General features: G+C 35.3%; 54 protein-coding genes, 1 tRNA gene and 3 pseudogenes (2 of these 58 running past the window's edge). 26 read left to right on the top strand and 32 right to left on the bottom strand.

The features are described 5' to 3' along the window. Positions 1-351: the 5' portion of an invasion associated locus B family protein gene (locus D1092_RS01340; RefSeq protein ID WP_120122744.1), read on the bottom strand. It extends 213 nt beyond the left edge of the window; the window shows 351 of its 564 coding nt (coding positions 1-351); the start codon lies at positions 349-351; its stop codon lies beyond the left edge, outside the window. A gap of 414 nt (positions 352-765) precedes the next feature. Here D1092_RS01340 and cyoE point away from each other — a divergent pair, with 414 nt between their 5' ends. The 4 genes from cyoE (at position 766) to rnhA (ending at position 4,377) form a co-directional block, all read left to right on the top strand. After that, on the top strand, positions 766-1,701 hold the full coding sequence (gene cyoE, locus D1092_RS01345) for a heme o synthase (protein WP_120121849.1): 936 nt from the start codon (positions 766-768) through the stop codon (positions 1,699-1,701). Positions 1,702-1,889: 188 nt separating this feature from the next. Beyond that, on the top strand, positions 1,890-2,945 hold the full coding sequence (gene ispH / locus D1092_RS01350) for a 4-hydroxy-3-methylbut-2-enyl diphosphate reductase (protein WP_120121850.1): 1,056 nt from the start codon (positions 1,890-1,892) through the stop codon (positions 2,943-2,945). Further along, positions 2,945-3,904, top strand: a complete 960-nt coding sequence (locus D1092_RS01355) for a homoserine kinase (protein WP_120121851.1) — start codon at positions 2,945-2,947, stop codon at positions 3,902-3,904. The genes ispH and D1092_RS01355 overlap by 1 nt, the downstream gene beginning before the upstream one ends. Before the next feature lie 5 nt (positions 3,905-3,909). After that, on the top strand, positions 3,910-4,377 hold the full coding sequence (rnhA, locus tag D1092_RS01360; protein WP_120121852.1) for a ribonuclease HI: 468 nt from the start codon (positions 3,910-3,912) through the stop codon (positions 4,375-4,377). A gap of 28 nt (positions 4,378-4,405) precedes the next feature. Here the strand turns inward: rnhA and D1092_RS01365 are convergent, their stop codons facing one another. Further along, entirely contained in the window at positions 4,406-5,284 is an 879-nt protein-coding gene (locus D1092_RS01365; protein WP_120121853.1) for a protein-disulfide reductase DsbD domain-containing protein, read from the bottom strand. 71 nt (positions 5,285-5,355) lie between these two features. Between D1092_RS01365 and D1092_RS01370 the strand changes: the two genes are divergently transcribed. Next, positions 5,356-5,940 carry a YqgE/AlgH family protein gene (locus tag D1092_RS01370; protein WP_120121854.1) on the top strand — a complete coding sequence of 195 codons (585 nt, stop codon included), beginning with the start codon at positions 5,356-5,358 and terminating at the stop codon, positions 5,938-5,940. Positions 5,941-6,344: 404 nt separating this feature from the next. Here D1092_RS01370 and D1092_RS01375 read toward each other — a convergent pair whose 3' ends face one another. The 7 genes from D1092_RS01375 to D1092_RS01410 all read right to left on the bottom strand — a co-directional run bounded on the left by D1092_RS01375 (position 6,345) and on the right by D1092_RS01410 (position 16,875). Beyond that, on the bottom strand, positions 6,345-9,230 hold the full coding sequence (locus D1092_RS01375; RefSeq protein ID WP_120121855.1) for an EAL domain-containing protein: 2,886 nt from the start codon (positions 9,228-9,230) through the stop codon (positions 6,345-6,347). Positions 9,231-9,637: 407 nt separating this feature from the next. Further along, positions 9,638-10,912, bottom strand: coding sequence for a M16 family metallopeptidase (locus D1092_RS01380; RefSeq protein ID WP_120121856.1), 1,275 nt, complete (start codon positions 10,910-10,912; stop codon positions 9,638-9,640). Positions 10,913-10,996: 84 nt separating this feature from the next. After that, the gene (gene thrC / locus D1092_RS01385) at positions 10,997-12,394 is read right to left on the bottom strand and encodes a threonine synthase (protein WP_120121857.1); all 1,398 of its coding nucleotides are present in this window, start codon (positions 12,392-12,394) and stop codon (positions 10,997-10,999) included. A gap of 548 nt (positions 12,395-12,942) precedes the next feature. After that, on the bottom strand, positions 12,943-13,305 hold the full coding sequence (locus D1092_RS01390; RefSeq protein ID WP_120122745.1) for a hypothetical protein: 363 nt from the start codon (positions 13,303-13,305) through the stop codon (positions 12,943-12,945). A 203-nt stretch (positions 13,306-13,508) separates the two neighbouring features. Further along, positions 13,509-13,871, bottom strand: a complete 363-nt coding sequence (locus D1092_RS01395; RefSeq protein WP_120121858.1) for a hypothetical protein — start codon at positions 13,869-13,871, stop codon at positions 13,509-13,511. A gap of 178 nt (positions 13,872-14,049) precedes the next feature. After that, positions 14,050-14,403 (bottom strand): hypothetical protein, encoded by a 354-nt coding sequence (locus D1092_RS01400; RefSeq protein ID WP_120121859.1) that lies wholly within the window; start codon positions 14,401-14,403, stop codon positions 14,050-14,052. A gap of 1,776 nt (positions 14,404-16,179) precedes the next feature. Further along, on the bottom strand, positions 16,180-16,875 hold the full coding sequence (locus D1092_RS01410; protein WP_120121860.1) for an HAD family hydrolase: 696 nt from the start codon (positions 16,873-16,875) through the stop codon (positions 16,180-16,182). Positions 16,876-17,199: 324 nt separating this feature from the next. On the opposite strand from D1092_RS01410, the gene D1092_RS01415 reads away from it, so the two are divergent. Then, entirely contained in the window at positions 17,200-18,288 is a 1,089-nt protein-coding gene (locus D1092_RS01415) for a site-specific DNA-methyltransferase (protein ID WP_404978353.1), read from the top strand. A gap of 788 nt (positions 18,289-19,076) precedes the next feature. Here D1092_RS01415 and mutY read toward each other — a convergent pair. Continuing rightward, positions 19,077-20,183, bottom strand: a complete 1,107-nt coding sequence (gene mutY / locus D1092_RS01420; protein ID WP_120121862.1) for an A/G-specific adenine glycosylase — start codon at positions 20,181-20,183, stop codon at positions 19,077-19,079. Positions 20,184-20,340: 157 nt separating this feature from the next. On the opposite strand from mutY, the gene D1092_RS01425 reads away from it, so the two are divergent. The 3 genes from D1092_RS01425 (at position 20,341) to ppdK (ending at position 24,440) form a co-directional block, all read left to right on the top strand. Beyond that, positions 20,341-20,841: a DUF721 domain-containing protein gene (locus tag D1092_RS01425; protein ID WP_120121863.1), complete on the top strand. Its 501-nt coding sequence runs from the start codon at positions 20,341-20,343 to the stop codon at positions 20,839-20,841. A gap of 85 nt (positions 20,842-20,926) precedes the next feature. After that, the gene (locus D1092_RS01430) at positions 20,927-21,583 is read left to right on the top strand and encodes a DsbA family protein (RefSeq protein ID WP_120121864.1); all 657 of its coding nucleotides are present in this window, start codon (positions 20,927-20,929) and stop codon (positions 21,581-21,583) included. A gap of 190 nt (positions 21,584-21,773) precedes the next feature. After that, positions 21,774-24,440 (top strand): pyruvate, phosphate dikinase, encoded by a 2,667-nt coding sequence (gene ppdK, locus D1092_RS01435; protein WP_120121865.1) that lies wholly within the window; start codon positions 21,774-21,776, stop codon positions 24,438-24,440. A 1,736-nt stretch (positions 24,441-26,176) separates the two neighbouring features. On the opposite strand, the gene D1092_RS01450 is transcribed toward ppdK, so the two are convergent. Beyond that, the gene (locus tag D1092_RS01450) at positions 26,177-27,019 is read right to left on the bottom strand and encodes a peptidoglycan-binding domain-containing protein (protein WP_120121866.1); all 843 of its coding nucleotides are present in this window, start codon (positions 27,017-27,019) and stop codon (positions 26,177-26,179) included. Positions 27,020-27,931: 912 nt separating this feature from the next. On the opposite strand from D1092_RS01450, the gene D1092_RS01455 reads away from it, so the two are divergent. Both D1092_RS01455 and D1092_RS01460 read left to right on the top strand, forming a co-directional pair. Further along, positions 27,932-28,306 carry a DUF5330 domain-containing protein gene (locus D1092_RS01455; RefSeq protein WP_120121867.1) on the top strand — a complete coding sequence of 125 codons (375 nt, stop codon included), beginning with the start codon at positions 27,932-27,934 and terminating at the stop codon, positions 28,304-28,306. Positions 28,307-28,413: 107 nt separating this feature from the next. Beyond that, complete coding sequence (locus tag D1092_RS01460; RefSeq protein WP_120121868.1) at positions 28,414-28,824, top strand: SufE family protein; 411 nt, start codon at positions 28,414-28,416, stop codon at positions 28,822-28,824. Between the two features lie 107 nt (positions 28,825-28,931). On the opposite strand, the gene D1092_RS01465 is transcribed toward D1092_RS01460, so the two are convergent. Continuing rightward, complete coding sequence (locus D1092_RS01465; protein WP_120121869.1) at positions 28,932-29,369, bottom strand: Ros/MucR family transcriptional regulator; 438 nt, start codon at positions 29,367-29,369, stop codon at positions 28,932-28,934. Positions 29,370-30,216: 847 nt separating this feature from the next. Between D1092_RS01465 and D1092_RS01470 the strand changes: the two genes are divergently transcribed. Continuing rightward, complete coding sequence (locus tag D1092_RS01470) at positions 30,217-32,310, top strand: S9 family peptidase (protein ID WP_120121870.1); 2,094 nt, start codon at positions 30,217-30,219, stop codon at positions 32,308-32,310. A gap of 81 nt (positions 32,311-32,391) precedes the next feature. Here D1092_RS01470 and D1092_RS01475 read toward each other — a convergent pair whose 3' ends face one another. Continuing rightward, the gene (locus tag D1092_RS01475; protein WP_120121871.1) at positions 32,392-32,994 is read right to left on the bottom strand and encodes a superoxide dismutase; all 603 of its coding nucleotides are present in this window, start codon (positions 32,992-32,994) and stop codon (positions 32,392-32,394) included. Positions 32,995-33,664: 670 nt separating this feature from the next. Between D1092_RS01475 and D1092_RS01480 the strand changes: the two genes are divergently transcribed. Continuing rightward, a tRNA-Gln gene (locus D1092_RS01480) sits at positions 33,665-33,739 on the top strand. A gap of 76 nt (positions 33,740-33,815) precedes the next feature. On the opposite strand, the gene D1092_RS01485 is transcribed toward D1092_RS01480, so the two are convergent. The 8 genes and pseudogenes from D1092_RS01485 to D1092_RS01520 all read right to left on the bottom strand — a co-directional run bounded on the left by D1092_RS01485 (position 33,816) and on the right by D1092_RS01520 (position 38,913). Next, on the bottom strand, positions 33,816-34,859 hold the full coding sequence (locus tag D1092_RS01485; RefSeq protein WP_120121872.1) for a tyrosine-type recombinase/integrase: 1,044 nt from the start codon (positions 34,857-34,859) through the stop codon (positions 33,816-33,818). Positions 34,860-34,861: 2 nt separating this feature from the next. Next, positions 34,862-35,113, bottom strand: a complete 252-nt coding sequence (locus D1092_RS01490) for a hypothetical protein (RefSeq protein WP_120121873.1) — start codon at positions 35,111-35,113, stop codon at positions 34,862-34,864. Positions 35,114-35,225: 112 nt separating this feature from the next. After that, entirely contained in the window at positions 35,226-35,849 is a 624-nt protein-coding gene (locus D1092_RS01495; protein ID WP_120121874.1) for a lambda exonuclease family protein, read from the bottom strand. Between the two features lies 1 nt (position 35,850). Then, a pseudogene (locus tag D1092_RS01500) lies at positions 35,851-36,614 on the bottom strand (ERF family protein). A 77-nt stretch (positions 36,615-36,691) separates the two neighbouring features. Further along, complete coding sequence (locus D1092_RS01505; RefSeq protein WP_120121875.1) at positions 36,692-37,063, bottom strand: hypothetical protein; 372 nt, start codon at positions 37,061-37,063, stop codon at positions 36,692-36,694. 9 nt (positions 37,064-37,072) lie between these two features. After that, positions 37,073-37,585, bottom strand: a complete 513-nt coding sequence (locus D1092_RS01510) for a hypothetical protein (protein ID WP_120121876.1) — start codon at positions 37,583-37,585, stop codon at positions 37,073-37,075. Positions 37,586-37,676: 91 nt separating this feature from the next. Continuing rightward, on the bottom strand, positions 37,677-38,090 hold the full coding sequence (locus D1092_RS01515; RefSeq protein WP_120121877.1) for a hypothetical protein: 414 nt from the start codon (positions 38,088-38,090) through the stop codon (positions 37,677-37,679). Positions 38,091-38,316: 226 nt separating this feature from the next. Then, on the bottom strand, positions 38,317-38,913 hold the full coding sequence (locus tag D1092_RS01520) for a S24 family peptidase (RefSeq protein ID WP_120121878.1): 597 nt from the start codon (positions 38,911-38,913) through the stop codon (positions 38,317-38,319). Between the two features lie 85 nt (positions 38,914-38,998). Between D1092_RS01520 and D1092_RS01525 the strand changes: the two genes are divergently transcribed. The 5 genes and pseudogenes from D1092_RS01525 to D1092_RS01545 all read left to right on the top strand — a co-directional run bounded on the left by D1092_RS01525 (position 38,999) and on the right by D1092_RS01545 (position 41,854). After that, complete coding sequence (locus D1092_RS01525) at positions 38,999-39,310, top strand: helix-turn-helix domain-containing protein (RefSeq protein WP_120121879.1); 312 nt, start codon at positions 38,999-39,001, stop codon at positions 39,308-39,310. Positions 39,311-39,375: 65 nt separating this feature from the next. Then, positions 39,376-39,855 carry a crossover junction endodeoxyribonuclease RuvC gene (locus tag D1092_RS01530; protein WP_120121880.1) on the top strand — a complete coding sequence of 160 codons (480 nt, stop codon included), beginning with the start codon at positions 39,376-39,378 and terminating at the stop codon, positions 39,853-39,855. Beyond that, positions 39,845-40,984, top strand: a pseudogene (locus D1092_RS01535) (hypothetical protein). Before D1092_RS01530 ends, D1092_RS01535 begins: the two are co-directional and overlap by 11 nt. Next, on the top strand, positions 40,968-41,348 hold the full coding sequence (locus D1092_RS09605; RefSeq protein WP_174767378.1) for a hypothetical protein: 381 nt from the start codon (positions 40,968-40,970) through the stop codon (positions 41,346-41,348). Before D1092_RS01535 ends, D1092_RS09605 begins: the two are co-directional and overlap by 17 nt. A gap of 197 nt (positions 41,349-41,545) precedes the next feature. Continuing rightward, positions 41,546-41,854, top strand: a complete 309-nt coding sequence (locus tag D1092_RS01545; protein ID WP_120121881.1) for a hypothetical protein — start codon at positions 41,546-41,548, stop codon at positions 41,852-41,854. A 38-nt stretch (positions 41,855-41,892) separates the two neighbouring features. On the opposite strand, the gene D1092_RS01550 is transcribed toward D1092_RS01545, so the two are convergent. Further along, complete coding sequence (locus D1092_RS01550) at positions 41,893-42,186, bottom strand: HigA family addiction module antitoxin (RefSeq protein WP_034988160.1); 294 nt, start codon at positions 42,184-42,186, stop codon at positions 41,893-41,895. 16 nt (positions 42,187-42,202) lie between these two features. After that, a pseudogene (locus tag D1092_RS10070) lies at positions 42,203-42,485 on the bottom strand (type II toxin-antitoxin system RelE/ParE family toxin). Positions 42,486-42,676: 191 nt separating this feature from the next. Here D1092_RS10070 and ssb point away from each other — a divergent pair. Together ssb and D1092_RS01565 are read left to right on the top strand one after the other, a co-directional pair. After that, a complete protein-coding gene (gene ssb, locus D1092_RS01560; protein WP_120121882.1) occupies positions 42,677-43,120 on the top strand; it encodes a single-stranded DNA-binding protein in 444 nt (147 codons plus the stop codon). A gap of 54 nt (positions 43,121-43,174) precedes the next feature. Then, positions 43,175-43,660, top strand: coding sequence for a hypothetical protein (locus tag D1092_RS01565; RefSeq protein WP_120121883.1), 486 nt, complete (start codon positions 43,175-43,177; stop codon positions 43,658-43,660). Between the two features lie 208 nt (positions 43,661-43,868). Here the strand turns inward: D1092_RS01565 and D1092_RS01570 are convergent, their stop codons facing one another. The 9 genes from D1092_RS01570 to D1092_RS01610 form a co-directional block, all read right to left on the bottom strand. Then, a complete protein-coding gene (locus D1092_RS01570; protein WP_120121884.1) occupies positions 43,869-44,480 on the bottom strand; it encodes a hypothetical protein in 612 nt (203 codons plus the stop codon). Between the two features lie 273 nt (positions 44,481-44,753). Then, on the bottom strand, positions 44,754-45,224 hold the full coding sequence (locus D1092_RS09765; RefSeq protein WP_241440200.1) for a 6TM ABC transporter family protein: 471 nt from the start codon (positions 45,222-45,224) through the stop codon (positions 44,754-44,756). After that, positions 45,175-45,462 (bottom strand): 6TM ABC transporter family protein, encoded by a 288-nt coding sequence (locus D1092_RS09770; protein WP_241440201.1) that lies wholly within the window; start codon positions 45,460-45,462, stop codon positions 45,175-45,177. The genes D1092_RS09765 and D1092_RS09770 overlap by 50 nt, the downstream gene beginning before the upstream one ends. A 141-nt stretch (positions 45,463-45,603) precedes the next feature. Continuing rightward, positions 45,604-45,903, bottom strand: a complete 300-nt coding sequence (locus D1092_RS09440) for a 6TM ABC transporter family protein (protein WP_167309294.1) — start codon at positions 45,901-45,903, stop codon at positions 45,604-45,606. Positions 45,904-46,233: 330 nt separating this feature from the next. Then, positions 46,234-46,404, bottom strand: coding sequence for a hypothetical protein (locus tag D1092_RS09445; RefSeq protein WP_167309295.1), 171 nt, complete (start codon positions 46,402-46,404; stop codon positions 46,234-46,236). A 1,640-nt stretch (positions 46,405-48,044) separates the two neighbouring features. Next, positions 48,045-48,830, bottom strand: a complete 786-nt coding sequence (locus D1092_RS01595; RefSeq protein ID WP_120121886.1) for a DUF1499 domain-containing protein — start codon at positions 48,828-48,830, stop codon at positions 48,045-48,047. Between the two features lie 913 nt (positions 48,831-49,743). Further along, positions 49,744-50,283, bottom strand: a complete 540-nt coding sequence (locus D1092_RS01600) for a DUF1254 domain-containing protein (RefSeq protein ID WP_120121887.1) — start codon at positions 50,281-50,283, stop codon at positions 49,744-49,746. Then, complete coding sequence (locus D1092_RS01605) at positions 50,276-50,872, bottom strand: DUF1214 domain-containing protein (protein WP_120122747.1); 597 nt, start codon at positions 50,870-50,872, stop codon at positions 50,276-50,278. Before D1092_RS01605 ends, D1092_RS01600 begins: the two co-directional genes overlap by 8 nt. Positions 50,873-50,889: 17 nt before the next feature. Then, the gene (locus D1092_RS01610; RefSeq protein ID WP_120121888.1) at positions 50,890-53,040 is read right to left on the bottom strand and encodes a transglycosylase domain-containing protein; all 2,151 of its coding nucleotides are present in this window, start codon (positions 53,038-53,040) and stop codon (positions 50,890-50,892) included. A gap of 361 nt (positions 53,041-53,401) precedes the next feature. On the opposite strand from D1092_RS01610, the gene D1092_RS01615 reads away from it, so the two are divergent. The 6 genes from D1092_RS01615 to D1092_RS01640 form a co-directional block, all read left to right on the top strand. Then, positions 53,402-53,638, top strand: coding sequence for a hypothetical protein (locus D1092_RS01615; protein ID WP_120121889.1), 237 nt, complete (start codon positions 53,402-53,404; stop codon positions 53,636-53,638). 21 nt (positions 53,639-53,659) lie between these two features. After that, positions 53,660-54,328, top strand: coding sequence for a response regulator transcription factor (locus D1092_RS01620; protein WP_120122748.1), 669 nt, complete (start codon positions 53,660-53,662; stop codon positions 54,326-54,328). Beyond that, positions 54,325-55,743 (top strand): ATP-binding protein, encoded by a 1,419-nt coding sequence (locus D1092_RS01625; RefSeq protein WP_120121890.1) that lies wholly within the window; start codon positions 54,325-54,327, stop codon positions 55,741-55,743. Before D1092_RS01620 ends, D1092_RS01625 begins: the two co-directional genes overlap by 4 nt. A gap of 254 nt (positions 55,744-55,997) precedes the next feature. Further along, positions 55,998-56,822 (top strand): tetratricopeptide repeat protein, encoded by an 825-nt coding sequence (locus D1092_RS01630; protein ID WP_241436836.1) that lies wholly within the window; start codon positions 55,998-56,000, stop codon positions 56,820-56,822. 221 nt (positions 56,823-57,043) lie between these two features. After that, on the top strand, positions 57,044-57,523 hold the full coding sequence (gene ccmE, locus D1092_RS01635) for a cytochrome c maturation protein CcmE (protein ID WP_120121891.1): 480 nt from the start codon (positions 57,044-57,046) through the stop codon (positions 57,521-57,523). Positions 57,524-57,530: 7 nt separating this feature from the next. After that, positions 57,531-57,671: the start of a heme lyase CcmF/NrfE family subunit gene (locus D1092_RS01640; RefSeq protein ID WP_120122749.1), read on the top strand. Its footprint extends 1,836 nt past the window's final position; the window shows 141 of its 1,977 coding nt (coding positions 1-141); the start codon lies at positions 57,531-57,533; the stop codon falls past the right edge of the window.

Consider the following 57,671-nt stretch of genomic DNA (forward strand, 5'->3'; position numbering starts at 1 on the left):
AATTCCAACGCCAGGACGTAATTCAACGCGAATTGGGACAAAAACACGCATTAAAGCCCCTTGCTTTTGAGGAAGTTTATAAAACGTAACGCGCAAGGTAATATCATGACGACCTTGTGTATGAATGTTTTGTACAACTTCACACTGCATATTAGGTGTTCCTGGTGGTAGAGCACAAACTTTTGTCCATGCACCATATGTTTGTGGAGCGGGAACATTTTGCACATAGGGCGTTTGTGCAAAAGCATGATTGACCAAACTACTAAAAAGTGTGTGAAGAACAGCACCAATAAAAAAAACTTTTTTGAGTAATTTATAAAGTATCACAGAAAATCCTATTCGATTCAACATATACACAATCATGCATAGATTTGCATAAAAAATGAATTCCCCACATAAAACCTATAACACAAAAATAGCATTTACCAAATATAGCCAGCTCTATGCAAGAAATAAAGAAAAATGAGAAGAAAGAGCATTTTATAGGAGATAAATTTTAAGCATGGCTTTATGATGTTTGGTAAGATACATTTTTATGATAAATTTGTAATGTAAGAGAAAATGTCGATTGAAAAAATGTATTTTTGTTGCAAATATTTCTATCTATTTTTAGGGGATGCGTACAAGAAGGGGTATGCTATATTTTCTTTTCTCAAAAATACGATTGGTCTTAATGGGTCATTCTCATACGCTAGATAGTAAGATAGTATTTGCCAAATAATATTTGTTTGTGAATGATAAAAATGGAAAAGGGTTTTGAGTGGAATGTTTGTTTCAGGAGAGTTATCGGTTGCGAATGGTAAATCAATACCACCAAAGTCCAGTATTGGTGATTATATCACATTATTAAAGCCACGTGTTATGTCACTTGTGGTCTTTACGGCGCTAGTTGGTTTAATGGTGTCTCCCCTTCCCATTAATCCGTGGTATGGTTTTTTAGCAATTTTATGTATTGCTGCTGGCGGCGGCGGTGCGGGAGCACTGAATATGTGGTATGATGCTGACATTGATGCCGTGATGGAACGAACCAAAAAACGCCCTATCCCTATGGGTAAAATCAGCTCCCAAAAGGCATTTATTTTTGGCATGATTTTGTCTCTTCTTTCAGTTTTGGTTATGGGAAGCTTCATTAATTGGTTTGCGGCATTTCTTCTTGCGTTTACAATTTTCTTTTATGTCGTTATCTATACAATCTGGTTAAAGCGCATTACACCCCAAAATATTGTTATTGGTGGTGCTTCTGGAGCTTTTCCACCAATGATTGGATGGGCTGTAACAACAGGGACAGTAAGTTTTGATAGTTTTTTATTATTTTTAATTATTTTTATGTGGACCCCCCCTCATTTTTGGGCTCTTTCTCTCTTTTCATCTCTTGATTATGAAGCTGCAGGTATTCCGATGATGCCTAATGTACGAGGTGAATACGCAACAAAAAAACAGATCTTATTTTACACTATTTTGATGGTACTATGTGCCACTGCCCCATATTTTACCGGTCTTGGCGGAATTTTTTATGGTATCTTTTCGACAATTTTAGGCATTATTTTTATTTATTATGCTTATCGTTTGTGGAAAACTGATACACATGACAAAACCATTTTGATGGCCAAAAAGACGTTTTTCTTTTCATTACTTTATTTGGCTGCGATCTTTGGAGCTCTTTTAATTGAATCTCTCGTTTGGCATTTTATCGACCTTTAGGAAAATAAAATGAAAAAGTAAATTTTAAAAAAGCTTTTTTACAAGAAAATGCTGTAAAAAGACACTCACTGTAGAGTGTGTTCTTATGCAAAAAATGATATTGCACATTTTTTTAAACATTGCTTATTCATATATAATGATAGCTTGTTTAAATATGAGACTAAAGCTATAGAGATGAAGGATGATGTATGTCTGGATTTCCCCCTTTAACGATACGTCTTTGTGGTCCACGTGGATTTTGTGCGGGGGTTGATCGTGCTATCCAGATAGTTCTCCTTGCTTTAAAAAAGTATAGTGCTCCTGTATATGTTCGTCATGAAATTGTACACAACCGCTATGTGGTTGAGGGATTACAGCAAAGGGGAGCTGTTTTTGTTGAAGAGCTTGATGAGATTCCAGAGGAACATCGTGGTCAACCGGTAGTTTTTTCTGCCCATGGTGTACCAAAATCTGTCTCAGAAGAGGCACAACGTTATAATTTGTTTTATCTCGATGCAACATGTCCATTGGTTTCTAAAGTTCATAAACAAGCGATACGGCATCAACGTCATGGTCGTCATGTGATATTAATTGGTCATGCTGGTCATCCCGAGGTTATTGGGACAATGGGACAACTTGAAGATGGGGCTGTAACGCTTATTGAAACGATAGAAGATGCTTTGCATTATCAACCAAGTGATCCAGATAAATTAGGATTTGTTACACAAACAACGCTTTCTGTTGAAGATACAGCAGGAATTCTCAATGTATTACAACAACGTTTTCCTACATTAGTAGCCCCAGCGGCTGAGTCAATTTGCTATGCTACAACGAATCGACAAGATGCGGTTAAGGCAGCAGCAAAGGGGAGTGATTTGTTTTTGATTGTTGGAGCACCAAATTCTTCTAATTCACGACGTTTGGTAGAGGTTGCCGAAAAGTCCGGTGCGCGGCAAGCCATTTTAGTTCAGCGCGCTGATGAAATTAATTTTGAAAACCTAAAAGCTCTTTCTGTTGTTAGCCTTTCAGCAGGGGCTTCGGCACCTGAAATTATTATTGATGAAATTATTTCAGCGTTTCGTGCGCGTTATGATGTGACTATAGAATTAGCTGAAACAGTGGTAGAAACGGAAAGATTTTTAGTAAGTCGTGAATTACGTGACGTCATTTTAACACCTCAAGATATGGCATTTGTGAATGGTCAAACAAATAATGTAAAAAATGAAAATAAAAATACAGACCTTTCTACAACGAAAGCAGAATAATGGCCGTTTATACAGATATTCATCCAAGTGATTTAAAAACATTTTTAACACGTTACGCAATAGGATCACTTTTGTCTTATCAAGGGATAGAGGAAGGGATTGAAAATTCTAATTTTATGCTGGAGACAACACAAGGGCGGTTTATTTTAACACTTTATGAAAAGCGTATTTCAAAAGATGATTTACCTTTTTTTTGTCGCTTGATGCAGCATTTGGGTCAGCGTGGAATTCCTTGTCCGCAACCCGTTATTCAAAATGATGGAACGATGATCGGTGAACTAGCAGGACGTCCTGCTGCTATTATTACCTTTCTGGAAGGAAAGTGGGTCCGACAGCCTGATATAGGCCATTGTGGCGAAGTAGGTATGGGGTTAGCGCAATTGCATTTAGCAGGACAGGATTTTACACTTAGTCGTAAAAATACGCTTTCTATTATGGACTGGCAGGTGTTATGGCAACGTTGCCAAATCACAGAAGATACATTGTTAAAAGAGTTTGGACAAAAAATTGAGTCAGAATTGGCTTTTTTACAAGAAAATTGGCCATTCAATTTACCAACAGGCATTATTCATGCAGATTTATTTAATGATAACGTCTTTTTTGTGAATCATCGTCTTTCTGGTATAATAGACTTCTATTTTGCTTGTAATGACTTTCTTTCTTATGATTTAGCGATTTGTTTAAATGCTTGGTGCTTTGAACCTGATCATTCCTATAATCTTAACAAAGCACGTAAATTATTGGAAAATTATCAAAAAATAAGACCCTTGGTTCCTTTAGAATTGGAAAAGATTGTTTTATTGACTCGCGGTGCGTCTTTACGTTTTTTACTCACACGTCTTTATGATTGGTTTAATACACCGCCTGGTAGCTTTGTTATTAAGAAAGATCCATGGGAGTATTGGTACAAGCTGTGTTTTTTCAGTAACGTAAATTCGATAAGTGAATTAGGTTTTTAAATTTTATGGCTAGTCAACAAAAAGTCGTTGAAATTTATACAGATGGTGCTTGCTCAGGAAACCCTGGAGTTGGAGGCTGGGGGGCAATTTTACGCTGGAATGGTCATGAACGTGAGATTTATGGTGGTAAGGCTCATACAACAAACAATCAAATGGAACTTATGGCCGCAATTTGTGCATTAAAGGCGCTTAAAGAGCCCTGTTTGGTCGATCTTTATACAGACTCAGTTTATGTGCGTAACGGTATATCTAAATGGATTGAAGATTGGAAAACGAATAATTGGCGTACCGCATCAAAAAGGCCTGTAAAAAATATGGAGCTATGGCAAGCTCTTGAGGATGCTTGTTCTTGTCATACAGTCAGATGGCACTGGGTAAAAGGGCATGCAGGCCATCCAGAGAATGAACGTGCTGATGCTCTTGCTCGCAAAGCAATTGCGCAATATCGCAAAAATGAACGTTTTCCAGAATAATTGTTGTTTGAGAAACTTTTCTCTTTTATCATGGGATAGCAAGAGGTTTTGATTGCGTATGGAATATAAATGTTCCACTTAAGGCGTGATCTTTAAAAGAAATTGTATAAAAAATTTTATGGTTTGTTTCTTCTGGTACGAAATAGAGTGGAGCGCTAAAGAGTGTATATTCTGCATTTTCACTGATTTTTTTTGCTACTCCAATTTGCATTTCTCCTCCATCTAAAAAGAGAGAGCAAGGCATGGTTTTATTGTTATTTTGTATTTTTATCAGGAGGGTATTATTATTTTTTTCGGCACTTATTTTTAGGGCATTTTGAGTCATGTGCGGTAAAGAATCTTGAGCATTTTTTAACAAGGAGATGGGCAGAGATTTGTTTTGAAGAGCAGATGACAAAAAATCAAAGTTAACAGTCAAAGGAAGACAGATTTTATGGCATAATCCAAGAGTGAAAGTACCGCTTAAATTTTTGCTTGAAGAAGATAGATTAAAGGACAATACCACTTTATCTTTATAGCCTAATGACCAATCATTTTCTGTTTCAAAAAGCTGTGGAGTAGGGTAAAAAATTTCATAAGAAACTTGTTGGTTGAAGTTAAAAAAGGGTGCCATTCCTGAATTACCAGGATTACGCCAGTACGTTTTCCATCCTGGTTTGAGCACAATTTCAATAAAGCCTTCTCTCACTTCAGAAAGAGAAGGTTCAGTGATTGCTAATCGAATACGACCACCCTCTGATTCATACCAAGAGGTTGAGAGAAGCTTGGGTTTTTCTTCTGTTTGAGCATTTACAGAAATGTTAAGTAATTCTAAAACTATGAATGTTAAGCTTAAAGTAACGAAAAGCTTTTTATAAAAGAAAGTTGCGATATTTTTTAAATTTGTAAATATGTGACTTTTTTTCATTGGAGTTTTATTTTCCTAGTGTATTAAATGGACGAACTTTTATCATGTAAATTATGGAGAATAACAGATTAATGAAGCAGTGTAATGGCTTTTTAGGTGGACAATTGCTCATAGCAATGCCTGGAATGAATGACAAACGCTTTATTCGTTCTGTTATTTATATTTGCGCGCATTCTGATGCTGGGGCGATGGGCATTATACTCAATAAATTACATCATATTGATTTTCCAGAGCTTTTGCTTCACCTTGGTGTGATAGATAGTGGACAAAAAAAACAGCTTTCTGAACCAATAAAACAATTTCCAGTTCGTTATGGTGGTCCTGTTGATCCTTCGCGTGGTTTTGTCCTTCATTCAGATGATTATGCTTGTGAAGAAACTGTTTTTATTGCAGATAAGGTTTGTTTTACGGCGACAATTGATATACTAAAAGCGATCAGTTGTGAACAAGGTCCACAACATGCACTGGTAGCATTAGGTTATGCTGGATGGAAAGCGGGGCAACTTGAGGCAGAAATTTCTACAAACGGTTGGTTAATCAGTTCGACATCACCGAGTTTTCTTTTTGAAAGTGATTTAAGTTGCAAGTATGATAAAAGTTTAACACGCATGGGGATTGATCCAATCTATCTTGCTTCTGAAATGGGACACGCGTAGAGTTTTTTCTGAGCTTTTTAACTTTATACGTTATGCTATCCCTTATGTTTTTATTTTAAGGAAATATCCCCTAGTATGCCCAAGTTCATTCCGCGATGGCATTTATGAGTGATCTTATGGTAAAATCATTGTCCCCATTTTATGCCAGTAAAGTAACAAGCTGGGCACTATCGTTATATTTGTCAGCTCTCAATGTTGCGATAGCGTTTGGCAGTTAAGATGATTCATGAAAAGGCATTTTCTCCCTTTTTTAATAGTTATTTATCTACCCAGGCTCTCCCTACTTGTGATGTAGAAGCAAATGGTTTTGATTGATTCAACATGAGAGCAATTTTGAAATAAGAGAATTTTATGGTATTCAGAGTTTTAATTCAAGTTAAATAATGATAACTTATTATTATAAATCAATATGTTGGCTTATAAGGGAAATGGTTTTGAACGAGAGTGATTAACTCTTCTATAGCAATTGGTTTCGTCACAAGTGTGCTTTGAACATATTTACAGCCTTCTTGACGGAGGAAGATTGCTTCTTTTTCATTTTCAACGCCTTCTGCGATAATTTGTAAGTTAAGATCTGTTGCCATATTAATGATAGATTTGAGAACGATTTTCTTCTTGAGAGAATCAATTGAGATAAGTGAACGATCAAGTTTAACCATATCAAATGGATAACGCACAAGATAGGTCAGTGATGAATAACCTGTTCCAAAATTATCGAGTGCGAGATTCATTCCAAGTGTTTTAATTTGTTCGAGAAAGTGTGCTGATTGTTCAGGATTATTTCTTAAGACAAATTCAGATATTTCAATCATCAAGCGCCCTTTGTGGAGTGGATGGCGAAGCAGAGCAGCACGCAATTGACTGATAAAGCGAGGATGAATCATCTCTGCACTTGGTAAATTAATTGAAATAAAGAAAGATTGTTGGGAAAATTTTTCTTCTACATTTATAAGATCGATAATAGCATTATCGATGATAAATTGTGACAAATCCATAACGATTTGTTCGTTTTCTACGATCTTTATGAAATCAGAGACATTTAATTTTCCATAAGTTGGATGATGCCATTCCACAATTGTTTCAAAACCAATAATATGTCCGTCTGATAAATTAAGAATAGGATGGTAGAGAATTTTCATCTCATGACGTTTTATGGCATAATGAATATCTTTTTCCAGAATATTCTGCTCGAGACCCAAAGTGCGAAAATTAGGGCGAAAAGGTTCAATATGATTTCCCCCCATTTGTTTTGCACGAATCATTGCTAGCTCACTATCATTAAAAATATCTTTAGCCGTTGATCGGCTTTCACTCCATGTAACCAATCCGATAGACGTTGAAAGGATTATTTTGTTTTCTGAAAGTGAAATAGGTGATGAAATTGTTTTGTGCAAATTATCTGCAAACGCTGCAATCCTTTGTGGTTCAGTCTCACTGAGTAAAATAATTGCAAAACGGTCTGCTGAAAGGCGCGATAAGGTATCTTGAAAGTTAATAAGACGATTTAAACGACGGGCGATGATAAGAAGTACAGTATCTCCAACGGCTATGCCTAATTTACGATTAATTTGGCGAAAATTATCAAAATCAATCATAAAGACGGTCGGTCTAATTTTAATATTTGCTTTCGCCAAAGAGGTATAATTTTGTAGCCTGTCAAAGAAAATTTGTTGGTTAGGAAGGCCAGTTAAGCTGTCGTGTATCGCATCATGCAATAAGCGTTCTTCAGATTTTTTATGGTTTGTAATATTGACAATGGTTCCAATGACACGTGTGATTTTCCCGTCTTTTTGCATTGCTGGACGTGCGCGAAGAGAAAACCAATGATAATAACCACCACCAGAAGAAAGCCGAAAAATTTGATCAATTCGCCCTTTTTTATTTTTAAGAATAATATCCAATACGGCTTGGAAGCGTTCACGATCATCATAATGCAAAGCTGAAATCCAGTTGCGCATCGTTCCATTAAGGTTGTGAATTTCAGTACCAAAAAGGGTTTTCATATTTGGATGAACAACAATACGATCACGCTCAATATTCCAATCCCAAATAATATTTCCAGCTCCTTTTGCTGCGAGAACTTGTTGTTCAAGGTCGGAAAATATTCCTTCATGGAAAGCGTCATTAGAAAAAGTTTGTTGTAGAACAGTAAAGCTAATGAGAAGAACAATGAGCACTAATCCTCCTGCTAATGCTGGCTGGATAATATCATTGTTTAAATGTCCTGCTATGCAGGCATAGGCTCCCACACACCAAAAGCTAATAAGCAACCATGTTGGGATAAGCATAATGGCGCGGTCATAACTTCGGATTGAAAAATAAATGATTAACAGTATACCCAGCACAGTGGTAAGGCCAAATGATAGACGGGCAATTCCTGCTGCTCTGACTGGATCATAAATAGCAAAGGCTCCTAAACTGCAAAAGGCAATAATCCAGGCGATAGCACCATAACTAAAATGATAATGCCAGCGATTAAGATTGAGATAGGTAAAAAGAAAAATGAAGAGTGTTGCAGCAAGTGCTACTTCTGTACCTGCACGCCAGATTGGTTGTGTTGTGAGTGTAACTGCAAAGAATTTATTTAAAAAGTTAAAGTCAATACCAATATAAAAAAGCACTGCCCAAGCGACAGCAGCTGTTGCAGGAAACAGCCCTGTCCCACGGACAACAAAGAGAACGGTTAACAAAAGCGCTAAGAGACCTGATATCCCAAGAAGAATACCGTGATAAAGTGTATAAGAATTAATGGCGTCCTTATAAGCTTCAGGTTGCCATAAATAGATTTGCGGTAGATTTTCAGAGTTAAGTTCGGCTACAAATGTAACAACAGCACCCGGATTGAGAGTAATATGAAAGATATCAGAGTTCATACTCGGCTGACGATCGAGGGAAAAACCTTCACTTGGTGTTATAGATTGAATCCGTTCTGATCCAAGGTCTGGCCAAAAAAATCCAGAGTGCGCCATGCGGTAATGAGGTGCAACGATGAGACGATCGACTTGTTCATCTGTTGGATTTGCAAGAGAAAAAACTGCCCAGTTTCCGGAAAACTTTTCACTTTTTGCCTGCACTTCAATACGCCATACAATGCCATCTGGTCCTGGTGCTGTGCTTGTTTGAAAAATAGAATTGTTTGTATGATGAATCTCAATTGCTTTTGAGAGATCAAGAGCAGCATCCTGAGAAGAAATTTTAACAGGTTCAATAGCATGCGCTGATGTAAGATGGACAAAAGAACTAACGACGATAATGAAAATGATGTCAATTATTTTACGCAAACTCTTCACAATGTCCCACTCTCAATATTTCAGGATGTTTAATTTTCATTTAGATTTTTGAGAAAAAACGTCCACCTTTTATCATTTATTTATAGAATAAATTGTGATCACTTCCTCTTAAAGTTATATGATTTTATATATAAATAGACCATGTATCCATTTGCTTCCATGAAATTTGAAGCGAATGGGATTTTATATTTTAGAAGTGTAAAATTATACCATGATTTTCTAAATTTTATGGATATAAACTTTACTTATTAGAATCTCTATCACATGAAGGAGGAATTGGATAGTTTTGTACGCCTCTTTGCCCAATATTTCCAAAACTTATTTAATGAAAAGAGTTTTAATGCTAAATCTTTATGATTGAATACATTCATACTCATTGTGATGCTTCTTTTTTAAAAAACAGTTTTTTACTTTAGCTTATATGAAAGAGCTGATGTTAAGTCATCAAAATTCATAAGGGGGCCTACAGGTCCGACAGCAGTAAGCGTTGGCGTGCAATTTGTAAAAAGGCGATGTGCTAAATCAGTTAATCTTGTAGGTGTGATGAGATTGAGGCGTTCAATTGTTTCCGATATTGGAATGGGACGACCGTAAAGAAGTATTTGGCGAGCAATAAGATGTGCTTGACTAGAAGGATTTTCCTGTGACATTATGAGATTAGCACGATATTGCGTTTGTGCTCGTTGGAGTTCGTTAGTGTGAATGTTTTTGCTTGCTTTGGAAAGTTCATCAAGAATCACAGGCAGAAGTTTTTTGAGCCCTTCTTGTCCAGTCGCTGCATGAACACCAAAAAGTCCGGTATCTGAAAATCCCCAATGAAAAGCATAAATAGAATAGCATAATCCACGTTTTTCTCTTACTTCTTGAAAAAGACGTGAGGACATGCCTCCACCAAGAATGATTGAAAGAATTTGGGTTGCATAAAAATCACGCGCGTGATAGGCACGCCCTTCAAATCCTAGAATAACTTGCGTATCCATTAAATCGCGATATTCACGAAAGTCGCCACCAACATAATTTGCAAGATTAGGAAGAGAGGCGGTTGAATAGGGGCGAAAAGTGCCAAGACGGCTTTCAACTTCTTTTAAAAAGCTTTCATGTTTTACAGCGCCTGCCGCAACGACAACCATACGGTCTGCACTATATTGTTTATTGATGAAATCATGAAGATCAGCAGATGTAAATGATTGAATAGTTTTAGCTGTTCCTAAAATAGAACGACCAAGGGATTGATGACGAAAGGCTGTTTCTGTAAAGTGATCAAAAACAATATCATCAGGTGTGTCATGGGCGGCACCAATTTCCTGAAAAATGACTTGTTTTTCTCGTTCTAGTTCGTCTTCGTCAAATTTTGAATGCATCAAAATATCGGCTAAAATGTCGATAGCAAGTGGGATATCGCTTTTAAGGACACGTGCAAAGTAAGCTGTTGTTTCAATACTTGTTGTGGCATTGATTTCACCACCAACATCTTCAATATCAGTTGCAATTTGAAAAGCGGTACGGTTTTCGGTTCCTTTAAAAGCCATATGTTCAAGCAGGTGGGCGATACCATGCTGTGCGAAGGTTTCATTGCGTGAGCCCACTTTAACCCATATTCCGAGTGCGACACTATCAATCTGTTGCATTGTATGTGTGGCAATCGTCAAACCATTACTAAGGCGACAGACTTCTACATCCATGTATTTACGACTCCATTAAACAAGCTAAAGACCTAATTGTTAAGGGTATTAGAATATTCTTGATTTAAATTAATGCAGCTAACTTTAATAAGATGCACGCGATTTTAAAGAAATATAATCTTTTACTATTTTTTCATCATTAGCAAGACTTATGAAGTGTTCTTCAGCTTTCATGACATCACTGAGATGAGATGGCCATGAGGCGTGAAGTCCGCAAGCATTTTTAATCGTATCAGGAAATTTAGCAGGATGAGCCGTGGCAAGAACGATCATTGGAATATGTGGTTTTTTATTTTCTCGCGCTACTTTAAGGGCAACGGCTGTATGTGGATCGACAAGATAGCCACTTTCTTTATAGACACGATCAATTGTTTGTGCTGTTTCCGCCATGTTACTTTTTCCAGCGGAAAAGAGAGAACGAATATTTTTGAGTTGTTTTTCATCAAGAGTGAAAGATCCCGTTTTTTTCAAGTCTTCCATTGCATTGCAAATTCTCATTGGATCACGATTACCGCTTTCAAAGAGTAAACGTTCAAAATTAGAAGAGATTTGAATATCCATAGAAGGTGAAGTGGTATAGACGATTGGTTGTGTTTCGTAAGTACCGCTGATCAATGTACGTGAAAGGATATCATTATCATTTGTTGCAATAACGAGTTGAGCAATGGGTAAACCCATACGCGCAGCGACATAACCTGCAAAAATATCACCGAAATTTCCAGTAGGAACAGTAAATGAAACAGCTCTATCAGGAGCACCTAAAGAAAGTGCAGATGAAAAATAGTAAACAATTTGCGCCATAATACGCGCCCAATTTATAGAATTAACACCTGAAAGGGCTCTTTTTTTACGAAAATGATGATCATTAAACATTGCTTTGACAAGAGCTTGGCAATCATCAAAATTTCCTTCAATGGCAATGGCGTGAACATTTGTACTTTGATTGGTTGTCATTTGCCGTTGTTGAACAGGTGATACACGTCCTTTAGGAAATAAAATAAAAATATCTGAGTGCTCTTTTTCCGCAAAAGCGTGTATCGCAGCCCCCCCTGTATCACCTGATGTTGCAGCAATAATTGTTGCACATCTATTTTTTTTAGTCAAAATATAATCCATCAGTCGAGAAAGAAATTGCATTGCCACATCTTTAAAAGCTAAAGTAGGCCCATGAAAGAGTTCAAGAATAAATTCATTTGTTCCAGTTTGTTGTAACGGACAGATTGCTGGATGATGGAAGGTTGCATAAGATTCAGCAATCATATTCTCAAAAGCTGTATACTCGATCTCATTATTTACAAAGGGCCACAGAACTGTTTTAGCAATCGTTGTATAAGACTGCCCACGAAGTGCGCGTAACGCATCAAATGATAGTTGCGGAAATTTATCTGGAAGATAAAGTCCACCATCACTTGCCAGCCCTGTCATGATCGTTTCCGTAAAGCTTAAAGCAGGAGATTGCCCTCTCGTGCTGATATATTTCATAAGTTTTATCCTTTTTTATTCCTGGCAAATTGATGAAGTTATTTATTTCATGTTTTTCATAATATTTAAATTATTAAATGGATAGAAGCTTATTTTCTTCTTTTTAACTCAATAATAAAAGAAAAATAAAAGAAATGATTTTAAACATTTTTATTTTTGAGATACATTTAAGATATAAAAGTCAAATGTTCACAGAAAACCTGTTACAATTGAAATCTTTTTCTCTATTATCCAGAGCTATTTTATGCTTTTCTACTTTGTAACAATTAAATTTGCTAAAATGAATATTGAAATGATAGACCTTAGAACCCACACTGGAAAACCTATAAGGTAATTTTATGGCATTTCGTGCGAAAATTTATATTTTGAATAATCTTTGTTTAGCTTAATTTATCAGCCTATGTACGAATAAGTATTATATTTTTGTTATACAGTATGGTAACCTAAAACTTATCCATAGAAAGCATAAAAACAGCCTGCCAAATGATGGAAAGCAGGCTGTAAAATGTTCCTATTTTAAATAGAGAAAATAATTGAATATCTTTGAACTAGTTACCTTTAAGTTTTCCTATTGCCCATCCAATTATTCCGCTAAATATAGCCATAATAGACCCAGTCAAGAATCCAAAACCCAAAGCGCCTACTGTAGAAAAAACACCTATAGTAATGGGTTCAAACACTTTCTCAACTTTTCCTTCAATAGCAGATTCATTTTTTACGCCATGAGTAAAATTGGGGACATAAAAAGTAGCGATACTGATAGCTTTTTTCTCTACTTGTTCCATGAGAGAAATAGTTTCCCATTGAGCATCATTTTTCAAATGATTGGCATGAACATTGATAACTTGTGAAAGTAAAAAAGAAATCACTATTAAAATATTCAATAAATAAGTTTTTAATAATTGAATCATCATTTATCACCAATACTTTTATTTTAATTATAATTGAATAGATGCATTGATAGAATAAGTACACATTAAGAGAAATATAAGTATTTAATTTTCATTCTTAATGGGATAATTCTTTGTTTTTATCATCAACAATGAATAAGAACAGAATGCATTTATAGTTTATATTTCATACGAGAAGATTTTATTCCTCTGAAATTTCAATTTTAATGAGATTTAAAGTACGATATTATTTTGCCTATTATCCATCCTAAAAACATGCCTGCTGTACTTGCAGCATATCCAATTACCATCCCAATACCAAAAGTCCCTATTGTAAGAGGCTCAAAGACCTTTTCAAATTTTCCCTCAATGGTCGTTTCACCTCCCACATCATGATTTAGATTTGGTGTATAGAGAGAAACGGAATGGATGACATCTTTTCTTTTCTGTTCTATTGCTGAAACAAAACTATTCTCACGATGAGTGCTCTTTTGCGAATATTTTGCATTTACAGTTACAACCTGTGAAAGAGAAAAGGTAAACATCATGAAAATAATTAATATATGACTTTTAAATAATTTAATCATAATTTACCTCAAATACTTTATACTATTTAATATATATGCGTAAATTTATATTTTGGATATTTGGATTTAATCTACATCATTTATATTTTTAGTAAGAATAGCTTCATTATGTAATTACTTGCAATGAAATAATAATACATAATGAAGCGATTATTCTAGCGTTATACAATATATTGAATTATTTGAACATCAATACGATATCCTTTATCCAACCTATGATCGATCCTAAAAGACTTATTCCATATCCGGTAGCTAATATCGCTACTACTATAGTCATAGGTTCAACGACTTTTTCAACTTTTCCTTCACCCATTGTTCCATTTTCTATTTGATAACTTACAGATGGAGTATAGAAAGCAGTTGTAGAAACCGCATCAGATTTCGCGTTCTTTAGTGCCATTAGAGGAATAGACAATTCCTCTTTTGGGGGAGTGTTTTCTAAATAATTTGCATTAACATTTATGGTTTGTGAAAGAAAAAAAGTGCTCGCTATAAAAAAACTTAAGACATAATTTTTAAATAATTTTACCATAACTTTACCTCAAATACTTTTAAATTATATATGTAAGTAAATATACAATATGTACACATAACTTACTTTATATGGAATCTGCATATTTCATTATGTATTTTTAGTCAATATTAAAAATATATAAATTAAAATATAACTATACATTTTTATAAACATTATTGTAAAAAAGTAACAGTAATAATTACAAAAAATATTTTTAAAAAATTTTATTATGTCTCATATATAAAACAATATGTAGTAATTATATATTTTTTTAAATTCATTAATATATAATAAAAATATGAAAATTATAATTTATACGAAAAAACTCTCAACACTGAATATAAAAGACATCGCTAGAATATTATCAAATATATTTCCTTTTAATTTATAGATAATAAAAAATATACAGTTTTTGATAGTGAAGTAGAGTACGGGTTGAATAAAGATGAATACTATGATCTTTTCGTCAATATGAGTAGCGCGACCGCAGATAATATTCAGAAGAACATCAATAGAGATATATTTGTGCGTGTACTCCAAAAGTTAACATTGGATAATATTTAAAAAATTTTCTTCCGTCCAAACTGAAAAACTACTTTTTTAGAAAGGACGTTTTTATTAAAGTTGGATTACTTTTGAAAAAATAAAGTTTCATTACGCATTTAAAAAGTTTATTAAGTGCTTTGAGAAAATTTTAAGCTGCTACTGCTATCTCTTGACGGTATTCAACCTTAGCTATTATATGTTTCATATTGAAATATTTGTTAAAAAAAACGCTTAGCTTATTTTATAAGGATACGTGTGAGTAGTATAATGATAAGACTCTAAGTTCACAAGTCCTCGCCATCTTTATTTTTATAAAGGAGTAAGATGGTACGCTGGGCTCGTTCCTAATGTTGCTATAATTCTTGGCTCTTGAGGTGCTTCATGAAGGGGTATTTTTATTTATTTTTTAATTCACTTAATATATTCAGATTTGAAATAAAAGATTTTTACGATATTCATTTTTTGTTTAATCTGGATAAAGTTAGATTATGATTATAAATCAATGTATTGCTCATCATTTTCTTGATAAAAATATTTCCTATAAAATTGCATATCCTTATAAAGACATATTTTCTTAATCTTTATATAATTTTAGAAGGTTATGGCAATTGATATTGTTAAAAGATTTTTTAAGCAGCAATATCAATAAACCTTCAACAAGTTTATGAGATTTGGATTGAGAAAGTATAAGCCCTTATAACTCGGAAAGGATGCTTTTGTCATTTTCAATAAACTTTTGTGTTTTACAGATTCCGCGAATTTTAATGTATTCGCCTGTGGTCAATACGAACAGAGCATACAATTTTATCATGTTGGGTAATGATTTAATAAGCTGAGGGAGGATGATTTTTACATAGCAATTTTCACATCTTATTGAGCAAGGGGTCATAATATTCTTTTCTTTGACAAATCTAACCATTTATGAAGATGGGTGACTGATGTTGGGATTAGGAATATTGGATTTGAGAAAGATAAGCAATTTACCGGTAGGTTTGATTTCCCAGGAGGTTGAATTTCTATACATTCGTATCCTTGCTTCTTTTAAAGCATGTGTAATGGTTAGATTTATGGTTTCTGGGCAAGGGCCCATATTTTTTCTTCTTCACATTATTAAGATGCAATCGCTTTATGTTGAAAATCACGTATTTATTAAAGTTATTAGAAAAGAAGAGAAGCGAGAAGGGGAGGATATTTGGGTAAAATATCCTCTTATAAGAATTTACAAACTGATATCTTCAAGAGTTTTTTTTATAATAAATCGCGCCATACAGCCATTGCTTCTAAAACTTCTCCTAAATGAGCATGTTTTGAGATAACTGTTTCCGCACCAGCTTCTGCAAGTGCATTAGAGTGGCCAAGATAGCTATGCGAACCTCCTGTAAAGCCGATGACACGCATGCCTGCTGCTATAGCGGCATGGACACCATGAAGTGAATCTTCTATAACGATTGTGTTTTGCGGCTCTACCTGTAATTGTTGTGCGGCAAAAAGGAAAACATCAGGTGCTGGTTTCGTTTTTTTTGTTCCAACTTCAGGTGCTGAAAATATTTTACCTTCAAAAAGGTCATAAAGATCAACAGTGGTGAGCATTTCTTTTATATCTACGCTCTTTGCATTAGAGCAGATACAGTAGGGATAGCGCGTTTGAATTATTTCTACAGCTTCTCTTACATCATCAATAGCTCGTAATTCAGTTTTTATTTGTGTACGAAAAATATTGGTCATCTGATCTATGAGATGAGCAGAAACTGGTTTTTCTGTTTCCTGTTCAACGTGTTTAAGAATATCGCGAAAGATAAGTCCTGCAAAACGCTCACTCAATTCTTCGGGTGATATTTCATATCCTGTTTGTTTGAGCAATTGAGATCCAATTTTTGCTGCAAGATATTCAGAGTCGACGAGAACTCCGTCACAATCAAAAATAATAAGATCTATCTGAGGCATAAGATATTCCTTTACATGTTACGAGATGGACAATTTTCATGAAAACAATACTAAGATGACCTTATTTCATAAAAATATGCTTTGAAAACGATTTTTAATTTTTTTACAAAATAAAAGTTATAAGAATAGTACATTAAAAAAATAAAAACGAATATCAATTTTGTAGAACTTTAACGATACGTTTACTCTATTTTGTAAATATGGATGGGTAATGCGGGCCTATAAACTATTTTGATTGATTATAGGGCAAATTCAGTTCATTTCGTTGGGTTTTTCATGACAGTTATTCAGCTTCAAAAAGATTTCATTCGTACTTCCTCACAGATGCCATGGCGCAATAAAATTTTTAAAGGAGATTGTGTTGCCGTTTTAGAAAAATTGCCAAAACATTCTGTTGATATGATTTTTGCAGATCCCCCTTATAATTTGCAATTGGATGGTGCTTTATACCGCCCAGATCATTCGCTTGTTGATGCGGTTGATGATGCATGGGACCAGTTTGAGAGTTTTGCTGCTTATGATGCTTTTACCCGAGCATGGTTGCTTGCGTGTCGTCGTGTGTTAAAACCCAACGGAACGCTTTGGGTTATCGGATCTTACCATAATATTTTTCGAGTTGGTACGGCATTACAAGATTTAGGTTTTTGGATGCTTAATGATATTATTTGGCGTAAAAATAATCCGATGCCTAATTTCCGAGGGCGCCGCTTTCAAAATGCCCATGAGACGCTGATTTGGGCTGTGCGAGATCAAAAAGACAAAAAGTACACATTTAATTATGATGCTTTAAAAGCAGCAAATGAAGATTTACAAATGCGTTCAGATTGGCTTTTCCCTCTCTGCACTGGAGCTGAACGTTTAAAGGATGATTCAGGGCGTAAATTACATCCAACACAAAAACCACAAGCATTATTAGCGCGTATTATCATGGCTTCTAGTAAGCCTGGTGATGTTATTCTTGATCCGTTTTTTGGTTCGGGAACAACAGGTGCTGTTGCTAAGCTTTTAGGGCGTGATTTTGTGGGGATTGAACGCGAGCAAGATTACATTGACGCAGCATGTGAGAGAATTGCGGCAATTAAACCTCTAGCGCAACCAGAACTAGCAATTTTGGATAGAAAAAAAGCAGAACCACGTGTAGCATTTAATAGTTTGCTTGAAGCAGGTTTACTCTATCCTGGGGAAGTTCTTTATGATCGCAAGAAGCAAGTATCTGCTATTGTAAGAGCTGATGGTACGATTATGCATGGTGGTGAAGCCGGATCAATTCATGCAATGGGGAGAAAGGCTCAAGATTCGCAGAGTTGTAACGGTTGGACTTTTTGGTATTATGAGGAAAATGGACGATTGAAATCCATAGATCATTTAAGAATGATCATACGCTCACAAATGTTAAAAACAGGTGTTTTATAAACGAAGAAGATCACTTCATTATATTGATCACCAATGTGTAGGTGCCCTTAATTGAGAGAGACGTAAGGGCATTTTATGCCTTTAAAAGCGTTATTTATATGCCCGTTTTTCTTGCAAAGTGGAAAGTGAGTGTTTTTTTGTATTTCTTGTAGAAAAAATCAAGGTGAAGAATCTTCATTCTACACTTTTATTTAAGTATAAAAATAGTCAAATTATTGATCGATATAGTTTTATGAAAATCAAATAACAGAATTAAAAAGATTCATGTAGAAGTTCAAAAAAATTAAGTTCTTTTAAGGAGGGAGCATGTACATTTATGGATGTCGTGCAATATAGCAATATATTAACTTATAACGATAATTTGGCATTATTCACCTTTTGAATTAGCTTCTCGAATATTGTCAGATTTTTTATTTCAAACCTGTTTTATATTGAGGCAATAAAAATCATTTGTTTGCACATTATAATCGGAGCCTAACCTAGAGCAAAAAAATTCTATAGAAAGGACTAAAAGTACCTCTTATGAATCATCTCAAGAGCTAAGGGGGCTGTAGACAAAATTGGAGACTGGTAAAGTGTGTGATGGTATCGGCTTGCTTTTGCGTAAGTGAAAAAATAAATCCTGAAATTTAAACCTAAGGTTTCTAAGCTTTTTTTATTCCTGCTTAATTCTTATTTGTAGGAAAAATTGGTTATTTCACGTTCTTAAATTTTCTTTTACAGATGAAGAAATGGTCGCTAGGGATATCAAAGTCTCCATTAACAAACATTTTTACCAATAGGGACAGTCATTTAAATCTAAAAGAATTGGGCAGTGCTATGGAGATAGCTTTTTTCATAACAGTAGGGAGCGCTTCTTCAGCAAGATGTTGAATGTTGCACCACCAACCATCTTCACAATTTGTTTCATGAAGATCGTCAGTATAGTAAACATCGAGTTTTAGAGAAAAGTGAGTAAAAACATGGGTAATTTGTCCTTTGAATTGCCAATTGGCAGTAAAGGGTGCATTTTGAAGTCCACTTTCGTTGTTTATGCCAATATTATTAGGAATTTGGGTCATTCCACCAAGGAGCTTTTGTGTTTGTCTTTTTTCTAAATAAATTTGTCGCTTTTTATTAAGGACCACAAAAGCAACACCTGTTTTTAAAGGGCGTTCTTTTTTAGGAGCTTTAACTGGAAAAGCTTCTGTTTGTTGCATCTTTGCCGCTTTACATAAATTTTGAAGAGGGCAGATAGAACAAGATGGTTTGCGTGGAGTACAAATTGTTGCTCCCAAATCCATCATTGCTTGAGCAAAGTCGCCAGGACGATTTAAGGCAATAATTTTTTGTGTTTTTTCTTTAATTTCAGCTTTTGCTTTTGGTAATATTGAAGTAATAGCAAAAAGGCGGGCGACTACACGTTCAACATTACCATCAACCACCGCTACAGGGTGGTTAAAGGCAATTGCGGCAATGGCTGCGGCTGTATAATCTCCAATACCTGCGAGAGTTCGTAAGGCCTTTACAGATTGTGGAAATTGTCCTGCGTAGTTTTCAACAAGCTGTCTTGCACATTTTTTAAGATTACGTGCGCGTGAATAATAACCAAGTCCAGCCCATGCTTTCATGATGTCATCTTGTGAGGCTTTTGCTAAAGAGGAAAGGTTAGGCCAAAGTTTTAGAAATTTTTTAAAATAAGGCTTAACCGTCTCAACGGTCGTTTGTTGAAGCATGACTTCAGAAAGCCAAACGTGATAAGGATCAGGACGGATACCTTGTTTTTGCTCTTTGGGGGTAATCCGCCATGGGAGATGTCGGTGATTTTGATCGTACCAAGAAAGGAGGTGCGAAGAAATTTCATACATGATTGTTTTCAAGCATAGGGAGATGTAAAATGCAAAAGAAAAAAGCATTTATTGGGCTATGTTTTTTGCTCTTGTATTTTTATTGTTGAGATTTTGCTGAGGAAAGAATGTCTATTTTGTTGATATTATATAAATTGGAAAGGTAATAATTTTTTGATGAAACAAATGATTATAATTGAGTAAATGATTGAACAATGATCTAAAAATGAGAAAACAACTAAAAAAGCATGCTTTTTATTCTCTTTCGAGGACGGTTCTGCAAATACTTGATCCAGTTTTACGCAAACGGACAGGGCTTAATGTTGCGCTTATAGAGCATTGGCCACAAATTGCGGGCTATGATATCAGTAAACATACAATACCCCTTAAAATTATTTGGAAACGTCGCGCCGATCAAGATGAAGTTTTTAAGCCTGCAACGCTTGTTATCGCATGTGAAGGATTTGCTGCGTTAAAATTGATGCATGAGACAAAGGAATTGCTTCATAGAATTAATGGATTTTTTGGTTATATTGCTATTGATCGTATCAAGATTGAGCAAAGAAGTCTGTCGATTTTTATGAAGCGTGTACCTATAAAGCTGACTTTGAGTGAAACAGACAAAAAATGCTTGGAAAAAATGCTCGAAGGAATTGAAGATAAAAGCTTACGCCAATCACTTTATAAACTTGGCTGTTGCATTTTCTTGGAAAAAAATAATAAATAGCAAGATATTTTATATATTATTCCTTATAATATATGCAAAAGCATTGGATTCCTATTCGTTTAATAACAACAGAAAAGTATTATTTATGGTAAAATATCGTTCTTGTTTATCTCTCGGAATAATTTTTCTCTTTATAACGATTGTACAAAACAGTGTAACAGTTGCTTTAGCACGTAGTCCCAAACCTGTTGCAACGGTGGATATGGCTGAGCTTCTTCAATCGGGTAAAGTAAAGGATCGCTTTGAAGGAGAGGCAGATGCTCCAGTCATCATTGTGGAGTATGCTTCGTTGACATGTACGCATTGTGCGCATTTTTATAATGATATCCTTCCTCAAATTCGTAAAAAATATATTAAAACAGGCAAAGTAAAAATGATTTTTCGCGATTATGCTTTTGATCCTCGGGCAACAGCAGGTTTTATGTTAGCACGATGTGCACCAGAAGATCGCTATTTTCCTTTGATAGAAGTTTTATTTCAAAAACAAAATGAGTGGGTTTGGGTAAAAGATGCTCTGACACCATTGAAAAAAATTAGCTTAATGGCGGGCTTTACAGATGAGAGTTTTACTGCGTGTTTGAAAAATCAGGCCATTTTAGATGAAGTGAATGCATCTTTTGAGCGTGGTAAAGAACTTGGTGTTACAGCAACGCCTACTTTCTTTATCAATGGAGATAAATATGAAGGAGCCATGAAAGTAGAAGACTTTTTTTCGCTGATTGATGGTTATCTTAAAAACTGAGTTTTAATCCTCCAAAAGGTGGATAAGTGAGATGTGTGGTCATTTCTCTTTTGGAAGGATTGGTGTTGTGCATTTATGAAGTGATTATAGAACGATATTCTTTGTTTTGCCGATTTTAAAATCAAATCATTGCATTTAAATGATCCTAGCTTGAATGATGTTTTGATGCTGATATGGGAGGATTTATATAATGAAAAAATGGGTTTATAGTTTTGGAGATGGCAGCGCAGAAGGAAGCGCAAGCGAGCGTAATCTTCTGGGAGGTAAGGGCGCTAATTTGGCGGAAATGAGTAATCTCGGTTTGCCGGTACCGCCCGGATTTACTCTGACAACAGAAGTTTGTAATTTTTATTATGCTCATGACAAATCATATCCAGAAGAGCTACAGGAATCTGTTAAGAAAGCACTAAGACGCGTTGCTGAACAAACAGGACGTGAATTTGGGAATGAACAAAGACCACTTTTGCTTTCTGTTCGTTCAGGGGCGCGAGCTTCTATGCCAGGGATGATGGATACAGTGCTAAATCTTGGCATGAATGATGAAACTGTCAAAGCGATTGCTTTACAAGCCAATAATGAGCGTTTTGCTTATGATAGTTATCGACGTTTTATCCAAATGTATTCTAACGTTGTTTTGGGGTTAGACCATTCGTATTTTGAAGAGATTCTTGATGAAGTAAAAGCACACAATGGTTACACTGTTGATACAGAAATGACAGCAGATGATTGGAAAAATGTTATTACTTCTTATAAAGCCTATGTTGAAAAACAATTAGGAAAACCTTTCCCACAAGATCCTGAACAACAGTTATGGGGGGCGATTGGAGCTGTTTTTTCAAGTTGGATGACAGCACGTGCAGTTACTTATCGCCGTTTACATGGCATTCCTGAAAGTTGGGGAACGGCTGTGAATGTGCAAGCTATGGTTTTTGGTAACATGGGAGAAGATTCGGCAACAGGTGTTGCTTTTACACGTAATCCATCGACAGGGCAAAAAGAACTTTATGGTGAATTTTTAGTTAATGCACAGGGGGAGGATGTTGTGGCGGGTATTCGAACGCCTCAAAATATTACAGAGAATGCGCGTATTATTGCTGGTTCAAATAACCCGTCTTTAGAAAAAATCATGCCTGAAGCTTTTTTTAAGTTATGTCAGATCGCGCAGAAACTTGAGCAGCATTATCGAGATATGCAGGATCTTGAATTTACCATTGAAAAGGGTAAATTATGGATGTTGCAGACTCGTTCAGGAAAACGCACAGCTCGTGCAGCTCTCAAGATGGCAATTGAAATGGTTGAAGAGGGGTTAATAAGTCGTGAAGAAGCTGTGATGCGTATTGATGCAAAGTCACTTGACCAACTTTTACACCCAACACTAGATCCCAAAGCAGAACGTTTGGTTGTAGGACGTGGTTTACCGGCTTCTCCTGGAGCCGCAACGGGTGAAATTGTTTTTACCTCAGAAGAGGCAGAAACAGCAGCGGCTGAAGGGCGCAAAGTTATTTTAGTCCGTGTAGAAACAAGCCCAGAAGATATTCATGGGATGCATGTAGCTGAAGGAATTTTAACAACGCGTGGCGGCATGACAAGCCACGCTGCTGTTGTAGCACGGGGGATGGGGAAGCCATGTATTTCCGGTGCTGGAAGTGTACGGATTGATTATAACACAAATACGCTGCTTGCTTCAGGAGAAAGCTTTAGAAAGGGTGATATTATCACAATTGATGGTGGCAGTGGGGAAATTTTCAAAGGGAAGGTTGCGATGTTGCAGCCTGAGCTTTGTGGTGACTTTGCAAAGTTGATGGAATGGGCTGATGGGATGCGACGTATAAGAGTTCGCGCCAATGCTGAGACACCATCTGATGCCCGTATGGGGCGTTCTTTTGGGGCTGAAGGTATTGGTCTTTGCCGTACGGAGCATATGTTTTTTTCTGGTGAACGTATCATTGCCATGCGTGAAATGATTTTAAGTCATGATGAAAGTGGACGTCGCAAAGCGTTAGATAAACTTTTGCCAATGCAGCGTTCAGATTTTAGTGAATTATTTGAAATTATGTGTGGTTTACCTGTGACCATTCGCTTGCTTGATCCACCACTCCATGAATTCCTACCAAAAACCGATGCAGAAATTCTTGAAGTTGCAAAAGCGATGGGGGTTTCTGCAGAAGCGCTTGCTGAACGTGCACAGCAGTTGCACGAATTTAACCCTATGCTTGGATTACGAGGATGTCGTTTAGCCATTACTTATCCTGAAATTGCTGAAATGCAAGCGCGGGCGATTTTTGAAGCAGCAGCAGAAGCAGCCCAAAAATCTGGATCTCCTGTTATGCTTGAAATTATGGTGCCACTTATTGCGCTTAAATCTGAACTCGATTTTGTCAAAGCACGTATTGATCAGGTTGCTGAGGAAGTGATGAAAGAAAAGGGAAGCTCTATTCAGTATATGGTTGGGACGATGATTGAGCTTCCAAGAGCAGCACTTCGAGCTGATGAAATTGCAGAAACGGCAGAGTTTTTTTCATTTGGAACAAACGATTTGACACAAACTACCTTTGGAATTTCCCGTGATGATGCTGCTCCTTTTTTGGCAACCTATTTTCAAAAAGGTCTTTTAGAACAAGATCCTTTCGTATCTATTGACCGTGATGGTGTAGGAGAACTGATTGCTATTGCTGCACAGCGTGGACGCTCAAAGCGTGCAAAAATAAAGTTGGGAATTTGTGGTGAACATGGAGGCGATCCTGCGTCTATTGCTTTATGTGAAGAAAATAACCTAGATTATGTTTCATGTTCTCCTTTTCGAGTTCCAATTGCCCGTTTAGCAGCAGCACAGGCTGCAATAGCAAAAAGAATATAACAGGTTAATATTTTTTTATGTATCGTGACCACCGAAATAAATTTTTATGTACGTCCTTTTATTTTATTCCTTAAAGAAAATAAAAAGCATTTCTAGAATGCACTATAATTTATAGCATGTGAGAAAGTGTATTTTTTGAGAGAAGTATGAAAGAAAATATGAGGCAAGATAAAAAGGAGTTATTATTAATAGACTTTCACGTATGGATGGGACGCTTGATAGAGAGTGGGGCGCTATCGTGTGTGTTTTCTTTTTAACAGGAGGAGCGCCTCACACAAAACAGAATGCTTCAAACAAATGCATTTATTTTGTACATTGATGACCTGTTTTGAAGAAATGTCTCCTAATCCATTTCACATTATTATTCGTAGAATGGGATTATGTAAAACTTCTTGTAATTATAAAATTTCCTCAGAGTTTATAAAACTATCTGTGCGCTACCAGATTTATGTTTATGAAGAAATATAAGGTTATATAAGGTATTGATTATAAATATAATTTATATATTTCTCATATTGAATATTCTCCCGATTATCATAAAATTTCCTCATTTCAACTCCTTTTATAATTGAAGTAATCAAAACCATATTTTTTGCTTTTTATAGGCGGGGAGAACTATGTAGATAAAAAATTAAAGCGAAGATATGCTTTTTTTATGAATCATCTCAAGTACCAAGAACTGTTGAAACATTGACGGTAGGGACAGTGTGTAATGATGCCAGCTTGCTTCTTCATAAGTCTAAAGATGATAGTGCACAGTGGGATTGCTATTATATTATTAGCGGGCATTATTGTAAAATGGGCCTGGGTAATTTGAGCGATGTTTCTTTTAAAGAAAGCCCCCTGAATGGCAAAGTATATTCCGTTTGGGACGTTTTGTTTTACGTTAGAGGATATTCCAAAAAGACACGTGATAAATAAAAGCGTGAGGCAATACTCTTCATTCTTTAAAAGAAGGAAGGGTTTTAGATGTCTTTGAAAGCCGTAAAGCTAAATGAAAAGAAAATGACCAAGATGGCAAATGATTTTTATTCTTAAAACTTTTATGTTCTGATCAAATTAAGCTGACTTCCTATTTTAAGACATTACCCAAACAGAGATATACGCGCTTGCACCCATTTGGCATACAAAGGCTATAAGTAGATAAAGTGCACCTTAGCCTTTATCTCAAACATGCAATTGAATGAGGATTTAAATGTTGATTGATAGGCCACAACAAAAGCGCGGGCTTTTTTTTAGGAAATAACACCATAAAATATAAAACTTTTTCAATAATGGATTGGAGAAATATGCCGGCTTTTTATAAAACATTTTGCAAAACAATAGCCATAATATCACTAGCTTTTCGTCTCCTTATTCTTACAGGTGTTCGGACATATTTTTACGTTATATTCACCAAATCAAATTGGCAGTATATGAATCATTTCTGGCTCAAAAATATGAGAGGAAGGCGTGATGCAACAACAGCGTTTCGTGTTTTTTATCATTAGAAGTAATAAAAACTTTAAAATAATGTCCTTTGCTCTCTTACAATGTTTTCTTTTTTCAGCAATCGGTTATGATCCATTTGCTAGCAAATTGTATGGCTCAATATATAATATATAAGAAAACCATTCTGATTATTTAATATAAAAAGATTTCCGGTAAAGAAAAAATTTTATATTCGGGGGAGTGAAAAAAATGATCAATTATCACTATCAATTAAGAAATTATTTTTATAATACAGGCGATTATCTTTAATTTAATAAACCAATTTCACGCATTTTCATTAAAATTATGGGATTAATTTTTCCTGTGATAGGAAGATCAAACATTTTTTGAAACTGTTTTAAGGCTTCTATGGTTTTTTGATCCTCTATTCCTGTGACAAGAACTTCCTCATGACCAAAATTATGTAAAGCTTTTTGCACCTGTAAAATATCTTCAATAGAAGGCTGTAAAGTAACTTCTTTCACATTTGTTATATTTTGTTTTGTTGTGTTATTTGCCATTTCTATTTCGCTCTGTTTAATTAATATCGCAATTTCATCTGTTGCGGGACTGGACAAAACATCATTTTGCATTTTTTGAGTAGCTTGTTGTTTCCATAAAGCGATAGCACGCTGTGTTTTAGGTCCATCCAGTCCATCTAAAGGTCCATCATAAAGCCCTAATTTTGCGAGTTCTTTTTGCTTTTCCAGCATGCTTACTGATTGATGGGGAAAAGGTGGATTTGTGTTGTGATGACTTGAAGAATTTAATGAAGATACATGAGAGGATTCTTGTGATTTTGATTCTTTTTCAGATAGATTAGAACTTTTTCCTATATTTTGGGTAGAAGAAAACTTTATTTGAGTAAAAATATTTTTATGTGGTGTCATTTGCAAAAATAAAGCATTAAATGAAACAACTAAAAAGCTAATGCTAAAAAGAATAGAGCCAACAAAAAATAAAGTATTTTTTCGTGTATAGAAATAAAGAGTTTTTGCTATCCAAAAAATAAAATAAAAAATTATCAGAAGAAGAGTGATAACAATACTATTATGGTATTTACGATGTTTTACAGTTTTTTTTCGGGATGTCTTTCTCTTTGTTGCCATTATTTTTTGGTTTTCAATTTTATTAATTTCATATTTTACAAATCTTTAATCTGTATAAGAGAGCATTAAATGATTAACACTCAAGACCCTATAGTATTTTCAAACGAGCATTATCACATTTAATCATCTAAGCAATAATGCTACGTTATTCTTCATTTTGGCACATATGTTTGCCTATTCTTTAAAATCAAGTTGAGAATATTTTCCTATAACGCTAAAGCGATGATAGCCATTATCATTCTTTATAGCTTACATATAGAGAGTTACTTATCCGTAAACGATTTGGTAAGAGAAATTTCCTCTTAATGGTATTATATCTTGGCATAAATTCCTTCTATTCATATTCACTTATTTTTATAAGTATCAATTAAATTGATGTTTACAATATTATAAAAAAATCTTAGCTTGAGATGAAATCGTAATATATGCCTCTATTTTTTATATTTCAGCGACATGTTGATCGTATTTATGATGTGTCAGTAAAAGTTTTATAGACAGTATAAATATCTTATCGACACGAGAGCCAGAATAACAGAGTTTCCCCTTTTTAACCCTTGTCTTATCGCTACATTTTCTTGTGGAATAAAAGGCTATAAAAGTGTAAGGTGTACATTTCTACGCCTTATGCACGATCATGATTATGTATCTTATTTTTTATCATAGTTCCTTATATAATAATCCTCTAACTATATGATATTTTGTATGATTTTGGTGTTATTTTTTGCCGAATAGAAATATATCCCACTTTTTTATACAGTGGCATCATATCATATTTATAAAAAAGCTAATGATATAGGCCCAATAAATGAATACTAAAATTTATAAAAAATTCATTTTATAAATTTTTTATAAAGATGCAGTGTGTAAAATACCTCTTTTATTGCCTTTACCACTGCGGTACATTAATTGCTCATGATACGTTTTTTAATTAAATTATCATTTTTTTTGTTTTTTGTTTTTGTTATTATTTCATTTTTTGTAGCAAATCCAGGCACTAACCATTCTTCTAACTCAAAAAATAATGAGACAACAACAAGCGATGTAATTATTGCGTTTAAGGAAGCTTTAAATGATTTAGGAACATTTTGTGACCGGAATAAAGAAACTTGTAAAGTAGGAAAGTCCTTTTTAAGTTTACTTGGCGAACGCGCATATTACGGTGCAAGAGCTGTTTATGAATACTTAGGGCATATATTAGGGAATAAAAATAATATAGAGATTTCTCCTAATGTTTTCCAGGAAATGGAAATAAAAGAATTCTTACAAAACCATACAATGCTATCTTAAAATAAGAATTTTTAACGTTCTTCATATTCATTATGTTAGGAGAATAAATATTTATCTACCAATAAATATATTCAACATAATTATTAAAAGGAAACAGGACTAAGATAATGGCGGAAACAATCGATAATATTATAGAAAACTTTTCGCTTTTAGATAATTGGGAAGATCGTTATCGTTATGTCATTGAGCTTGGCCATGAATTGCCACCTTTTCCAGAAAGTGCTCGAAACGATGCCCACAAAGTTCCTGGTTGTGTTAGCCAAGTGTGGCTTTTATCGTCACGTAATAATTCAGAAGATCCAATATTAACGTTTCAAGGTGATTCTGATGCCCATATTGTGCGCGGACTCATTTATATTCTTTTGGCTTATTATTCAGGAAAAAAAGCTTCTGAAATTCGTAACTCTGATGCTCAAGATCTCTTTGAGAAACTTGGCTTAAATGAAAATCTTACACCACAACGATCCAATGGTCTGAAATCAATGATTAAACGAATCCGTAAGGAAAGCTATATATAATTTCCTTTCTACAAGCTGCTATACACACAAAAACTTCACAGAAAATGTGCACTCTAAAAAACAACTTTATATAAATTTATATAGGAACTATTTTTCAAAAAATATGATTATTTAGCTTTTTTCCGTTTGCTTTTGCGTCCAAGCCCCATCTCTTTGGCTAAAGCTGATCGTGTTTTTGCATAATTAGGCGCTACCATAGGATAAGAACTGTCTAATTGCCATTTTTCACGGTATTCCTCTGGCAACATTCCATAATGTGTCATGAGATGACGCTTGAGAGATTTAAATTTTTTCCCATCTTCAAGGCAAATGAGATAATCAGGAAATACTGAACGCTTTGGATTAACGGCAGGCCTTTGTTTTTCAACTTCGACTTCAGCTAATTCTAGATTCCCTGCTTTACGAAAAGCAGCATGGACATCAGCAATCAAACTTGGCACTTCAGTCGGTCGAATAGAATTATTACTCACGTAGGCAGCAACAATATCAGCAACCAATGTAATAACTAAATTGCTTTCAGTCTCTAAGACTGCACGATGTTCCATTCTTGTTTCCTTTAATTTAAAATCGAGTAATTCAAAATCGAGATATAGTGCATATACTCATAATATAAAGATCTGATGCACATAAGTTTCATATTGTACAAAAATCTTTTTTGTCAATTCAATTATTCTATAAAATTACCAAAACACAAAAAAATCAAATAAATACCTCTTTTTTGTCATAATATACAATAAGAAAAACGAAATTCTTACATGTTAAAAGATAGTTTTATTCTATAATAATATCATACATAATATATAATATATCACAAATATAAAAAAAATATAAGATAAAAATTATTTATTTTTTTGAGAATGTAAAAATAAAATTAAAAATTATAAAAATATAGTATATAAAATATTAATTTTATTTTAAATAATTATAATTTTTAAAATATTATTTTGTGAAGGATAAATTTATTTTTATAATTTATATTTATAAAATTAATAATAAAAAATAAACTATATTATAAATATGACAAAATACCATTGCTTATATTATTAATATAGACCTTAAAACATGAATAATACTTTTTTATTTTTTTCATTAAAATGATATTTTTATATATATTTGTTATAGTCTGTAAAATTATACATCTATACTGTATCAAAAAAATCAATTCTTTCTCTTTTAAATTAATTGTCTTACTGTCACTTCCATTATAAAAGTGGTATTTCTCCCTCGAAAACAATAGCTATGACAGCTAATGAATAGAAGGGTATTAATTGTATAAATGATCGCGATGCTATTTTTGCGAGTGCGTCGGAATTATATTTTTATACTTGCATCAATAATTGTGATTCTAACATATAAACGAAGCTATTAACATATTTAAATATAGGATTGTGTATGACCCGCACTTTTACAATTCCTCCCAAAGCATCTAAAATCACTCATAAGGAAATACATCATGGTATTCTTCGTGATGATTCCTATCATTGGTTACGTGCACCTAATTGGCAAGATGTTTTTAAAAATCCTAACTGTCTTGATCCTAATATTCGACATCATCTCGAAAAAGAAAATGCTTATCAAGAGGCTCAAATGGCTGATACAAAGCCATTAAGAGATTTGCTTTTTACCGAAATGAAAAGCAGGATTAAAGAGAATGATAGTTCCGTTCCTATAAAAAATGGACCTTTTTCTTACGGATTTTCTTATGTTACCGGAGGGCAACAACCACATTATTTTCGGACACCAAGAAATGGTGGAGAAAGACATGTTTATCTTAATGGTGATCTATTAGCTGAGGATAAAGAATATTTCAATTTTGGTTCAGTCCAAGAATCTCCTGATCATAGGTATGTTGTGTGGACCTATGACAATAAAGGATCAGAATTTTATACAGCTAAAATTCGTAATTTAGAGACATTATCTGATTTTACGGACACCATAGTTGACACATCTGGACAAATTGTGTGGGATGCTCAATCTGAAGGTTTTTTCTATACAAAGGTGGATGAAAATCACCGTCCTTCAGAGCTCTATTATCATCGCTTAAACACGGATCAATCACACGATAAACTTATTTTTCGTGAAGATAATCCAGGTTTTTTCTTAAATGTAAGCGGCTCTAAGCTTCATGATGTTATTTATATCAATATTCATGATCATGAAACCTCAGAGATCTGGTTAATTCCTGCTAATGCGCCTCTTAGTGTTCCTCAATGTGTACGAAAACGGCAAAAAGGTGTTGAATATTCACTTACAGAAGGCGGTGATGTTTTTTATATTCTTACGAATTTAGATAATGCAAAAGACTTTAAAATTATGGTTACACCGTATTCGGATCCGCAATCAGAAAATTGGTCAGAGCTTGTATCCCATCAGCTTGGACGTTTAATCCTATCCCATGATGCATATCAAGACTTTCTTATTTGGCTTGAACGTTTTGAAGGGCTTCCTCGTATAAAAATTATGGAGCGTACAACGAAACAAATCCATTCCATTGCCTTTGATGAAGAGGCTTATTCTTTAGGTCTGCAAGGTGCAGCGGAATATAATAGCCAGTTCATTCGCTTTTCTTATTCATCAATGACAACGCCTGATCAAGTATTTGATTATGAGGTAAAAAGTCGAAAACGGATATTATTAAAGGCGCAAATAATCCCCTCTGGCCATAATAAAGATGAATATATAACGCAGCGTATTATGGCCACCGCAGAGGATGGTGAAAAAATTCCCATCTCACTTTTTTATCATAAAAATACACCCCTTAATGGTTGTGCACCTTGTTTGCTTTACGGTTATGGTGCTTATGGGATTTCTATACCTGCCAGTTTCAATAGTAATGCCCTCTCTCTCGTAAACAGAGGTTTTATTTATGCTATTGCCCATATTCGCGGGGGTAAAGAAAAAGGGGTTGAATGGTATGAGAAAGGAAAGCATCTTTTTAAATATAACACATTTACCGATTTTATTGCTTGTGGGCGCTATCTTGTAAACAATAAATTCACAGCCCATGATCGGCTTATTGCACATGGTGGTTCGGCAGGAGGCATGTTGATGGGGGCGATTGCCAATATAGCACCACAGGATTTTGCTGGGATTATAGCTAATGTACCTTTTGTTGATGTTTTAACAACGATGCTTGATGCTTCCTTACCCCTAACGCCCCCAGAATGGCCTGAATGGGGAAATCCTCTTGAATCACAAGAAGATTATAATCTTATAGCTTCTTATTCTCCCTATGATAACGTCAAAGCACAAAAATACCCCCCTATGCTTGTGATCGCAGGGTTAACAGATCCTCGTGTAACTTACTGGGAACCTGCAAAATGGGTAGCAAAATTGCGTGAGTTAAAAACAGATGATAATGCAATTTTATTGCGTATTAATATGGATTCAGGCCATGCTGGTGCGGCTGGACGTTTTTCAAAGTTAGAAGAAGTTGCTTATATCTATGCATATATTCTAAAGATAGCAGGAAAAGATCGTTGCTAATCTATAATATCTTCATTTGTCAGTCCCTATAATTTATAAGGTTATAGGGACTGATAGACGCTAAAAAATTATCTAAACAGCTTACAATCCGCAATCTTCATAAAGTTTTAAAACATAATCCCAATTGATCAAATGATCCACGAAAGATTCGAGATATTTCGGACGAGCATTGCGGTAGTCAATGTAATAGGAATGTTCCCACACATCCACACCTAGAATAGGTTGAGCATCATGAACCAAAGGATTTTCACCATTCGGCGTTTTCATAATTTCAAGCTTACCATCTTTAACAGCAACCCATGCCCATCCAGAGCCAAATTGAGCACCAGCAGTAGCAATAAAATCAGCACGGAATTTGTCATAGCCACCTAGATCAGATTCAATAGCTTTTGCTAGTTTTTCAGGTAGCTTTTTACCACCACCATCTTTTTTCATCCAATGCCAAAAATGGTTATGATTGTAATATTGCGCTGCATTATTAAACAAACCAATATTTTTTCCAAAACTTTTTTTAACAATCTCTTCAAGGCTTTCATTTTCCAAGCCTGTGTCTTTTATAAGGTTGTTGGTATTGGTAAGATAAGCGAGGTGATGCTTATCATGATGATATTCAAGTGTCTCGCGTGACATATAAGGCGAAAGAGCATCGTAATCATAAGGCAATGCAGCCAATTCAAAAGCCATTTAAAAATCTCCTCGATTCTAATTGTTAAGCTCACTCCAAGAATCTAATTTGCCATTTGCAGCATCTAAAAGCAAATGTTGGATGCTTTTATATATGTTAATTAATTTTAATGTCTCTCTTTTTGTAAAAATTCTCAGCTTATTAGTGTGTTATGGTGTTTACAACAGTATATTAAGTCATATTTTTAAAAAAGACTTTTCAATGCACTTAATTTCATTTCATAGCGCTATTCATAAATATAGCATATAAAATCATTGGATATTATCATCTTTACGTTTAATGAAAGAGCAGGGCGGGTCATCATACACTTTGCTAACCTCCAATGTAGCAAAAGTTTTTTAATTGAGAAAGATGAGATTTGAATATATCAAAAAAAGCAAAGCATATGCTCATTGATTACAGACATAAATGATAAGATTTTCATTTTCTGTTTTTAAGAAATTAATAAAAAGAGCAAAGTAAGAGAAAAATAATTGATGGATAAATGGTTGTGACTTGTGCTAAAAGAATAACTGTCTATTCGTTTCTGTTGGGAATTTGTATCGTTGCGTATCGTACAAGGTGTAGAGACTTTAATAATAAAAAAGTAAGATCTTTTATTTTCAGATATTGCGTCTCTTCATAGGAATCGCTATAAGGTGCAAAAAACGGCTGTAAAGCATATTTTTTTGGGGTATAGCCAAGCGGTAAGGCACCGGTTTTTGGTACCGGCATTCCCTGGTTCGAATCCAGGTACCCCAGCCATACTTTAATGAAATCAATGAGTTATCAGAAAGTACGGGAATTTTATTTCCGTTGATTCCTTTAACTTATTTTCTGTCTATCCCGAACCTTTTTGAAGTTTTTTAATTGCTTCTATTGCGAGACGTTTGCGATCTGCGCTTTTTGTGTAAAGAGATGCCATGTTATCTTCTGTCCAGCCAAATAGTGCTTTCATTTGTGAAACTGTAGCACCAGCATTAGCTGCGCGGGTGGCCGCTAATTTTCGCAATCCATGCGCTGATTTTTTAATACTTGCTGCATTACAAGCTTTACGAAACAGATTACCAAAACTTTCTTTAGTCAGTTTTTTACCTTCTTTTCCACAAATAAATGTTTCATTACCTATAGGACCAATTTTAAGAGTTTCTGCTAATTCAGGTAAAATTGGTAAAAAAACATCTGTTTTAAATTGGCTCTTTTCTGTTTTGAGATGAATAATATTATCTTTAACATCTTTCCAGCCAATGCGAACGGCATCACCACGGCGTAAACCCGTATACAAAAGGACGTCAATCCATACACGTTCATGAGTACCGACAGACCAATGATGATAATATTTATCTATATCTTCTTCTAACCATGGGGTGAAACCTTCTGCGTTAAAGGATTTTGGCGGTTTTATGTTAAAAGCGGGGTTTCTGTTTAAAAGAGCATTATCAACCGCCCAATTAAAAAGACCGTTTAAAGCCGTTAAAAAGTGTCTTGCAGCTGCGGGAGTATTGCGTCTTCTTTCTACAGCATCAAGAATATGTTGTTTTTCTATACTTTTATAGGCGCGATTACCAATATGTTTAGAAATATTATTTAGAATTCTATATTTAACTTTTTTCGTTGACTCTGATTGATTATGCCATTGCATGCTTTGTAAATACTGATGTAATAACCAATCGAAAGAGCCCTCTACAAGTCTGTTTTGTTTTGTTTTCTTGGAGGTGCCATTTTGCGCTTGCTTAAGGGCAAGTGTATAATTGTCAACGAATTCTTGTGTTCCGTAAGTTCCTGCAATCCGAACCCGTGGTCCATGACCAATACGTACATACCATATGATTTTACCATTGCGTGTACGTTCAAGAACAAGATATGGTGGACGACGCTTTGGCATGGTTAGAATTCTATGCCGTCAACAGAGGGGCAAGAAGGGTGATTACTACATTCTTCTTGTTCATTTTCAAGAGGAGGAAAATCTTCAATACTGTAAGCATTATTCCTTGTTGTTGGTGATGTTATAGTTTTATTGATATGAATTAATAATTCTCCAGTAGGTTTTATTTCTACAACCTCTGCGCCTTGTTTTTTGGCTTCTCTTAAAGCGCGCGCAATGGCTGGTTGTGTTATGGTAGGTGGGCGGTGTGCCATGTCAGTTCCCCTTAAATTTAGCTGCAATTCACCCGTGTTGTGAATCATGATTTTTTTTGAAAATTGTGGTAAGAGGGTGGGGGTGCTGGGAGGAGAAAGCACCCCCATAACATCAAGCGGCTTTCGCTAAAATCTTTTGCATCTCTTGGTCTATTTCTGCTAAAAAGATTTCGACCGCTTGATTGATTTGTTCGATTTGTTCTTCATCACGATTGATGCGTTTGATCTTCATTCTCAAACCAGTGGATTTGCCTACAAAGTTTGGATTATAGCTCATGAAATCACACCATTTGCGCCCCGTACAAGCCATTTGAAATTGCATTTGTGCGTAATATTCTGACTTGATATTGCCATCTATAAAAAAGCGTAGATGATTTGATGATTGTGGGCATTTAATCTCAATTAAACCGTCCTCACCAATAAGCCCATCAGGACTAGCACCAGCCATTTGGATTGTAGGATGTTGAATGAAACCACACCTTGTGACCTCTGTATCATAAATGAATGCATATTCTCTCAAGGGATCTTCTTCATAGTCAATGCCCCATTGCATAGCGGGCGTTATATAAGATTGGCTTATTTCTTCTGTTAATCGCTCTGTCATAAGTTTTATTTTGTAGTCTTCATATTTGCTTGTAGGCATTCCCTTGGCTGTTTTACTGAGTACGTTATAAACGTTTGAAGCGGTGACTTTACCTAAACGGGCTTGAAACCATTCTGCTGTTCTTTGTTCCATTTCACACCGCCTTTTGTTGCTCTTGTTGTGCTTTATTCATTTGAGAGCGTTTCTTTTTTCTCAAAGCAAACAAAACGGTTTGGGCTTGTTTAAAGACATCTGTGTGAGATTTTTTACGCCTATAAAAGCAAGAATATCGTTTTCCTTTGTTTGTGTATGTTCTATTAATTCTTTGATTTCATTCATCTGTTCAAAAGAGATACCAGCAAGAATTGTGGCTCCATCTGTATCGTCTTCTTTTCTTGCTACATTAAGAAGCATGCCTAGCAGGTATCTTCGTGCATAGGTAATTGTAGAGCCAACCGCTTGTATGCTGTTTTTGCTCCCTGTAGCGTCAAAGGGAAATGTTCCTTGTGTTGATATTTCATTGCCAGATATATGCTTTAAAGTCATTTCTACGGTTATACCGTTTGAATTCTGTTCTTTGATCTGAGAAAACAAGGCAAAGTGATGTTTTGTAAGAGTTTCCTTGATTGCATCAATATATTTATCAAGCGTTGTATAGATACTTTTAGTATGTGTATTAAGGGCATTTTGTTCGATGTTTTTATATTCCATTTGCATAGCAGAAAGATCACGGACAAAGTCTTGGCGCTCTTGTCGTTCTATCTCCTTTTCTCGCAATTCGAGAAGGCTCTTGAGACGCTCCAGATCAACATCACTTTGTAAGGCTCTTTCTAAAATAAGTTCCATAGCTGTAGAGTTGGTTTCACAAGTATTTGTTTTTTCCATTAATTCCGTTTGTGTGGTACTTTGTTCATTCATCTTGATTTCCTCCATTTAAAGCGCAACTCACCCGTGGCGTGAATCACGCATGTGTTAAAAGTTGTTTTGTTTGGTTGTTAAAAATTGAATTTCAGAGGCGGTATGATGTCATCAACTTCTAATATTGATATAAATCTACGTCCATCATTAGACTTAAGTGCAATAAAGATTTTTTCTTTAGCATTAGAAAATCGTTCTATTTCAAATCCAATACATCTAAATACTTTGCTTGCGTATGATGCATATGTACATCTAGGTGTGTGATTTGATATCATTTTCTTAAAATTATCTTCACCTAAAAGGTCCTTCATGACGTCTTTAGGAATTATGGTATCTACATAGGGGTCACCTTCATATCCAGAGATAGTTATACAAAGTTCTCCGGGGTTTTGATCACTTCTCACAACTGTCTGTACACACCAAGTAGGTTTAATTTCATAGCTATACATGATTACCCCCTACCTTAAAACGGTGTCGTTTCCGGATACTTTTGTATTTCCGGTTACTTTAGCACTATCACAAACAATAGAACCACCAAACACACGAGCATTACCAGAGACCTCTGCGTGACCGCCAACCGTAGCTTTTTCATAAACATGCGCTCCGTCATAAATCTTGGCTTCACCAGTAACTTTAGCCTTTCCAAAAATACGAACATTAAAAGAAATTTCTGCAAAGCCAAAAACTTTGGCGTCATTAAAAATTTCTGCATCATCATAAACAAGGGCATTCCCATAAATCTTAGCATTGTCATAAACCTTGGCATTATGATAGATACGTGCATAATCATAAACCCGGGCATTATTAGCAATCCAACAGTCGTCTTCATGGTTTAAGTTCCTTTCATGTTCAATAAAGCCACCTAGGTCACCAGTCTTAATATCTCCAAAGTCTCTTAAAGCACGTATGCGGTGGAGAGTGTGACCATCAACTTCGATTGACTCATCTGTTAGTTCATATTTCTTTTCCATGATTTATTTCCTTTAAGTTAGACTCTCCCTTTGCCGCTCTTGAAAAGAACGGCATTGGTTTGTGTGATAATTTTTTGAAAAAGGGGTGTTTTTAGAAACGTGACGTATAGCTTGGGTAGTTTGGAAGGACATTCCAAGGAGTTAAACGGTGCTGTTGTTCATAAGTACCGTAGACCTCATCATTATATCTTTCTTTTGCTAAATCATCTAAAATTTCATTGTAGATATCACTTTCGCGTATAAAGTAATGAACCTTGCTCTCCTCATAGAGATGTTTGATATTTTCTTCTACATATGCGTCTGCAATTTCTTCAGAAATGTCTTCACAACTATTTTCAGAAGGATTTATACGAAAGATTTGGATAACATCATCTACCCCATTAACAATGCTTAGAATTTGACTTGCATCAAGCGGTCCAGATTCTGCAATGTGTTCATCTCTATCGAAGTAAACTGAATGAACTAAGAGAATTTCATTAGAATTTATGAGAATTGGCTTTTCCATAATTTCCCCTCCCTAACGCCTAATAGCGATTGTTTGTGTTAATTTATGGATACTAATGTAGCGTATTTAGGAACTTATGTAAACATAAATGTAACGATTTTAGAAACTTTTTATATAAATATAAAAAAATCACTTAAAAAATTAAAGCTGTAATCACTAAAAAAGAGGGGGATATGCTTAGAATAGCTAGAGCTTTAATAATACAATTTTATTGGGTTTAAATATTCTAAAATCTTGGTGGTTTTATCCAGTCTATAGGTGCCGCCCAAACTAATGCAATATCTTTTATTTCTGGATATAATCTATTTAAACTCTCTAAATTAAATAAACCAGGTTTACTACCGTGTTTTATTATTTTGACAAAACAGCGTCCATCTTGCGTATAGACAATTGCTTTTTTATTAAGAAGTAAACTTGGAGAAATGTTTTCTGAATAAAATAAAATAGATTTATCCTCAATGAAAGGTTCCATTGAGTCGCCCTCAACTTTTACCGCGTATGTATCTTTTGTAATGTATGGGGGGATTTCTACTTCTTCAAGCCAACCGTCTTCGTAGGGGATAATTTCTGAACCTGCTCCTACATAACCCATTAAAGGTATAGTTTTTTTTCGTGGAAGAGGATATTTTGTGATTTCTTCAATTGCCATACCCTCTTGCATACTTATTCCTCGTTCACCCGTTAGCATTTTATTGACGGCAGAGCGATAGATAGAGCGCTGCATCTTCTCACTTAGTTGTCTAGCAAGCGATGATTGAGACAATCCAGATTCTTGTAAGGCTTCACTTAGCCAAATTTTCATAATGTTATTCATGGTTTCCATTATATCTTTATTAGAAAAAAAATCTTTTGTGGTTTTCGTTACATTATCTATTGATTTTGTACCTAAATAAGCTACAACGCGAATTATGAAACAATTTTATGAAATAATAAATCTGTTAGGTGGGGTTCGTAGAGTATCTCAGTTGCTCGGAGTTCATAGAACACGTGTGTATGCCTGGCTGCGTCCTGTATCAAAAGGTGGAACTGGTGGGAGAATTCCGACAAAACATATCCCAATTCTTTTAAATGAAGCCAAAAGAATTGGAGCACCGATTAAGGCAGAAGATTTTTTCTCGTTTTTTTATGGAGGGCAATCATATGAGACTATATCATCTCAAGCATCTGCTTTCACACCTGCTTCTAGAGATAATAACGAGCACCAGCAGCACAATTTTTAAAAACTCAATCATACACGCTCTGTCATGATGCACGCATAAACACACAACAGCCTTAAGGGGGGATTATGATCACGCATGCACAAACTATTCTCTGTCTTGATCTAGGGACCAAGACTGGCTGGGCTATATGCGGTGCTGATGGTCACATAACAAGCGATACAGAACATTTTCAATCGCGCCGTTTTGAAGGCGGTGGTATGCGTTATCTGCGCTTTAAGAAATGGCTTACTGAACTAAAGAGGTCTGTTGATGAAATTGATGCTGTGTATTTTGAAGAAGTACGCCGGCATGTGGGGACTGATGCAGCGCATGTTTACGGTGGCTTTCTAGCAACTTTAACGGCTTGGTGTGAACATCATCAGATACCGTATGAAGGTATTCCAGTTGGTACGATTAAGAAAGCGGCAACGGGGAAGGGGAATGCTTCAAAAGAAGAAATGATTAAAGCGGTGCGTGCAAAAGGGCACGCGCCTAAAGATGACAACGAAGCAGATGCTTTGGCAATTTTATATTTAAAGAAAGAAGGGGGCACACATGTCCAGTAAAATACCATGGACAAGGCTTTTTGCTGATAAATGGATTTTTGATCTCACTTATTTGTCTTCTATTGAAGGCAATATATATATGAGGTTACGGTTGCAAATGCTTCACACTGGTAAGCCTCTTTTAAATAACATTAAGGTTTGGGCTAATTATACTGGTTACTCAGTAAAAACATTTGTCAAAGCATTAGACGTTTTACAGAGCACTGGTCATATTATTCGTTTAGCAGATGGTCGTTTATGGAATCTAGATGTTGAAGCAGAATTAAATGATAGCGTAGGAAAATCAGAAGCGGCATCAAAAGCTGTTAGTGCTAGATGGAAAAAGTCTAAAGAAAAAAACGTAAAGTGTAGTACGGAATCTATACAACATAAATACGGAAATGATACGGATTCTATACGGAATGAATACGAAAGCGATACGGAAACGATACCATATAACATTAACAATAACAGTTATAATAAAAAAACTAATACTATCGTATTAGCAAAAAAAAGAAATTGGTTCTGAAAATTTAGAAACAACCGATTTGGTTGAAGAGCCAACAGAAGATGATGCTCTCAAAAGCCAATCAGAACAAATCGAAATATCATCAAAAAACCAACCTCCCATTCACGAGCAAGAAAGCGTTCCGAAAAAAGCAAAACGTGCGAAAGCTAATCGAGGTTGTCGATTGCCAGATGATTTCGAACCCGATTACGATTTTGCCATTGCAGAGGGCTTGCCTCCAGAGCGTATCAAGGTCGAAATCGCAAAGTTTCGAGATTACTGGCGTTCAAAAGCTGGAGCAAATGCAACCAAAATCGATTGGCAAGCAACGTGGCGTAATTGGGTACGCAAGGCGGTTGATGATTTAGAAAAAACACAAACAACAATGGTGGAAACAATGAAAACTTTTCAAAAGATCAAGGAACTCGTGGTGGTACCGGAGAGACAATCCGTAACCTTATCCGTGAAGCAGGATTTAGTGAATCCACTTCAAAACATTGCACGACAGATGGCGCAATACGTCACAAGGGAGTATCCATGGGCCTTGATCAGTGGCGTGAAATTGACACCAGCTCTAGAGGAACAAGCTTTCGAAACTTATCAGACAGTTCAAAACTTACTTACCTTGAAAGCGTCTGTTGAAGACATTGCTGAGGCTCTTGATGTGCTTGAAGGTGGCTTGACAATGCAAAAAGTTTCCAATGCACAAGCACGTGCAAAGGCTTATATCGCTGCTCTTAACGGCATTTCACTCTGGTCTTTATTGCAAGCTGTTAAAAATCTTATACGTGGAGAAGCCAAAGGCATGTCAACAATGTTTGCCCCTTCATGTGCTGATCTTGCACAGTATTGTCGTGATTTAGAAAACGGACTTTCTGGAGCTGCTGAGAAAGTTTTTATAGCCATTGAAAATACACGTAACAAGGCATTAGGTGGTAAACGCATTTCATTCATGAGAATAGGCGAGCCTAGTGAAGAGCATGATAACAATTCAAAAGCAGCCTAAAAACAGCAAAGTAGTGAAAAGTGCTGATCATTTTGGGAATAGATATGCGTTTAAATCAATAAAATAGCACCGTACAGAGCGATTTTGGATTTTTATGATAAAAAACATCCACAATATAAAATGCTCTGTACGGTCCAATTTGAGGTAAATAAATCCATTGGTAAAGTTATGGATTTAGATAAGGAATATTAAATCAGATGTTCTTAAGAAACCGTAAATCAAAACAGCAAAAAAAAATTATAGCAACGGTGGTGGGGCATGTACCATGGGGAGATGGAGCAGCAGAGTATTTTTACAACCTCTACGAATATGAAGATGGCAGGAGAGAGTGTGAAAAGTTTGATGGCGGTCAGTATTACGAAATACCTAAGAATGCGGATTTTAGTACCAAAGCGCAAGTGAAGGCATGGATTTACGGTGGTAATTTGCCAAAAAGTGTATTGAGTTTTGAACCGTTAATAGACGAGTTAAATGAAAAAATCAAAAAATTATCAAAGGCTATTTGATGTGTTTTTGAAAAATCGATCAAGCCAAGTCTTAACTGCTAAGGATGGCTTACTTGTTCTAAAGACGAAATATCCGGTATGGGGTTATTATGTCGTGCTTGCCATAGATCATGTTTTTGTTGCAATTTAAGCCAAAATTCCGCATCATTTAAACCAGCCTTTTCTAAGCGTAAAGCAAGGTTAATACTAATTGCAGCATGACAGTTTAAAACACGTGATAAAGTTAAACGTGCAACGCCGAGATGATTTGCAGCTTCTGTTACTGTTAGACCTAATTCATCAAGCAATTCTTCTTTCAAAATGCCACCAGGGTGTGGGGGATTGTACATCATAATAACACCTCAAAAATCAATGGTAATCTTGGTAATCAACCAGTTCAACGTCTGTTCCAATGAAACGAAAAGTAACACGCCAATTTTCATTGACATGCATAGAAACCAATAACCCTTTAAATCGCCTGTAAGTTCGTGGAGACGATAGGATCTAATCGTCATTTGTTCGGGAGCAAATATCGTATCTAAAATTGCCAAAATGTTAGCTAGTTTTTAGCATGTGCATGTTGTATTCCTTTACAGATTCCTTTTTCGAAAAATAACTTCAAGCCTTTATGCTTAAAACTAACGATTGCCATATATGACCCCTTTTGTTACTTGATACGATACACCATACGCGTATGTCAATCGATTATTTATTAATTTGTTATGTAAACATAATTTTATATGTTAAAAAATAATAATATCCTTTTGAAATTATTTAATAAATAATCAAATTATTCTAGGATTTTATACGTTTTAAAGTGCAAATCAAATGGAACTTACAAACATGTTGAATAAAGTGATCTTAATTGGCTATTTAGGGGCAGATCCTGAAAGCAAAACAATGAATTCTGGTGCTGAAGTTGTCAATTTTCGGTTGGCGACGTCTGAGAGCTATACGGATAAAAATACCAATCAAAAAGTAGAGAAAACAGAATGGCATTCCGTGGTGGTTTTTAATCCACATTTGGCAAAAATTGCGCTTCAGTATTTACACAAAGGTTCAAAAGTTTACGTAGAAGGCAAATTACAAACCCGTAAATGGCAAGATAAAAACAGTATTGACCGCTTCACAACAGAGATTATCTTGTCACAATATAAAGGCGAATTGCAGTTGCTTGATGCAAAAAAAGAGCAATCCACTCCTTCACCCATTACTTCTCAAAGTTATGCTATCGCTTCAGGTGCCTCCGATTATAGCATATCTGCTCATGACAGCATGCCGTTTTGATTTAAAGATATAGCAAAAAGAAAAAAATGTGAGTTTCCATAGATGAGGGGATGTATGAGAAAGCAAGATGCTTACATTTCACAAGTAACAGTACGTCAAGATCCTGTTAATCAATTGGCAATTGAAATGCGTGCAAAGCGCTTCTGCTTGACCATAGAAGAGGCTAAAAATCCGCTTTCTGGTACTTATGTTGGGCGGCTGTGTTTAAAAGGTGTGCTTACCCAAGAACAGTATGATGCTGCGCAAAAATATCTTGAAGTAAAAAATGACTATTCGTGTGCAAAAGGTTTGCCAAGCGCTGTGTATGATGAAATACCATCATCTTCTGATGAGACAGCAAGAGAAAAATGGGTTGAATTTGCAACAGAACAGTTTTCTAATATGCAAGAGGCGATAAAAGAAACACAACATCTCTATAGACAGTATAATCTTTATACGTCTTTACAATATCTTGTTGTAGAAGATCAAACATTGCCACATCTTGTGAATTCTTTGCAAATTGCTCTGAATGCTCCCCAGAAATATTTTGACAAAAAATAAATGGTAAATGTTTTATGGAGTTTTTTGTAATATGATGTGAAATGTTTTTCTGTACGTCTCTTAAAAACTAGGAAAATAACTTATTCTGTGTGCAAAAAGCCCCCTTTTTATTTCTGAAGAGGTGGGAAGATAGCTTAGCTTGAACGATTAGCTGTTAACAAACTGAAGCCAAGGCTGGTTTTTCACAAAAGTTTATAGCTATGTTGGTTTAAAAGTGATCATCTAAGTAATTTAAATGTTTGAATTTCTTTTTTAATTTGTCCCGTTCTTCAATTGCTTCATCTCGCTCTCTGATAGCGTTGTCACGGTCTTTTATCACTAAATTATAAGAATTAACTAGATTATTATGAGTATAATATAGCTTTTTATATTCTCTTGATACTAGAAGCTTATCTAGAAGCTTATATAGATAAACAAAGAAAATTATTATCATTAATAAAGTGTTTGTTGAGACTTTTAAAAAATGAAGGATAGCGAGGCCTATTATGAGTAAAGTTAGCTCTTCAAATCCTATATGCCAGAGAAACCAAAAGAAGAGGGTGGGCAGCATACAGGCAAGTACGACTAGCCCTTCATCTGGAAATTCATAGAGAAGAACTCCTGTAAATATTATCGCTATAAATATCAGTATGCACGTGATATGAATATCCTCCTCTTCTATTTCATAGAAGCGTATATACCATTCATATCTTGAGAAGATTATGAAGAAAATAGAAACAATCGACATTATTATCAAAGCTCGAAGTCCTCGAGGACCTGGTACAGACAGTATATTAATTATTTCTACTATTGCGCCCAAATATATTGATATTGGTTCCATAGTTTCCCCCCTTTTTAGCAGTTCTCAGTCATATAATTGATTCGTTTAGATGAGACAATTACGAGATTTTGGCTATTAAAGATACTAGATTTAGGCAATAAAATAAAAAAATATACAATATCGTGATTTTTTGTTGACATGGTGTAAATAATGGTGTTTTATAGCGCTGCTGTACTGGTCGAATTGCGTCCAAAATTACAGTAGATCGTTTCTCGTTAAAATCCTTTTAAATGATATGATCGTTTAGAGCCCTGCATTTGCGGGTTTTTTTTGTTATCTGGAGAAAGTATTTGATGACAGCAGAAAATACAGAGGTGACTTCGCAGCCAAAAAGAATGCCACCGAAAGCAGGGCAAGGTCAGGTAAAAGGTGTTTCTCCATAAGAAAAACAGATATTTTTAGCTTCAAGTTGAGGATTTGTGGTGAGTTGAAGGGGGGGGCTTCTTCCCATTCTGAAGGTGCGTTAAGAATATCACCCAAACGAAGACGAGAGATTTTCAAATGCTGCCATTCTTCCCACAGGGAGGCAAGGCTTAAGATAGGACCAGAAACATTGCCAACGAGAAGATGAAAAGCAATAAGTTGTCCTAGTGTGATTTGATTTTGCAGCACTGCTTGGGCGCCAAAAAAGATGATAAAAATGGTGAAAAGATCACCAAAAATATGGCTTAAAGCCCCATTTAAAAGATGAAATTTACTGGTCGTAAGACTTTGATCGAGGCTGCGGGCTAAAGTTTCTTGCATACGTATTGTATGAGCAGATTCTTTTTACGTGTGCTTTGATGGCTTCAAGATTGGTAAAGCTTTCAATAAGGCGTGATTTATGGGCGGCTTGCAGAGTGAATGTACGGCGTAATTGGCGGCGTAAAAAGGGATCAACCGATGCCAAAGAGCCCATTTGTAAGGAAAAAATGATAAGAACAATAAAGGTAAGTTTCGGACTAATGGAAGAGAGTTCAGCAAGATAAATAATGGCAAACAAAACATTCAGGACAGTTGTGGCGATGGTTCCTGTTAGAAACCCGCGAATTGTGTTAACCTATCCAATACGCGAAAACAGTTCCCCCACTTTCCAATGACGTAACACAGACAAGGAGAGGCTTAAAAGATGGGTATAAATATGCTATCCAAACTCTAGCGTAAGCCGATTGGCTAAATAAGTTCCTAGGTAACCTGATAGAGTGCTAAGAGCGGTACTAAACAGCATGATAGCAACCATCAAGACAACGATAGCATAGAGACTTTCAAGGCACTGAAAAGGGAAAATGCGGTCAATAATTGCTTGAAAAATAAAAGGATTCACCAAACCCAGCAAATGCAAAACAACAGCAACGCAACTGAGTTCGATGACATAATAAATATATTTCTTTGTTGTTCTTGTAAACCAAGAGAATGATACTAGCTTTTCTTGCGAATGACTCATTTGAATTTATGTTTGTTTAAGAGAAAGAGCGATGGATGTCACATATTTTAACAGTATTGTAAATATTATTATTGCTTAATTGAAATATACAATTTGTAAGAATATAATATAAACATAATGTATTTATTATTTATATTTATATTTTTTAAAATTATATTTGACATTCTTTGGGTAGCATAATAATGACAGCTCCCACTGTATTATTGTGATACAGTTTTTTAATAGATATTAGGAGGATTAAAATGGGGGGGCAAGTTCATCAAATGATTCAATTAGTAACTTACGTCCACACAGCTGGCTTTTTCCAGAAGATGATTATAGTACAGACGCTTATGCCCAAGCAGCAGGTACAGGTGGCATTGTAGGAGCAATATTAGGAGGTGGTGCTGGTGCAGCTGGAGGTTCTATTGCTAGACCAGGAGGTGCAGGTGCTGGCTTACTCAGTGGAGCATTAAGCGGCGGAATAGGAGGAGCTGCTAACGGTTTTATAGATAAGTACAAACAATGCCATTCGTGATCAGTGATATTGTAAACATACTTTAAAGCTATGGTTCAACTGATTTCAGGGATATTTTTTTATGATAATAGATATTTTATTTTGGATTTTTTTGTTATGTATACTTTTATTAGTTCCTTAGTGACAGCAATTGCATTTGGATTTTTCATGTTTTTTTTCAATAGATTTAAAGGTGAGAACTGGAGTATAAAAAGAATAATATTATCAACAATTATATTTTTTATATTATATTATTCTGGAAGTTTATTAGTTAGATATATGGGAATTTTATAATAATATAGAATTACATTATTATCATTATTTTATTATTTATTATAATTTATATATTTTTACAAATTATATTTAATTTTTTGCCAAATAGCATGCTCATCAGATGATTCAAGTAGTAATTCACAACCCAAAAGTTGGCTTTTTCCAGAAGAAGATGATTGTAGCGCAGACACTCATTCCCAAGTATCAGGTTCAGGCGGCATAGTAGGAGGATTAAAGGAGGTATTACTGGTACATTATTGGGTCCGGAAGGAGCCGTAGCAGGCGGATTAGAAGGAGCTGCTACCGGTTTTATAGATAAATACAATTAATGCCATCCGTAAAATGGAGGAATACTGCTTCTAATTTATTTAGAAAATAACGATAAAGATATTTCTGAGATCAGTGATATTGTAAACATACTTTAAAGCTATGGTTCAACTGATTTCAGGGATATTTTTGTTTATGATAATAGATATTTTATTTGGATTTTTTTGTTATGCATAGTTTTATTAGCTCCTTATCGGCAACGTTTATATATGGATTTTTAACGTTTTTTTTTACAATAGATCTAAAGGTAAGAACTGGAGTATAAAAAGAACAATATTATCAACAATTACGTTTTTTATATTATATTATTTTGGAATTTTATTAGTTAAATATATAGGAATTTTAAAATAATATAGAATTACGTTATTATCATTATTTTAAGAATATAATTATAAATTATTATTCGCATATTTTTTATAATAAATTATTATTTATATATAAAATTATTCATGAATAAATATATATTTTAGAATAAAAATTTTTATACATACAATATATATTATAATATATCATCAGATTAAATAATAATTATTTTGTAAATTTGTAAATATTTTTTTTATGAGCGATATTATTCGTTTATTGTAAAATTATTATTTTCTATAGGTGCTTTATTTATATTTTTCTATGCAATGTTTTTACGTTATAAATCTAAAGCTTATAATAAAAAATAAATTGTAAAAAAATTGTTAAGCACATTTTTATTAATTATATTTGTTATATTAATTTCTATAAAATTTTTTATTTGTATATATTATTTATATGATAATGTTTTTATATGAGTTTTATAATATTAAACTTTAAAAAAGATTTACTGATTACAGTTAGACAGATTCTTTAATATCAGCATTATCATCAAGAGTTTTGTTTTTTATTTCCTATTTTTGAATTTTTTAATGATTTCAACAATGGTTCGGTTTGAGATTATTGTCTTTTCTATAAGATGCTCGGTTTGTAGCTTTTGAAAAGTGATTATTTTCTTATATATTATAATTCATTGAAATATAAGCTATTTTTATGAAATAAAGTAGCTTATATCTTTTGATTGTTATCCATCATCTTGTGAGAGAGGAAGTGAGGCGATTTCCGTATCAAGGGCATCCATAAAGTCGATAATAAAGGCAGCATTAGTCCCCAAATCTCTTGGCAAATAACGAGAAGCAGAACGCATATCAACAAAGGTGGTATCACCTTCATCAGTTAAGCGGATCACGATATCCGAAATAAAACCAAGATAAAAAGTTTTAGCTCTCGTTTCAATATAAATCTCATTTTCTTCTCCTTTAAATTCTCGTTCTGCTATAATAGGCCAATCATACGCAGCTAAAACGTTGAGAACGGATTCGCGAATGTGTTCAGGTGCGCCATCATAACGGCGCCCTGATATTCCTGGCCATTGTGACCTTTGTAATGTTTCTTGTTCGAGCAAAACACTTTTGAGTGGTAAAGCATCGCTGGGACGTATTGTGCGAAAAAAAGCCGGTGGTCTTTGTGTATCGGTAGAAATATCGTAAAGAGCAGGCAAGGTAAACCAAAGTCCAAAAAATAATACCAATGGTATTGCTGTTATGAGTGAATAAATAATTCCCTTTAAAGCTTTCATTCCCCCTAGAGCCCCACAGACCCACAGACTATGAAGTGCTTTAATAGCGAAAAAAAGAGAAATAATCACACAGCCAGTAGAGATACTGATCAAAATTATAAAGTCGGTTACATGAATGATGGAAAAACGTTGTAAGATGACCGAAAATAATAAAATAAAAAACGCTAATCCCCCAAATCGAGGGGACCATACTGCTGCTCTTGAAATTAACCGGACATATTTCTTCTTCATGAAGTTTTTTCCCCTCGACTGTAAACTATAAGCAAAGTTTGCTCAGATGACATATCCTACAAAAAGCTTTTGCTCATAAGACAAAAGTAAAGCACTTATTTTTGAGGTCAAGGATGCATGATATCTCATCAATTTTTAGCAATTATTTTAGGGCTTTCATTGAAGGGAATAAGTGTTTTTTCAGCACTTTATTCTGTCATTGACGAGAAATTTTAGGAAAATATTTGTCAATAAATAGCAATAAACTCAAATAACAAGTTTTACGATTGTTAACAGCATATTTGTTTAGAACTTTCCTTTTTCTCTTCTCATTGCGGGAAATTTTTTGTCAAATAGGCTTATCGAATAACGGAACACCATTAGAGTACCAAATTCACGGTGTTTGTTTTAAAGAGATATCTTACTCGCCACAACCATTTTGTGACAACGCTTATGAAGGGATAACGATAAAGCAATAGAGCATCTCCATCTTTACGTTTATGAAAAAGAAAATCGCACCATCATTCTATTTATTCACCACCAATATTCACAGCCCTTGAACAGATGGTTCAGAAGAGGCACTTTTTATTGTACAGTTTCTATTAAGGCATCAATTTCGCTTGTCTTATGTAAAAGACGCGGGTTTGATTGATTCAACATGGGACAAGTTTGGAATGAGAGAAACCTACAATCTTCGGAGCGTTCATTCAACGTCTAAATAAATTATCATTAGATAATCAAATTATTATCTAGATACCAGATACAAGGTGAGTGTGTACAACAGAGATTTCATTCTCACTCAATAAAAAAATTGAGGGATTTAAAATCAGACAAACCTAAATTCGGATATATCGATTGATAGGGGAAAAAGATAACCGTTTTGATAGGTTTTGTTTTTATTAAAAAGTAAGTTGTTGTAAAAGTGAGGATATTTTTATTCATAAAATATGCGGCAGGTCGCCGATGAAAGAAAAGCTTCACTTTCTTTTTTTGCAAGGGAAGAGGGGGCAAAAATACGTAAAATGACAAAACCTTCATTCAAATTTTTAGCAACTAAAACTGAACTAGCATTTGTTTTAGGTCTTAATTTTTTGAGTTCTATTATTTGTATGGGTTTTCCAATGATAAGGTCGAGTGTAGCATCAGGGGCTGTTCCGTCATTAAGGCTATAGAAAATAATTCCGTTGTGTGTGTAGGCTGCCAGTGACCAAAATTGTTGTGTTTTCAAAGCCTTTAAATGAACAGGTCCATTTTCAAGATTAAATCTACAGACTTTAAGAAGAAAGAGTGGATCAGCAGATTGTTGAATAGGATTATCGGGAGTAAAATCAACAAATTGATAAGGGGGGCCAGATTTTTTAAGGGCTGTCCATATATTATTTTGTGTCCAAGCGGGGATCAGAAAGAGAACACAAATATGAACAATAATAGCTCCAATGATCGCAAGAAGTGCGGTATGAATAAATCTAGTCACAATTTATTTGTCCTGATGGGATTTGTTCTATTGAGGGCATGGTGAGCTTTTGTAATGCTGTTGCTGAGATGATGGAGGTATCGTATAAGGTAAGAATAAGCCCGAATTCTTTTTGACTAACGGTTGCAAGCCAATTGCCGGCTTGCGGTGTAGGTGAAATATGGATGCGCAATGTACCATCATGCTCATAAGTAATAGCGTTCGTGTGGAGTTCAAAAGGTATTTCTTTTGATGAAGTATAGGGTTTAAGGGATTTATCAGCTGTATAAAGGGTAAAAAGCCTGGTTTCTGGGAGGGCGCCTTTGAGCAAATAATGACAATGAGGGTGGAGTGGACGCCCTTGGTTATCTTGCCAAATCTGGAATTGAATACCTTCAGTACGTCCAAGTGAAACAATGCCGTGTTTGGTAGTACGGGCGCGGGTGTAAGGATCCATATTGGGGGTGCTGACTTGTGGGTAAGCACTCCATTTTCCAATTGTAAAGCGTCCAAAATGAGGAAAGGAATTGAGCACATAATCGACACTCAGTGTTCCCCATAAAATGGAAAAAGCGAAGATAAAAAAGAAAATAGTAATATTAAAAAGTATCAGTGAATATTTTGAATTCAAAATGTTGAATCTCCAGTTGTTTTTATTTTCAAAGAAATTGCAGAGTTTTTTTTAAGATCTTTATTAATCAAGCGCACGATATTCAATGTTTCTGGAGAAAGCCTGGAGGGTATTGGGGGGGAAAATTCAGAATCTGTATGGGGGGAGGGTGTTTGAGGATGATAAGGAAGCAGAGAATCCTTAACACCGTAGAGCTGTTTGAGCATGATGTTTTGGTGTGCTGCGAGCATGATGCGATGCCATATCATGGCGGGAACGCCTCCCCCAAAAGCACGATTCATGGGTGAAAAGTTATCATTTCCCATCCATACTGCGCCAGTATAATTGCCCGTAAAGCCCACAAACCAAGCATCGCGATAGGATTGTGATGTTCCAGTTTTCCCAGCAACAAGTGTCATGGGGAGAGCCGCACGCTTACCGGATCCTCGTGTTGTGACACCCACCATCATTTGGTTCATATAAGCCGCTGATTGTTTGCTGAGAACTCGGTGTAGTTTTTTTCCGTTATGCTCGAAATCCCACACTAAATGACCATCGAGTGTTCTGATTTGTGTGAATCCATGACGATTACCAGCTATCCCACCATTCGCAAAGACATTAAATCCAGTGGCTTGATCCATGGGGGTCATGTTGGAAGTACCAAGGACCATCGTTTTGTGTGATAAAATATGTGCATTAATTCCCATATTCTTGATGAGATCTATGATGGGTTTTGTATCGCGGTTAAGATATTGGTATGTGAGATAAACAGGAACTGTATTAATAGAAAAGGCTAAAGCCGTTGCTAAATCAATTTTTCCCAGATAACGGCCAGAATTATTTTTGGGTGTCCAACCTCCCCAATTAATGGGTGCATCTAAAACAGTGGTTGAAGGTGAAAGACCGCGTTCTAATGCGGCTGCGTAAACATAAGGTTTAAATGAAGAGCCAGGTTGCCGGCCACCTTGAGTTGCTCTATTAAATTGACTCTTTTTATAATCTAGTCCTCCAACAATTGCACATACAGCACCGTTATTGTCGAGTATAACAGTGGCTGCTTGTGTTACGCGATATTGTTGACCATATTGATGTAAATGATAGGCAATTGATTCTTCTGCTACTTTTTGAAGTTCTGGATCAAGGGTTGTTTGAATAATTAAATGATGACTTGGAAGTTGATCACGCATTTTTTTAATTTCTTCGAATGCCCAATCAAGAAAATAGCCAGGCTGATTATTGTCTCTTTTGGAAAGTGCCCTAGCAGGGTGGCGATGTGCGTTGATAATCTGACTCTCTGTCATAAAACCGCTGTTAACAAGATTAGAAAGGACAACATTGGCACGTGTTTGAGCCGCAAAGAGATGACTATGAGGAGCATATTTTGTTGGGGCTTTAAAGAGCCCTGCTAACATAGCCGATTCACTTAAGGAGACATGACGTATGTTTTTTCCAAAATAAAATTTTGCTGCTGCTGCAATACCAAAATTATTTCCTCCCATATAGACACGATCAAGATAAAGTTGCAAAATCTGTTTTTTGCTAAAATTTGCCTCTAACCAAAGAGCAAGATAAGCTTCTTTGATTTTACGTGTTATGGTCCGCTCATTTGTTAAGAATAAATTTTTAGCCAATTGTTGTGTAAGAGTTGAACCACCTTGCACGACACCTTTAGCTTGCATGTTTTGTGAAATTGCTCGTGTAAGTCCTTGAAAATCAATGCCCCAATGATCGAAAAAACGACGGTCTTCTGTAGCGAGAACTGCTTTAATAACGGTGTCAGGCATTTCTTCAACAGGGACAGAGGTCGCCAGTAGTGCACCTCGGTGACCAATGGGATTTCCATAGCGATCGAGAAAAAGAATGGAAAAATTTTGTGAAGAGGACCAATCTTTTTGGGTCAATTTAAAAACAGAAATGCCCAAAATGGTGAAAAGAGTAAAGCCTATCAATCCTAATGTTAATATTTCATCGATAACTTCAACGACAAAGCGTTTCCATCCTTGAAGATGAAAATTTTGAGAGATGATTTTTGCTTTTTTCCAAAAAAAACTGTTAGCAGAACGAATGTGATAAAGCGCTGTATCTAGTCGTGCATCTAATTCGATGAGAGCAGGGCTGTGAAATGGCTTATGCTGTTGTCCTTTCTTTTTTTTTAAAAAATTAAACATTTAAAAAGAGCCTATAGCAAAGCAATACAACAAAATAAATCTATAAAGTTTATATGGAGTAGAAGTATTTTTTTTCTATAGTGATAAAAAGAAATAGTTTATTTGAGAATTGTTCATTTCTCGTAAGACTGTGTATTAAGATTTTATTATTTTATCCAATAAACTTTTTTGTTATTATTAAAAATATTTTATTTTGAATTTTTTAAAAGTTTGGATTATTATTAATACATTATTCTGTAAGAGAGAGGATGAATTATTTTTCATTTGTGATTTTTAAATTGCCCCCTTTAGATTACCCCTAAAAAAGACATTATTTTTTTGATCCTATCATAAGATAAGAGGATAGGTTATTGAAATATCTGTGATGAAAAAAGTTTTATTATTCGTGATAATAGTAGCTTTTTTAGGAGCCGATTCTGTTATGGCTGCTGGTTGTGCTGAGGTAGGTAAGAGGGTTGCAACTCAGGAGAAGGGGGTTCTTGTCCGTTCAAAACTAGTTGTTCAAGATGGAAGGGATATGTGTGCAATTGTGGTTGTTATCCCAGCTCGTAATGGTGAAAAATTGCGCCGTGTTGAGGCTTTCGTTCCTGCTGGTTAGTCCTTGGCAGATGGTGTTTGGATGCGTATCTTAATCGTTGAAGATGATCGGAATCTTCACCATCAGTTGGCAGAAGCTGTAAGACGTGCAGGCTATGTTTTTGATAGTGCTTTTGATGGTGAAGAGGCTTATTTTTTAGGCAACACAGAGCCTTATGACGCGGTGATCCTTGATATAGGTTTACCGCAGATTGATGGGCTTCGTGTTGTTGAAAAGTGGCGTCAAGAAGGGCGCACCATGCCTGTTTTAATGTTAACGGCACGAGATCGTTGGTCTGATAAGGTGCTTTGTATTGATGCTGGAGCTGACGATTATGTTGTGAAGCCATTTCATTTGGAGGAAGTGATGGCGCGCTTGCGAGCGTTAATTCGTCGTGCGACAGGACATGCAACAAGTGCCTTATGTTGTGGGAATGTTGTGTTAGATACGAAGACATCTCGTGTTTTTGTGGATGGTCAATTGATTAAACTAACATCTTATGAGTTCAGACTTCTTTCGTATCTGATGCATCATTGTGATAGGGTCATTTCAAGAACGGAACTTACTGAACATCTTTATGATCAGGATTTTGATAAGGATTCAAATACAGTGGAAGTTTTTGTAGGGCGGTTACGCAGGAAGCTTGGCGTGGATTTGATTGAGACTATCCGAGGAGTAGGGTATCGCGTGAGAACGCTAGGTGATGAATGAATGTTTTCAAAGAGGATAATTGGTTTCAGAGGTTTTTTTTTGTCATTACGCGATCGCTCAGTTTACGTGTTATGATTTTATCAACGCTATGGATTGTTATTTCTCTTTTATCGATTTCTGCAGTAAGTATTTTATTTTATAAGCGTTCAACTGAAGAGAGCCTAGAGCGTATCCTTTCTGCTCAACTCTACGGTTTGATTGCAACAGTAACGGTATCACCAGACGGCACTTTGAGAGGAGGGGCTGGAATTGATGATATTCGTTATGTTGATCCAACAACGGGATGGTATTGGGAAGTTGTTGCGATATCCCATAATTTAAAAGGAAGATTGACCTCCCCCTCATTGGGAATAGGAGAGATATTTACACCCAGCGATGTTGATATACCTTTTGACAATAAATTCTTTCGCTCTTATCGGATAAAGGGGAATAATAGTCAAAAGCTACAAGTGATTGAGAGTGATGTTGTTCTTGATAATAAAAATCATATTGCACGTTTTCGACTTGTTGGGAATATTGATGAAGCGCATGCTCAAGTTAAGGAGTTTAAGCGAACTTTGCAAATTTTTCTTTGGAGTTTTGGTCTCGGGAGTGTTCTGATTAATATTGCTCTTATTTTCTTTAGTTTTCAGCCGTTGAAACTTATTCGACGGTCTTTGAATGATATTCGTGAAGGAAGAGTTCACTATGTGAACACCGATTTAGTCAGCGAGGTGATGCCGCTTGCACAAGAAATGAATGCTCTCATTAAGAATAATCAGCGTATTATTGAGCGATTTCGCACACAGGTTGGTAATCTTGCACATTCATTGAAGACACCTCTATCCGTGATTATGAATGAGACAGATAAGATGCGTGGAGAAAAGGCTCATTTGTTGAAAGAGCAAACGCAAATTATGCAAGCTCAAATCAATCGTTATCTTCAACGGGCGCGGTTTGCAGCACAATGTGATAGTATTGTCTATCATACATCTGTTCGCAATGTGATGGATCGTTTAGTACGGGTTATGAAAAAGCTTAATCCTGAAAAACAAATTGAATTTATTATGGAAGTTGATGATATTGTTTTTTCTGGAGAGAAGGAAGATTTAGAAGAAATTATAGGGAGTTTGATTGAAAATGCTACTCGGTGGTCTCGCACAAAGGTATTGATCTCTTGTTTTTTAGAAGAAAACCTTGAAGAAGAAAAATATTTTAGTATCTTTGTTGAATATGATGACCCTGGTTTAACAGAAGATAAAATTGATAAAGCGTTAAAAAGAGGGTGGTGGTTTGACGAAAGTAAACCGGGGGCAGGTTTAGGGTTAGCAATAGTTTCAGATATGGTCAATGAATATGGTGGCACTCTCTTTTTATCGCGTTCTGTCTTGGGGGGATTGTGTACAAAAGTTTTATTACCCAAAATGGGAGAATAATATATTTTTGCTTAAGCAGGAAATATCTATAGAATTTATGAAGACATATTTAGACAATACAAAAAGGTAGGGAGACATTTTAGAAGATCCATATTTATAATCAAACTATGAAAATAAAGCCTTGTTTTTATTTTCTTGATAGAGGTGATCTATTGAGAGAAATGAACAATAGATTTTATTATTTTACATCACTCTTTTCATGAAGAGGCTAAAAGATAAGCGCGTTATCTTCTGTTTGTATTGGAAAAAATAATATGCTCCTCCTCATTTTTGCAGCATTCTTTCTCACTTTTCTGGCAATTATTCTTTTTCTTTCACTCCGTTTTGACGATGAGGTAAAGAAAAAGTGGCAAGTTCAAACCGTGGATGGTTATAGAAGTTATATCCATACGATTGAGTCTCGTAAACTTTATAGGCATTATAAAAAAAGAAATATTCTTAAAACGCTAAGTGTTTTGTTTGTTCTTCTTATGACTTGGAGTATCTATGGTCTAACAGGCAATCCAGAAGTAAAAAGTTATTTTTTTAGCGAATTAATGGATAAGAATCCTAAACTTCTCAGTAAGCAAGAAAAGCTTGTTCGTCTGCAAGCGCTTTTTTTCCGCTCTCCTTATGATGGCAAATTAGCAGATGCCTTAGCGGTAGGGTATCTCGAAGAAAGCCACTTTCAAGAAGCTGTGAATACTTATTTAGATGCCCTTCGTTTGAATGGAGAAACAGCACCAAGGCTTGTAGGATATGGTTTAGCATTGGTTGGTTATGAAGGGGGAATGATAACGCAAGAGGCACAAAGAGCTTTTCAAAAAGCAGCAGATTTAGCGCCAACAGATTTTTATCCGCGCCTCTTGTTGGCCGATGCATTTCATCAAGCCGGAAAAACGGCGCAGGCAGTGCAGTTTTTACAAAGCTTTCTTGATACAATGCCTAAAAATTTTGCAGGACGTTCACGGGTTGAAAAAATGATGATTCGGTTACTTGGCTCATTAAATGAACCGACAGAGAAAAGAGATCGTCACCAATTAGAAAAATTAAGAGAAGTGATCATTCTGGAAGAGGAAGGGATAGGTGAAGGAGGTTGAAGAGCAAAAATGAAGAATGTCAAGAGCACAGTACAAGTTGTTATGGAGTAAATAAAAATTGGTGTAAAAACTAAAAAAGGAAGAAAGGTATTGATAAGCGTGTTGGCAAAGGTGGGGTATTAGATAAAAAGTTGCACCTATAGAGAAGATGTGCAAAGCTCTTTAAAAAATAAAATATGGATGCTTATAGAACGTATTTAAAACTTTTTCGTAGAGTGTCTATGAACAATCAATCTTTAAAGAACTCTGCTTCGTTGAAGCTTATTTTAAAGCAGCGAAAAAAAAGGCGCTTACTGATCATCTTATTGTGTTGTTTGGTTATGGCAATTGCAGCAAGTCTTATCGTATATGCAATGCGTCATGCGGTCAGTTTTTTTAGAATGCCCTCTGAAATTACAAGAGAAGATATTTTAACAGGGCGCTCTTTGCGTTTGGGCGGTTTTGTTGAAAAGGGGAGCGTTCAATATGTTGGAGAGAGTAGCGTTATTTTTTTTATAACGGATAACACAAAACATAAAAAAGTGGTTTTCAAGGGTGTCTTACCGGATCTTTTTCGTGAAGATCAGGGGGTGATTGTAGAAGGGTATTTCGATAAACAGGGTTTTTTTATAGGGACGCGTATTTTAGCAAAACATGATGAAACTTATAGGCCTAAAGAAACTGCTGATCGCTTGAAAAAACATTACAGTGTGGAGAAATAATTCGATTGTGCTTGTCGAACTGGGTCATATTTTTTTAGCCGCAGCATTTGCCGTAAGCTTATTAGCAGCTTTCTTACCTGCTTTAGGTTTTTGGAGGAAAGATCGTTTGTTAATGCAAACAGCTGTCCCTCTAACATATATCACTTTC

Origin of the sequence: Bartonella krasnovii, from assembly GCF_003606345.3 — a bacterium.
Classification (GTDB): Bacteria; Pseudomonadota; Alphaproteobacteria; order Rhizobiales; family Rhizobiaceae; genus Bartonella; species Bartonella krasnovii.

What these genes read in the sequence shown, in the direction of transcription:
- cyoE (WP_120121849.1), top strand. Translation starts at nt 766, where the DNA reads ATGTTTGTTTCAGGAGAGTTATCGGTTGCGAATGGTAAATCAATACCA.
- ispH (WP_120121850.1), top strand. Translation starts at nt 1,890, where the DNA reads ATGTCTGGATTTCCCCCTTTAACGATACGTCTTTGTGGTCCACGTGGA.
- D1092_RS01355 (WP_120121851.1), top strand. Translation starts at nt 2,945, where the DNA reads ATGGCCGTTTATACAGATATTCATCCAAGTGATTTAAAAACATTTTTA.
- rnhA (WP_120121852.1), top strand. Translation starts at nt 3,910, where the DNA reads ATGGCTAGTCAACAAAAAGTCGTTGAAATTTATACAGATGGTGCTTGC.
- D1092_RS01365 (WP_120121853.1), bottom strand. Translation starts at nt 5,284, where the DNA reads ATGAAAAAAAGTCACATATTTACAAATTTAAAAAATATCGCAACTTTC.
- D1092_RS01370 (WP_120121854.1), top strand. Translation starts at nt 5,356, where the DNA reads ATGAAGCAGTGTAATGGCTTTTTAGGTGGACAATTGCTCATAGCAATG.
- D1092_RS01380 (WP_120121856.1), bottom strand. Translation starts at nt 10,912, where the DNA reads ATGGATGTAGAAGTCTGTCGCCTTAGTAATGGTTTGACGATTGCCACA.
- thrC (WP_120121857.1), bottom strand. Translation starts at nt 12,394, where the DNA reads ATGAAATATATCAGCACGAGAGGGCAATCTCCTGCTTTAAGCTTTACG.
- D1092_RS01390 (WP_120122745.1), bottom strand. Translation starts at nt 13,305, where the DNA reads ATGATTCAATTATTAAAAACTTATTTATTGAATATTTTAATAGTGATT.
- D1092_RS01395 (WP_120121858.1), bottom strand. Translation starts at nt 13,871, where the DNA reads ATGATTAAATTATTTAAAAGTCATATATTAATTATTTTCATGATGTTT.
- D1092_RS01400 (WP_120121859.1), bottom strand. Translation starts at nt 14,403, where the DNA reads ATGGTAAAATTATTTAAAAATTATGTCTTAAGTTTTTTTATAGCGAGC.
- D1092_RS01410 (WP_120121860.1), bottom strand. Translation starts at nt 16,875, where the DNA reads ATGCCTCAGATAGATCTTATTATTTTTGATTGTGACGGAGTTCTCGTC.
- D1092_RS01415 (WP_404978353.1), top strand. Translation starts at nt 17,200, where the DNA reads ATGCCATGGCGCAATAAAATTTTTAAAGGAGATTGTGTTGCCGTTTTA.
- mutY (WP_120121862.1), bottom strand. Translation starts at nt 20,183, where the DNA reads ATGCTTTTTTCTTTTGCATTTTACATCTCCCTATGCTTGAAAACAATC.
- D1092_RS01425 (WP_120121863.1), top strand. Translation starts at nt 20,341, where the DNA reads ATGAGAAAACAACTAAAAAAGCATGCTTTTTATTCTCTTTCGAGGACG.
- D1092_RS01430 (WP_120121864.1), top strand. Translation starts at nt 20,927, where the DNA reads ATGGTAAAATATCGTTCTTGTTTATCTCTCGGAATAATTTTTCTCTTT.
- ppdK (WP_120121865.1), top strand. Translation starts at nt 21,774, where the DNA reads ATGAAAAAATGGGTTTATAGTTTTGGAGATGGCAGCGCAGAAGGAAGC.
- D1092_RS01450 (WP_120121866.1), bottom strand. Translation starts at nt 27,019, where the DNA reads ATGGCAACAAAGAGAAAGACATCCCGAAAAAAAACTGTAAAACATCGT.
- D1092_RS01455 (WP_120121867.1), top strand. Translation starts at nt 27,932, where the DNA reads ATGATACGTTTTTTAATTAAATTATCATTTTTTTTGTTTTTTGTTTTT.
- D1092_RS01460 (WP_120121868.1), top strand. Translation starts at nt 28,414, where the DNA reads ATGGCGGAAACAATCGATAATATTATAGAAAACTTTTCGCTTTTAGAT.
- D1092_RS01465 (WP_120121869.1), bottom strand. Translation starts at nt 29,369, where the DNA reads ATGGAACATCGTGCAGTCTTAGAGACTGAAAGCAATTTAGTTATTACA.
- D1092_RS01470 (WP_120121870.1), top strand. Translation starts at nt 30,217, where the DNA reads ATGACCCGCACTTTTACAATTCCTCCCAAAGCATCTAAAATCACTCAT.
- D1092_RS01475 (WP_120121871.1), bottom strand. Translation starts at nt 32,994, where the DNA reads ATGGCTTTTGAATTGGCTGCATTGCCTTATGATTACGATGCTCTTTCG.
- D1092_RS01485 (WP_120121872.1), bottom strand. Translation starts at nt 34,859, where the DNA reads ATGCCAAAGCGTCGTCCACCATATCTTGTTCTTGAACGTACACGCAAT.
- D1092_RS01490 (WP_120121873.1), bottom strand. Translation starts at nt 35,113, where the DNA reads ATGGCACACCGCCCACCTACCATAACACAACCAGCCATTGCGCGCGCT.
- D1092_RS01495 (WP_120121874.1), bottom strand. Translation starts at nt 35,849, where the DNA reads ATGGAACAAAGAACAGCAGAATGGTTTCAAGCCCGTTTAGGTAAAGTC.
- D1092_RS01505 (WP_120121875.1), bottom strand. Translation starts at nt 37,063, where the DNA reads ATGTATAGCTATGAAATTAAACCTACTTGGTGTGTACAGACAGTTGTG.
- D1092_RS01510 (WP_120121876.1), bottom strand. Translation starts at nt 37,585, where the DNA reads ATGGAAAAGAAATATGAACTAACAGATGAGTCAATCGAAGTTGATGGT.
- D1092_RS01515 (WP_120121877.1), bottom strand. Translation starts at nt 38,090, where the DNA reads ATGGAAAAGCCAATTCTCATAAATTCTAATGAAATTCTCTTAGTTCAT.
- D1092_RS01520 (WP_120121878.1), bottom strand. Translation starts at nt 38,913, where the DNA reads ATGGAAACCATGAATAACATTATGAAAATTTGGCTAAGTGAAGCCTTA.
- D1092_RS01525 (WP_120121879.1), top strand. Translation starts at nt 38,999, where the DNA reads ATGAAACAATTTTATGAAATAATAAATCTGTTAGGTGGGGTTCGTAGA.
- D1092_RS01530 (WP_120121880.1), top strand. Translation starts at nt 39,376, where the DNA reads ATGATCACGCATGCACAAACTATTCTCTGTCTTGATCTAGGGACCAAG.
- D1092_RS01545 (WP_120121881.1), top strand. Translation starts at nt 41,546, where the DNA reads ATGTTCTTAAGAAACCGTAAATCAAAACAGCAAAAAAAAATTATAGCA.
- D1092_RS01550 (WP_034988160.1), bottom strand. Translation starts at nt 42,186, where the DNA reads ATGATGTACAATCCCCCACACCCTGGTGGCATTTTGAAAGAAGAATTG.
- ssb (WP_120121882.1), top strand. Translation starts at nt 42,677, where the DNA reads ATGTTGAATAAAGTGATCTTAATTGGCTATTTAGGGGCAGATCCTGAA.
- D1092_RS01565 (WP_120121883.1), top strand. Translation starts at nt 43,175, where the DNA reads ATGAGAAAGCAAGATGCTTACATTTCACAAGTAACAGTACGTCAAGAT.
- D1092_RS01570 (WP_120121884.1), bottom strand. Translation starts at nt 44,480, where the DNA reads ATGGAACCAATATCAATATATTTGGGCGCAATAGTAGAAATAATTAAT.
- D1092_RS09765 (WP_241440200.1), bottom strand. Translation starts at nt 45,224, where the DNA reads ATGCAAGAAACTTTAGCCCGCAGCCTCGATCAAAGTCTTACGACCAGT.
- D1092_RS09440 (WP_167309294.1), bottom strand. Translation starts at nt 45,903, where the DNA reads ATGAGTCATTCGCAAGAAAAGCTAGTATCATTCTCTTGGTTTACAAGA.
- D1092_RS01595 (WP_120121886.1), bottom strand. Translation starts at nt 48,830, where the DNA reads ATGAAGAAGAAATATGTCCGGTTAATTTCAAGAGCAGCAGTATGGTCC.
- D1092_RS01610 (WP_120121888.1), bottom strand. Translation starts at nt 53,040, where the DNA reads ATGTTTAATTTTTTAAAAAAAAAGAAAGGACAACAGCATAAGCCATTT.
- D1092_RS01620 (WP_120122748.1), top strand. Translation starts at nt 53,660, where the DNA reads ATGCGTATCTTAATCGTTGAAGATGATCGGAATCTTCACCATCAGTTG.
- D1092_RS01625 (WP_120121890.1), top strand. Translation starts at nt 54,325, where the DNA reads ATGAATGTTTTCAAAGAGGATAATTGGTTTCAGAGGTTTTTTTTTGTC.
- D1092_RS01630 (WP_241436836.1), top strand. Translation starts at nt 55,998, where the DNA reads ATGCTCCTCCTCATTTTTGCAGCATTCTTTCTCACTTTTCTGGCAATT.
- ccmE (WP_120121891.1), top strand. Translation starts at nt 57,044, where the DNA reads ATGAACAATCAATCTTTAAAGAACTCTGCTTCGTTGAAGCTTATTTTA.